Source organism: Klebsiella sp. 18074, from assembly GCF_902705905.1.
Taxonomy (GTDB): Bacteria; Pseudomonadota; Gammaproteobacteria; order Enterobacterales; family Enterobacteriaceae; genus Klebsiella; species Klebsiella terrigena.
On the sequence record NZ_CACSIS010000037.1, the window covers coordinates 1 to 49320 of the forward strand.

Below are 49320 nucleotides of genomic sequence, written 5' to 3' on the forward strand. Positions count from 1 at the left end.
TCGGGCTGAGTCCATGTCGGTAAACTTCATCTGAATCACATCGGGGCAATGGACTGTGACGGTAGCCATGAAAACACCTCAAATAACGGCAGGATATCATAAGATCCAACCATTCAGAGCCATTACCATTTTTATCGAGGAGTGGCCAGACCATGCGGCCCTCGACGCCCACTGCGCCAGCGAGCATTTCAGACGGCTGGTCCCGTTGATCGACCGGCACAAGCGGGAAAACGCCCGATATATCCTGATGGACGGCCGGATAAACCCGGTGGACGAGTAGCGCCGGCCCTGTATTGCTCAGGCGGCCCGCAGTGGCGTTGGTACTATCCTTCCGGCGATGATAATCGCGGCGCAGGCGAGACCTGATATTGGCTCGGCTGAGTGAGGCAAGCGCGGAGGGGGGCGGGATGGTGAAACGGCAACGAACCGCTGCGGAGGAGAGAAAATCAGCCAGAAAATAACATTAACTGGCTGATTTTTTATGAGAAATAACAGATTTACGCATCCTGCTTATGGAACAGCTCGCGGAACACCGGGTAGATATCTTCCTGGTCGCGTATATGCTGCATGGCGAAGTTTTCAAAGGTCGTCTGCAGGTGTTCATATTCACGCCATAGCGTCTGGTGGGCGCGACGGGTTATCTCAATGTAGCTGTAGTAGCGCACCACCGGCAGGATGTTCTTCGCCAGCAGCTCGTGACACAGCGGCGAGTCGTCCGCCCAGTTATCGCCGTCCGACGCCTGCGCGGCGTAGATATTCCACTGCGACGGGTCGTAGCGCGCTTTAACCACCTCATCCATCAGCTTCAGCGCGCTGGAGACGATGGTGCCGCCGGTTTCCTGCGAATAGAAAAACTCGTGTTCATCCACCTCTTTTGCCTGGGTATGGTGGCGGATATAGACCACCTCGACGTTTTTATAGGTCCGGCTGAGGAACAGATACAGCAGGATGTAAAAACGTTTGGCCATATCTTTGGTGACCTGATCCATGGAGCCGGAAACGTCCATCAGGCAGAACATCACCGCCTGGCTGGAGGGTTCGGGCCGTTTTTCGTAATTCTTATAGCGCAGATCGAAGGTATCGATAAACGGCACGCGGTCAATCTTCGCCCGCAGCTCGGCTATCTCCTGGCGCAGCCGCTCCTCTTCCAGCAGCTGCGCAGGCTCGCTTTTGGTAATGATGTCCAGATCCGCTTCCAGCGCGCGCAGCTCGCGGCGCTTGCCGGCGGTCATGGCGGTACGTCGCGCCAGCGAGTTTTGCAGCGAACGCACCACGCTGATGTTCGCCGGGACGCCGTTAGCGGTAAAGCCCGCCCGGTGCGTTTTGAACTCGGTAAGCTGCCGCTGCTGGTTTTTCTTCAGATTCGGCAGGGCGAGATCTTCAAACAGCAGGTCGAGATACTCGTCTTTGGATATCTGGAAGACAAAGCCATCTTCGCCTTCGCCGTCGGCGCTGGCTTGCCCCTGGCCGCTACCGCCGCCGCCTCCGCCGCCCTGCGGGCGTTCAATACGGTCGTTTTGCACAAAATGGTCGTTGCCGGGATGCACGCGATTGCGCAGGCCGCCGCGACCCTGATGAAACATCGGTTCGTTGATATCATCCGTCGGAATAGAGACGGATTCCCCGCTCTCAATATCGGTCACCGAGCGCTTGTTGATAGCCTCGGAGATCGACTGTTTTATCTGCGCCTTGTAGCGACGCAAAAAGCGCTGGCGGTTCACCGCGCTTTTATTCTTTCCGTTCAGGCGCCGGTCTATAAACCAGGTCATATGCCCCCCGTACTGCATTTGCCAACCATACACGTCATACTTCAAGCCGCATTTGCGTTGCTTACCCCGGACGCTTACCTGAGTAAACGTCCGGGGCTCCCTGCAACTCGAATTGCTGGTCTCTCTGTCTTACCCCGCTGCGAGCGGGCTTGCCGTACGTCAGGACGATTTACGTACCCGCAAATACCATTCGCACAGCAGACGTACCTGCTTACGGGTGTAGCCTTTCTCCATCATCCGGTCGACGAAGTCGTCGTGCTTTTTCTGCTCGTCGGTAGAGGTTTTGGCGTTGAACGAAATAACCGGCAGCAGCTCTTCGGTATTGGAGAACATTTTCTTCTCAATAACCGTGCGCAGTTTTTCGTAGCTGGTCCAGTTCGGGTTGCGTCCGCTGTTATTTGCTCTGGCGCGCAGCACGAAGTTGACTATCTCGTTACGGAAGTCTTTCGGGTTGCTGATCCCCGCCGGTTTTTCAATTTTTTCCAGCTCCGCATTCAGCGATTCGCGGTCAAACAGCTGGCCGGTATCCGGATCGCGGTACTCCTGATCCTGAATCCAGAAATCCGCATAGGTGACGTAACGGTCAAAAATGTTCTGCCCGTATTCGGAGTAGGATTCGAGATAGGCGGTCTGGATCTCTTTGCCGATAAACTCGGCGTATTTCGGGATCAGGTAGCCTTTGAGGAACTCGAGGTAGCGCTCCGACTGCTCCTGCGGGAACTGCTCGCGCTCAATTTGCTGCTCGAGGACGTAGAACAGATGCACCGGGTTAGCGGCAACCTCGGCGTGATCGAAGTTAAATACCCGCGACAGTATTTTAAAGGCGAAGCGGGTGGAGAGACCGTTCATGCCTTCATCGACGCCGGCATAGTCGCGATACTCCTGGTAGGATTTCGCTTTCGGGTCGGTATCTTTCAGGCTCTCACCGTCATAGACGCGCATTTTGGAGTAAATGCTCGAGTTTTCCGGCTCTTTCAGGCGCGACAGAATCGAGAAGCGCGACAGCGTTTCAAGGGTGCCTGGGGCGCAAGGTGCGTGGGTCAGTTCGCTGTTGTTGAGCAGTTTTTCATAGATACGCATCTCTTCGGAAATGCGCAGGCAATAAGGCACCTTGACGATATAGACGCGGTCGAGGAAGGCCTCGTTGTTTTTGTTATTACGGAAGGTCACCCACTCGGATTCGTTCGAGTGCGCGAGGATAATCCCGTTAAACGGCAGGGCGGAGATCCCTTCTGTGCCGTTATAGTTGCCTTCCTGGGTAGCGGTCAGCAGCGGATGCAGCACCTTAATCGGCGCTTTGAACATCTCGACGAATTCCATAATCCCCTGGTTAGCGCGGCACAGGGCGCCGGAGTAGCCGTAGGCATCCGGATCGTTCTGCGCATAATGCTCGAGCTTGCGAATATCAACCTTACCGACCAGGGCCGAGATATCCTGGTTGTTCTCATCGCCGGGTTCGGTTTTGGCGATGGCAACCTGCTCCAGAATCGACGGCCACACCTTGATGACGCGGAATTTGGTGATATCGCCGCCAAACTCATGCAGGCGCTTGGCCGCCCACGGCGACATGATGGTGCCGAGATAGCGGGTCGGTACGCCATATTCCTTATCGAGGATCTGCGCATCTTCCTGCGGATTAAACAGGCACAGCGGATGGTCGTTCACCGGGCTGCGCTCGCCGTTGGCGCTCAGCACGTAAACCGGTACGCGCTGCATTAATGATTTCAGGCGCTCGGCAAGGGATGATTTACCGCCGCCCACCGGCCCCAGCAGATACAGAATCTGTTTCTTCTCTTCCAGACCTTGTGCGGCATGCTTCAGGTAAGAAACGATCTGCTCAATGGCATCTTCCATACCGTAAAACTCTTCAAATGCCGGATAGCGTGCGACAACCCGGTTTGAAAAGAGACGGGACAGCCTTGGCTCCAGGGCCGTATCGACCATTGCGGGTTCACCAATGGCCATCAGTAGCCTTTCTGCCGCGTTGGCATAAGCACTGCGATCTTGCCGGCAGATGGTAAGAAACTCCTGCAGTGTGAACTCTTCGTCCTTGGCAGCTTCATAACGCTGGCGATAGTGATCGAATATATTCATGGCATGCCGTCCTTTCGTATTTAGCACAAGTTGAGAGCGTTCATATGAATAGTGGGTGCTCCCGGAAGAGGTAAGCAGAGCGCGACGTCTACTGATTCTCCAGCAACCCTTATGCCAGGTTGTCGACGAGATTAAGATAACGCGCCGTGCAATGACGCCTTCTAAATTAAAGCGTAGATGCATTTAGAAAACTTGCATGCAGCGAAAAATCAATTTCAATGACATATCAATAACTCATCCCAAAAAGGGCCGCTATTTCGCACGTCTTGCCGGGGCCTTCATCCTGTTGTCATGAAGCTGCGGGTCCGGGCTCGCGTATTGACGAGAGAGTGAGTCATTTTTTGTAATGACGGGTAAAGAATTTGAGGCATGGGGCCTACGACGTTAAACTGCCTGCGCGGATTATTTGACAAACGGGAATATGGATTGTGAAGAAGATCAAATCTCTGGCACCAGGCGTGTGTCTTTTGGCCTGTGTCTCAGCAGCGCACGCCGACGGGAAGTTAACGCTGGGGGCCGGCGTGGGTATCGTCGAAAGCCCGTATAAGCAATATGACGTTGACGTTTACCCGGTGCCGGCTATCAGCTATGAGAGCGATAACTTTTGGTTCCGCGGCTTAGGCGGCGGTTACTATTTATGGAATGACGAGACCGATAAGCTGTCGGTTACCGCCTACTGGTCGCCGATGTACTTTAAGCCCGGCGATAGCGACAGCGAGCAGCTGCGCAGGCTGGATCGGCGTAAATCGACGATGATGGCCGGGCTCTCCTACGTGCACAATACCCAGTATGGCTTCCTGCGTACGGTGCTGGCCGGCGACACGCTGGACAAAAGCAACGGCATTACCTGGGATATGGCCTGGCTCTACCGCTACACCAACGGCAACCTGACCTTAACGCCGGGTATCGGTATGGAGTGGAGCAGCGACAACCAGAACGAATACTACTACGGCGTCTCTAAGCGTGAATCCGAGCGCAGCGGCCTGCGCAGCTACGACCCGGATAGCAGCTGGAACCCGTATCTCGAACTGTCGGCCAACTATCGCTTCCTCGGCGACTGGAGCGTGTACGGCGTGGCGCGCTACACCCGTCTGTCCGACGAAATCACCGACAGTCCGATGGTGGACAAATCCTGGAGCGGTCTGATTTCTACCGGGATCACCTACACTTTCTGATTGTGCATCTTTATAGAGATATCTGTGCATCAAAACAGGGCGTTACGCCCTGTTTTGCATTACGGTGGTGCATCAACTGACGGGAGGTAGCAATGAGCGTAACAATGGGCCGTTTCGGCGACCAGCAGGCGGTTCCCGCCATCGGACAGGGAACCTGGTATATGGGGCAAAGCAGCGCGCATCGTTCACAGGAAGCGGCTGCACTGCGAGCGGGCGTTGAGCTCGGGTTGACGGTTATCGATACCGCCGAAATGTATGCCGACGGCGGGGCGGAAGAGGTGGTGGGCGAGGCGATTCGCGGCCTGCGGGACCGAGTAACGCTGGTGTCCAAAGTCTATCCGTGGCACGCCGGCGGGCACAAAATGCGCGAGGCCTGTGAAGCCAGCCTGCGTCGCCTGAAGAGTGATTATCTCGATCTCTACCTGCTGCACTGGCCGGGAGAGTTCCCGCTGGCCGAAACCGTCGAGGCGATGGAGGCGCTGGTTGCCCAGGGCAAAATTCGCCGTTGGGGCGTCTCCAACTTCGATACCGACGATATGCAGGCGCTGTGGCAGGTGCCCGGCGGCAGACGCTGTGCGACCAACCAGGTGCTGTACCATCTGGCATCGCGCGGCATTGAATACGATCTGCTGCCGTGGTGTCAGCAGCAGCAGCTGCCGGTGATGGCCTACAGCCCGCTGGCCCAGGCCGGTCGCCTGCGCGATGGTCTCATGAATCATCCCGCTCTCAACGGCCTGGCACGGGAAAAGGGCGTCACGGTCGCGCAGCTCCTGCTGGCGTGGATCATCAGCCACAAAGGGGTGATGGCGATCCCAAAAGCCGGGAGTATTGCCCACGTCAAAGAGAACGCGGCCGCGCTCGAAGTGGTGCTCGATGAGAACGATATCGTGGTGATGGAAAAGGCCTTTCCGGCGCCGGGGCGCAAAACGCCCTTAGATATGGTGTAAGGGGGCTGATTTTGTAACGGTATCTACGTGATTCGTTGATGGATGTCAATGCTCAGCCGTGCTTCTCCTCCTAAAGATAAAAGAAAAAGGAGAATCACATGACTGAACCTAACCAACCCCTGGACGTAAAGCTGGCTTTTCCCCTCTGGAAAGCCGTCCTGACAATCCTGTTCGGCGCACTTATCTGGTTTACCCCTCCCCCCGATGGGTTAGCCATTCACGCATGGCAAATGTTTGCTATTTTTACCGCAACGATCTTTGCCATCATCCTGAAGGTGATGCCGATGGGGGCGGTGACGATGATCGCGCTGATCGTCTCCGCATTTTTGGGGGTAACGCCTCTCTCGCCGGGTAAAAGCGATAAGGTCGCGGCGCTATCCGGCTTTGCCAACGGTACGATCTGGTTGATTGGTATCGCGATGTTTATCTCCCGGGCGGTGATTAAGACCGGGCTGGGCAAGCGGGTAGCGCTGTGGTTTATTGCCAAATGCGGTTCAAGCATGCTGGGCGTTGCCTATGGTCTGGCCCTCTCTGACGTGGTCCTCGGGCCGGGCATCCCCTCGGCATCGGCGAGGGGTGGCGGCATTATGTATCCGATCACGCAGTCCATTGCTACCGCCTACCAGTCGGAGCCCGGCGCGACGGCCAGAAAAGCCGGCGCCTTTTTAATGCTCTGCGTTTCTCAGATTGACGCCATCGTCTGTACGATGTTTTTAACGGCGATGGCGGGTAACCCGCTGATCGCCGAACTGGCGAGAAGCCAGGGCATTGAAATCACCTGGACGACCTGGTTTGTCGGTGCGATCGTGCCGGGGATCGCCTCGCTAATCCTGCTGCCGCTGGTGCTGTACGCTATTTATCCGCCGCAGCTGAAGAAAACGCCGGAAATCCCGGCGATCGCCAGAGAAGAGCTGCGCAAAATGGGGCCGATGTCGCTGGCGGAAAAAATCCTCGCGCTTGATTTTGTCCTGCTGATCCTGCTCTGGACGGTGGGCGACATTTTCTTTGCCATTCCCGCGACCCTTTCCGCGTTTATTGGGCTGATGGTGCTGCTGGTCAGCAATATCATGTCGTGGAAAAATATCATCGAAGAAAAAACGGCCTGGGACACCATGTTCTGGTTTGCCGTGCTGGTGATGATGGCCAACGCGCTCAATAAATACGGCATGATTAGCTGGATATCTGAGCGAATTGTCGGCTACGTCGGCCACTTTGCCTGGATAACGGTGTTTTTACTGCTGGTGCTGGTCTATTTCTATACCCGCTATTTCTTCGCGTCGGCGATGGCGCATATTTCCGCGATGTATCTGGCGTTTCTGGCCGTTGCCGTTTCCGTCGGCGTACCGCCGCTGTTCGCCGCCCTGGTGCTGGGCTATACCTCTAACCTGTCGATGGGCCTGACGCAGTACTCTGGCGGCCCGGGGCCCGCTCTTTTTGGCTCCGGCTATAACACCGCGGGTCAGTGGTGGGGCGTCAGTTTCGCGGTGTCGGTGGCGTCTATTCTCATCTGGCTGGTGCTGGGAGGCGCGTGGATGAAGCTGGTGGGGTTCTGGTAACGCGACAGCGTCGCCGGTGTCATCGGTAAAAAAACAGGGCGATTGCGCCCTGTTTTCGATCCTGCGTCTGCGGTTTTAGCGCCGAGTGACGCGAATAGTCTGCGCCAGGCGAGACGGCTTCTCTTCGCTGGCTTTCTGCGGCTCGGTGACGCAGCAGGTTTCGACGCAAACGAAGGTTTTGTAGCCGTCATCCGGCATATCGCCCATGCTCACGGAAAGCGCCGGGCCCGGGTTCCAGCCCACCACGTTGCTGTTATGGTGATGAATAACGTCAATGCTGCGGTTCAGCGCGCCGTCGTGGATAACGCTGCAGGCATCCGCGTTGAGGTAGACGCGGTCGGTGCGATCCGGGAAGGTCTCTTCGCCGTTGCTCAGCACGCCTTCCTGGGCGTTGTTCACCTTATCGATATAGCGATCGCCGAGGCCGCTGACCTTCACCGCTGCGATATCCCCAACGTTGAAGTAGCTGTGCAGGGCGGAGGTGGTTTCAAATTCGCCGTGCGCTTCCAGTTCGATTTCGCAGGTTTTACCCAGCTTGAAGCGCGCGTACAGCGTGAATTCGTGCGGCCAGTACTGACGGGTCTCATCGCTGCTTTTCAGTTCGAAGGTCAGCATCACGCCGCTCTCATCTTCATCATGGCCCTTCAGCGTCCACGGCAGATTACGGGCGAAACCGTGGGAGGGAAGGCCCTGCTGTGACGACGGACCAAACCACGGCCAGCAGACGGGCACGCCGCCGCGCAGCGCGACGCCGGTTTTAAACGGCGTGTTGCCGCTCAGCCACAGCACCTCTTCTTCTCCGGCGGGTTTCCAGGAGAGCAGGTGCGCGCCCTGGTAAGCGACGGAGGCTTTAACCTGCGGATGGTCAACGACAATCAGCTCGAGGTCGTCAAGCTGGCGGCGGGAGAGGGCAGGGGTAACTTGTTCAATAACCGGGAGAGCAAAAATTTTGTTAATCATGGTGCAATCCTTGGTGTGCAGGTACTGAGTTAAGCCATAAAAAAAGGCGACCGAAGTCGCCTTTTTGGATCAGGTTCTCATCTCAACTTATTTGGAGATGTGAGCGATCAGGTCCAGAACTTTGTTGGAGTAACCCGTTTCGTTGTCGTACCAGGAAACCAGTTTCACGAAGTTGTCGTTCAGTGCGATACCCGCTTTAGCATCGAACACGGAAGTGCAAACTTCGCCGTTGAAATCGGTAGATACAACGTCGTCTTCGGTGTAGCCCAGAACGCCTTTCATTGCGCCTTCGGAAGCAGCTTTGATTGCTTTCTTAATTTCTTCATAAGAAGCAGCTTTTTCCAGACGAACGGTCAGGTCCACAACGGATACGTTCGGAGTAGGAACGCGGAACGCCATACCGGTCAGTTTGCCATTCAGTTCTGGCAGTACTTTACCTACTGCTTTAGCAGCACCGGTAGAGGACGGGATGATGTTCTGGGATGCGCCGCGGCCGCCGCGCCAGTCTTTGTGAGACGGGCCATCAACGGTTTTCTGAGTTGCGGTGGTCGCGTGAACGGTGGTCATCAGCGCTTCGACGATGCCGAAGTTGTCGTTGATAACTTTAGCCAGCGGTGCCAGGCAGTTAGTGGTGCAGGATGCGTTAGAAACGATGTCCTGGCCTTCGTATTTGTCAAAGTTAGCGCCTTTAACAAACATCGGAGTGTTGTCTTTGGACGGGCCAGTCAGAACGACTTTTTTCGCGCCAGCAGTGATGTGTTTACGAGCGGTTTCGTCAGTCAGGAACAGACCAGTTGCTTCAGCAACGATGTCAACGCCTACTTCGTCCCACTTCAGGTTAGCCGGATCGCGTTCAGCGGTAACACGGATTTTTTTACCGTTAACGACCAGATGACCGTCTTTCACTTCAACGGTACCGTTGAAACGGCCGTGAGTGGAGTCATACTTCAGCATGTAAGCCATGTAGTCAGCGTCTAACAGGTCGTTGATTGCAACGATCTCGATGTCAGAACGTTCTTGAGCAGCACGGAAAACAATGCGACCGATACGGCCAAAACCGTTGATACCTACTTTGATAGTCATATATTCCACCAGCTATTTGTTAGTGAATAAAAGGTTGCCTGTAAAATTACAAAAACCTTACGCAGCGTCAAGCGGAATCGTGTCAATCATTGCGACAAATCAATCCTGAGTACACCTTTGCGCGATCGATTTGCCTCACTCTCCCTTTGAGCCCAATTCCATATGGGGACTACGCGCGGAATTTTAAAGGTCATTAAAGATAAAAATGTGATTCGCATCACAATTATCTAGCTGCCCATCGGCATCGAATAAGTTTAGAACAAAAGTCCACGCTTCATTGTTAATGTTTTGTTAGAATCGAGCGGTTAAAGTTGTCCTTTCACAGCGAGAAGCATGCACATGTCGAATAAACCCTCCTCGGACGAGCTCAAAAAAGAGTTGAGCGAGATGCAGTTTTACGTGACGCAGAATCACGGCACCGAGCCGCCGTTCACCGGCCGACTGCTCCACAATAAGCGAGATGGCGTCTACCACTGCCTGGTGTGCGACGCGGCGCTGTTTCACTCGCAAACCAAGTACGATTCAGGCTGCGGCTGGCCGAGCTTTTTTGAGCCGGTGAGCGACGAGGCCATTCGCTACCTGAATGATTACTCCCACGGTATGCAGCGCACGGAAATTCGCTGCGGCAAATGCGATGCTCACCTTGGGCACGTCTTCCCGGATGGTCCGCAGCCGACCGGCGAGCGTTTTTGCGTAAATTCGGCGTCGTTAAGCTTCAACGACGATGATAACGGCGAGCAGATCAAGGGTTAGAGAAACGATTCAGCAAATTATTCCAATGCGGAGTTGAGCGGACGATGGATATCGAGCAAATTATCGACAGTATGACCCCGGAAGTTTATCAGCGTCTGGCCACGGCGGTGGAGCTGGGAAAATGGCCGGATGGAGTGGCGTTAACCCCGGAACAGAAAGAGAACAGCCTGCAGCTGGTGATGCTTTGGCAGGCGCGACACAACGTCCAGGCCCAGCACATGACGATTGATACCAACGGGCAGATGGTGATGAAGAGCAAGCAGCAGCTGAAGGTGGAGTTCGGCATTACGCCAGAACCTATTGTGACGTTTAAATCCTGAGCGGCTCGCGCGGGGATGCTTACGCAGGCCCGGCGGGTTTTGCCGCCGGGCGCTGAAGTTTTACAAACCGGTTACTTCTTGTTCATCATCGCTTTAAGATCGGCAAACGGGTTATATTTCGCCTCGCCGACGCTTTTTTGCGCGTCTTCGCCCGCCACCACCGTTGAACCATACTGATCGGCTTCCGTGTACTTGGAGTGCTCGTGGTCGTGACAGTACAGGCACAGCATCTCCCAGTTACTGCCATCTTCCGGGTTGTTGCTGTGATCGTGATCGATATGGTGCACCGTCAGCTCACGCAGGTTCGAATAGACAAATTCACGGGAACAGCGTCCGCAGACCCACGGGAAGAGCTTTAGCGCCTTTTCGCGATAGCCGACTTCCAGACGGGCGTAGTTTTTGGGGATAAAAGCCATAAAGCCCCATGCCTCCTGTAGCAAATGAAAAGCTGCGCCAAAACCTGGCGCAGCCGATTGCGACAATCATAACCTATCCCAGGACGCGACACACCTCATCTCCTCCAGGGCGCTGAGGGACCGTAACGGCCCGTAGGCTAGTGCTTAATCCCTAACGACTCTGCCAGCTGCTTAGCCAGCTGATTTTGCTCATCGGCGCCGTACTCCCAGAACATCGCCCCTGCCAGCCCCTTACTCTTGATATAGTCGGCTTTGAGGGCCACGGAGCGCGGGTTTTCGTAGGAGAGCGCAAACAGCGGCTTGCCGTCCGCCGACTGCACCGACAGCCACGGCACCTTCGCCTGGTCATCCCAGTGCTCGCTAAAGCGCTTTTGCGGATCGTTAAGCAGCTTCGCGACGATATCGTTGTACTTCACGTAGGTATCTTTGCTCAGATCGAAGCCCAGGGATTTGAACAGCGCGATCTGCTCGCTGCCAAAGTACGGCTGGGTTACGGGGTTTTTCTGCGCATCGGGTTTGCTCCAGTCGATACCCGGCTCAACCGCCCGTTTTGGCACCCGGCCATAGAAACCAATGCCGAGGTTCATCTGGCTCGGCTTTAAACCGGCGGCAAGATAGTTATTAACCACAAAATCGGCGCTGTACTTATCCGCTGCCGCCACCGTCGGCCAGCGCGTTGAATCGTACAGATTCGAGTTGAAGTACTGGGTGCCGTAGGCCATGTCGTAGGTCATCAGGTTGATGTAATCCAGCAGCGGGGCGATAGCTTTGACATCGACCCAGCTTTTGGGGCTTTCGGCGTTGGCACCCACGGCGATGGTCACCAGCTTTTTATGACCAAATGCGCCACGCAGCTCCTTCAGCAGGGCGGTGAAGTTGTCGCGATCGGCAGGCAGGCTGGCGACCAGTCCCCACGCGCCGTTGACCGGATACTCCCAGTCGAGGTCGATACCGTCGAGGCCATACTGCGCGACGATCTCCTGCGCCGAGCGGATAAAGGTCGCGCGGCTCTCCTCGCTGGCCGCCGCGCCGGAAAAGCCGCGCGCGCCCCAGCCGCCAACGGAGAGCAGAACCTTCAGCTCCGGGTTCTGCTGGCGCAGGGCGGGGATTTTGCGTAAATCAGCCTGCACTTTTGGCGACAGCCAAATCTGATGCAGGCGGGCAGGGTCTTTTAACGCCGCGTTGGTCTCATCCTTTTCGTCGTTGTAGACCAGGCCAAAGGAGTAGTTGAGGTGGGTAATCTGGCGCACGTCCAGCTTATCGATATCGCCGCCTGGACCGGCGGTCACGTCGCCGCCGCCGTTAAAGTAGCCGACGGACATCAGGGCTTGAGCTGAGACCGCAGAAGCGCAAAGCAGGGGTAATGCTGCCAGCAAAGGCAAAAGTTTCATGGACGATCCTCTTTGACATTAAAAAAGCAAACACGCCAACGGAATGGTGTGGCGAAAAAATAGCCCGCCCACACTATCAGCAATAGCCTGTTGAATCTGCGAGTTAGCTCAATGAATCGCGCAGAGGAAGCGCAAGGGAGTGGCCCGAAGCGGCGGCTTCGGGCGGGGGGTCATGCCTGGGTTTCCAGCCAGTCGCTGAGGGTATACAGCGTCGCGCCCGCCGCCGACATTTCCATAAACGCGTGTGCGCTGTCCTGTGGCTGAATATTGACGCCGCGACAGCCGTCGGTAATCACGTTAACGCGATATCCGAGGTTGAGCGCATCGAGCACCGTAAACTGGACGCAGTAGTCGGTCGCCAGACCCAGCACGATAAGCTCGGCGATCCCGCGGGCGCGCAGCCAGTCGTCAAGCTGGGTTTTGTGGCGATGGCCGTTGTCGAAAAAGGCGCTATAGCTATCAATCGCCGGGTTTTCGCCCTTGTGGAACACGGCGGCAATATCCTGCTGCTTAAGCAGCGGATGCAGCTCTGCGCCGGCGCTGTGCTGCACGCAGTGATCCGGCCAGAAGGTCTGCGCCAGCCCGTCGAGCTCACCCTGCGAGTAGGGCTCGGCCTGATGCTGGCTGGCGAAGCTGCCGTGGTTTGCCGGATGCCAGTCCTGGCTGGCGACCACGATTTCGCCGCGCGCCAGGCTCCAGTCGATCAGCCGGTTGGCGACATCAACGGTGCTATCGCCCTGCGGAACGGCGAGCGCGCCGCCCGCGCAAAAATCATTTTGTAAATCAACAAGCAGCAGTGCTCGATTGGTCATCATCAGCTCCTTACTCATCGGGAGTCAGCTCGCCGCGCAGGTTTTCCTGCATCAGGCGGCGAATGGCCTCAACGTTCAGATTCTGGCTCAGCAGGTAGTGCAGCTTGGTCAGCGTCGCCTCGACGGTCATATCGAAACCGCCGATCACGCCCGCCTGGGCGAGGGCGTTGCCGGTGGCATAGCCGCCCATGTTAACTTTGCCGGACATACACTGCGTCAGATTAATTACCACAATCCCGCGCTGGCTGGCCTCCGTCAGAACCTGAATAAACTCGCCGTTCTGCGGGGCGTTACCGACGCCGTAAGAGCGCAGGATCAGCGCCTTCACCGGCTGGCGGAGAAAATTGCGCACCACGTCGGCGGAGATACCCGGGTAAATCGTCACCACGCCGATCGGCTGCGGCGTAATCGGATGTACGATCAGCTCGCCCACGCCGTGCGGTGCCGGCGGCGTCCCGAGGCGACGGATATGGATCCCGGCCTCCAGCAGCGGCGCCAGATTCGGCGAAGCAAAGGCGTTGAAGCCGTCGGCATGGGCTTTGGTGGTGCGGTTGCCGCGATACAGGCAGTTGTTGAAAAACAGCGCCACTTCGTTAATCGGATAGTTCGCGGCAACGTACAGCGCGTTCAGCAGATTGATCTGCCCGTCGGAGCGCAGCTCGGCTAGCGGGATTTGTGACCCTGTCACAATTACCGGCTTGCCCAGATTCTCCAGCATGAACGACAGCGCCGAGGCGGTAAACGCCATGGTGTCGGTGCCGTGGAGGATCACGAAACCATCGTACTCATCATAGCGGGCGCGGATGTCTTCCGCGATATGCTGCCAGTCCTCTGGCGTCATGTCGGACGAATCCATCAGCGGGGAATATTCGTGAATGGTAAAGTCCGGCATCTCCGGACGGTGGAACTCAGGCATCAGCGCGAGCTGACGCTGCAGGTGGCCGGAAACGGGGATATAGCCGTGTTCGGAGCGCTGCATACCGATGGTCCCACCGGTGTAGGCAACGTAAATCGATTTCTTTTGCATAGCATCGCTTAGGTTGTACGTAGACAGGCGCAGTATAAAGTGGTCGCGAAAAAAATACAGCGTCTATACCCGTCATACTTCGAGCTGCAGATGCGTTGGCGGCGCTTGCTCACCCCGGTCACATAGTGGCCTATGCTCCCGGGGATTCGCTCACTTGCCGCCTTTCTGCAACTCGAATTATTTAGGGTATATCCGTTATTCGGGTTACAGATGTGCTGGCTGCGTATGCTCACCTCAGTCACATAGTGGCCTGTGCTCCCGGGGATTCGCTCACTTGCCGCCTTTCTGCAATTCGAATTATTTAGGGTATACCCGTAATGGCAAAGGGAGAGATGCGTTGGCGGCGTGGCTCACCCCGGTCACATAGTGGCCTGTGCTCTCGGGGATTCGGCCACTTGCCGCCATCTTGCAGCCGGAATTATTTAGGGTATACCCGTTATAGCATGGTGACAGATGTGTCGGCTGGAGTGGCAAACCCCGGCCTGTGGCCGGGGTTTGCTGTCGAACGGGGAGGGCTAGCGGATATTGGCGCAGGTTAAGCAGAAGGCGTAGCGGTTCTGCGGATCGTTAAACGCCGCCAACTTATCGCTTTCGGCTTTCACCGCATTGGCGGCCGCCGCGACGGGCGCGGGCAGCCAGGCCTGCAGCGCCGTCGGCAGAGAGGCGCGAACGGAACCGGTCAGGCTATCAACCACCATTGAGAAGAAGGTCGGATCTTCCTGGTAGTAGTCGATGTGCCACTGCTTCAGCTTCGCCAGTTCTGCGGCTTTCGCCACCGCGTCATCGAAGTCCCCGAGGCTATCCACCAGGCCGTTGGCTTTGGCATCTTCACCGGTCCAGACGTGGCCCTGGGCAATCTGGTCAACTTTCTCCGGCGTACTCTTACGCGCGTTAGCCACCAGGGTAATAAAGCGCTTATAGCCGTTCTCAATGCTCATCTGCATCATCTGCTGTACTTCTGGCGGCAATGATTTGGTGGTGGAGACATCCGCTAGCGGCGACGTTGATACGCCGTCGGTATGCACGCCGATAGAGCCGAGAGTGTTTTCAACGGTATTGATCACGCCAAAGATGCCGATTGAACCGGTGAGGGTGCTCGGGTTCGCCACGATGTAATCCGCAGGGGTAGAAATCCAGTAGCCGCCGGAGGCCGCCATGCCGCCCATGGAAACCACCACCGGTTTGCCAGCTGCTTTCGCCGCCGCCAGCTCTTCGCGGATCACCTCCGAAGCGCTGACGCTGCCGCCGGGACTGTTAACCCGCAGCACAATGGCTTTCACCTTCGGATCGAGGCGCGCATCGCGGATCTGGGCCGCGGTGGTATCGCCGCCGACGTTGCCCGGCGTTTCTTCGCCGTCCATGATCGCGCCGTTCGCGAAGATAACCGCGATCGCGGCGCCCTGGTCGGAAGGCGTCTTAACGCTGTAATCGTAATAGCTGATGGCGCGATAGTTGTTATCCGCCTTGCTCCAGCCAAACTGTTTGGTCAGCGCCTTTTCGATGTCGGTGGAGGTAGCCAGCTCGTCAACCAGCTTGCTGTCCAGGGCGTATTTCGCCGTATCGCCATCGACCTTACGCAGGCCGTCGAGCACGCCCTGAGCGCCGGGGAAGAGCTGCTGGGCGGTGATCTGCCGGTTGGCAGCGATGGTATTGAGATAGTTCTGCCACAGTTCGCCTATCCAGCGGCCGTCGGCTTCACGGGCGGCCGGGGACATATCGTCGCGGATAAACGGCTCTACCGCTGATTTGTAGGTGCCGACGCGGAAAACGTGGGTTGAGACCTTCAGCTTATCGAGCAGCGATTTGTAGTACAGGCCGTTAGTGGCAAAACCGTGCAGATCAACTTCGCCCTGCGGCGAGAGCCAAATTTTATTGGCGAAGCTTGCCAGATAGTACTGCCCCTGGCTGTAGCTGCTGCCGACGGCGTAGACCGGCTTGCCGCTATCGCGGAATTCGCGCAGCGCTTTACCGATGTACTGCATCGACGGCTGGTCACCGCCGGCAAAATTTTTCAGATCCAGCACAATACCGGTGATATTACGGTCGTCTTTGGCCTGACGGATGGTTTGTACGATATCAAACAGCGAGTTTTCCTGCAGGCGATCGGAGCTGGCGCCAAACAGCTGGCGGCCAATCACCCCGAGCTTGCTGCTGGCCGAAGGTTTGTCGACCACCACGCCGGTGATATCCATCAGCAGCGCGCCGCGGGCGGCATGCTCCGTAGTGGTGGTGCTGAACTGCGCCCAGATGCCGAAGCAAACCAGCACCAGCAGCAGGAAAACCAGGTTCAGCGCGAGCTGACGAATAAAATTAAGTACTCGCCACGTCCATTTAAAAAATCCGGCGATCAGTCGCCAAAGGGTTCGCATGTATTCTCCCTAACATTATCAAAAGTGGGCTAACCGCAGGGGCTGCCGCGTCTGGCTATCCTAAAGAGACCATCGGCGCTTGTCAGCAGGAATCACCCGTCGGGCTGTAACAAAATTCGTGTGCATGTTAATTTTATGAAAAATAACCTCACAGGAGTCACATAGATGGATGCTCTCGATCTACTGATTAACCGCCGCAGCGCCTCGCGCCTGGCTGAACCGGCCCCGGCCGGCGAACAGCTGGAAAATATCCTCCGCGCCGGCCTACGCGCCCCGGATCACGGGACCTTACAGCCGTGGCGGTTCTTTATTATTGCCGATGAAGGGCGCGAGCGCTTCAGCCAGCTGTTGGAAAAAGGCGCCATTGCGGCCGGACAGGATGAAAAGGGCGTCGAGAAGGCGCGTAGCGCGCCATTCCGGGCGCCACTGATTATTACCGTGGTTGCCCGCTGCGAGGATCACCCCAAGGTGCCTAAGTGGGAGCAGGAGATGTCGGCGGGCTGCGCGGTGATGGCGATGCAGATGGCCGCGGTCGCTCAGGGATTCAACGGTATCTGGCGCAGCGGAGCGTTAACTGAAAGCGCCATCGTGCGTGAAGGCTTTGCCTGCCGAGAGCAGGATAAGATTGTCGGTTTCCTCTATCTGGGGACGCCGCAGCTGAAGGCATCAACCAGCATCGCTCTGGCCGACACCGCGCCGTTCGTCGTGCGTTTCTGAGCATGAATTGCCCGGCAGGCGCCTGCCGCCGGGCTGCTTCAGGCGCTACTTCTGCTGTTTAGCAAACTCATCTTTCGCTTTCTGCAACTGCTGCTGGAAAGCCGGGTTGGTATGCAGCGTTGCGACGACCGCCGAGCCGACAATGCGTGCAGCGTCGACGTCACTTTGCCAGTGATAGCCGCAGATGACCCGGCTCTCGCCGAGCTCGTAGCCGCGCTTGAGAATTTCGTTCTGCCGCTGCGGGTTAACTTCCGCCAGCACCAGCGCCGTGGCCCAGCCGATAGAGGTATGGCCGGAAGGATAGGAGCCGTTCTTCGACAGTTTATCCTGCTCGGTGGTGTTGCAGGTGGCGACGCCGTAAAATGCGAACGGACGAATGCGCATGTACTTCTCTTTTGCCCCGCGGGTCGCCAGGTCGCCGGCATCTTCAATCATATTGGTCAGCAGCTTGTGCAGCGCCGGCGCGTCTTTTTCGGTGATCGGCGAGCCGAATGCGCCGGAGAAGGCGTTCGCCACGCCGCCTGCGCTCAGGTTTGCGTCCTCTGCCGCCAGCTTACCGCGCTCGGTGGCCCGCAGCAGACGTCCTTTCTCATACATCGCCTGATCGTTTAAAAAGGCGATGCTGCCCACTTCCGGCGGCGGCGGCAGGAGCGCCAGGCTATCGATGGCCTGAGCATTTTTCAGGTAGTAGAGGTCAGGTTTAGTCGTGGCATCGTTACCCGTTGGCGCCAGAGCAAAAGCGTTAACGGAGAAGAGGCCTGCCAGGCAAAGGGCGAGAACGCGCTTTTTCATCAAAATTTCCTTTCGTTGTTATCACTCCAGAGAGAGCAGAATGTTTCGTTGTCACATTTCTGTCATCTTTTAGTTAAAGTTAAAATGGCGCTGAAAAAATGGTTCTCTATCGCAAAATCGCATATTTGTCTGCTTAATGAGCAACTATTCGCGATTTCAGACTGTCGTACTTACCACCTTGACGTTTGGGCGCTACCATAGCGGGATTGCAATGACAGGAGATGTCCATGAGCGAGCAAGCTATTCGTTTAACGCAATACAGCCACGGAGCCGGTTGCGGGTGTAAAATTTCCCCTAAAGTGCTGGAAACTATCCTTAAAAGTGACCAGGCAAAATTTATTGACCCCAATCTGCTGGTGGGCAACGAAACCAGCGACGATGCGGCGGTCTACGACCTGGGCAACGGCACGTCCATCATCAGCACCACCGACTTCTTTATGCCGATTGTCGACAGCCCGTTCGACTTTGGCCGCATTGCCGCGACTAACGCCATCAGCGATATTTTCGCCATGGGCGGCAGGCCGATTATGGCGATAGCGATCCTCGGCTGGCCGATTAACACCCTGGCGCCGGAAATCGCCCGTGAAGTGGTTGACGGCGGCCGGTTTGCCTGCCAGCAGGCGGGGATCGCTCTGGCCGGCGGCCACTCCATTGACGCGCCGGAGCCGATTTTTGGCCTCGCGGTGACCGGCGTGGTGCCCACCGAGCGTATCAAGAAAAACAGCACCGCCGAGGCGGGATGCCGGCTGTTCCTCAGCAAACCGCTGGGGATCGGCGTGCTGACCACCGCCGAGAAAAAATCGCTGCTCAAGCCTGAGCATCAGGGGCTGGCTACCGAAACCATGTGTCAGATGAACCTCGCTGGCGCCGCGTTTGCCAATATTGACGGCGTAAAGGCGATGACCGATGTCACCGGCTTTGGCCTGCTTGGCCACCTGAGCGAAGTGTGCCGCGGGGCGGGCGTACAGGCGCAGCTGAACTATGCCGACATCCCGAAACTGCCGGGTGTGGAGGAGTATATTCTCGCCGGCGCGGTTCCCGGCGGCACCGGACGCAATTTCGCCAGCTACGGCCATCTGATGGGCGAAATGCCCGCGGAGTGGCGCGATCTGCTGTGCGACCCGCAAACCTCCGGCGGCCTGCTGCTGGCGGTCTCGCCGGAAGCTGAAGCCGAGGTCCGCGCGGCGGCAGAGGCGTCCGGCGTGACGCTGGCCGCTATCGGCGAGCTGGTTACCGCCCGCGGTGGACGCCCTATGATCGAGATCCGTTGATTACATGCGGCTGTTTATTGCAGAAAAACCGAGCCTCGGCCGCGCCATCGCCGAGGTGTTACCCAAGCCGCATCGCAAGGGCGACGGCTATATTGAGTGCGGCAACGGGCAGGTGGTCACCTGGTGTATTGGCCATCTTCTGGAGCAGGCGCAGCCGGATGTCTACGACGGGCGCTACGCGCGCTGGAACCTGGTCGATCTGCCCATCGTCCCGGAGAAGTGGCAGCTACAGCCGAAACCCTCGGTTAGCAAACAGCTTAACGTTATCAAGCGGCTGCTGGGCGACGCCGAAGAGGTGATCCACGCCGGTGACCCGGACAGAGAAGGCCAGCTGCTGGTGGATGAAGTTCTCGACTATCTGCAGCTAGCGCCGGAAAAGCGTCAGCAGGTGCAGCGCTGCCTGATAAACGACCTTAATCCGCAGGCGGTTGAGCGGGCGATCTCTCGCCTGCGCGCCAACAGCGAGTTTATTCCTCTCTGCGTATCGGCGCTGGCCCGCGCGCGCGCCGACTGGCTGTACGGGATCAACATGACTCGCGCCTACACGCTGCTCGGGCGCAACGCGGGCTATCAGGGCGTGCTCTCGGTCGGGCGCGTGCAGACGCCGGTGCTCGGGCTGGTGGTGCGTCGCGATGAAGAGATCGAGAACTTTGTGGCGAAGGATTTCTTCGACGTAAAAGCGCATATCGTCACTCCCCAGGACGAGCGCTTTGTCGCCACCTGGCAGCCGAGCGATGCCTGCGAATCCTGGCAGGATGATGAAGGACGCCTGCTGCACCGCCCGCTGGCCGAACACGTCGTCGCGCGGATTACCGGCCAACCGGCGCTGGTCACCGCCTACAACGATAAGCGAGATTCGGAGCCCGCTCCGCTGCCGTTTTCGCTCTCTGCGCTGCAGATTGAGGCCGCAAAGCGTTTTGGCTTCAGCGCGCAAAACGTGCTGGATATTTGCCAGAAGCTGTACGAGACCCACAAGCTTATCACCTACCCGCGTTCGGACAGCCGCTACCTGCCGGAGGAGCATTTCGCCGGTCGCCATACGGTACTCAATGCCATTGGCGTCCACGCGCCGGATTTACTGCCCCAGCCGGCGGTTAACCCGGAGATCCGCAACCGCTGCTGGGACGATAAAAAGGTTGATGCGCACCATGCCATCATTCCCACCGCGCGCAGCAGCCAGGTGCGGCTGACGGAGAACGAGATCAAGGTCTACGGCCTGATCGCGCGTCAGTACCTGATGCAGTTTTGCCCGGACGCGGTGTTCCGCAAATGCCAGATTGACCTTGAGATCGCCAACGGCAAGTTTGTTGCCAAGGCGCGCTTCCTCGCCGAGGCCGGCTGGCGGGCGCTGCTGGGTAATAAAGAGCGCGATGAGGAAAACGATGGGACACCGCTGCCAGTGGTGGCTAAAAATGACGAACTGCTGTGCGAAAAGGGCGAAGTGGTGGAGCGGCAAACCCAGCCGCCGCGCTATTTTACCGATGCGACGATTTTGTCGGCGATGACCGGGATAGCCCGCTTCGTGCAGGATAAGGATCTGAAGAAGATCCTGCGCGCCACCGACGGTCTGGGCACCGAGGCGACCCGCGCCGGAATTATTGAGCTGCTGTTTAAGCGCGGCTTTTTGGTCAAGAAAGGGCGCTATATCCACTCGTCGGACGCGGGACGGGCGCTGATCCACTCCCTGCCTGAAATGGCCGCGCGGCCGGATATGACCGCGCACTGGGAATCGGTGCTGACGCAAATCAGCGAAAAGCAGTGTCGCTATCAGGACTTTATGCAGCCGCTGGTGGGAACGCTTTACCAGCTTATCGACCAGGCGCGCAGCACGCCCGCTCGTCAGTTCCGCGGTATCGTTGCGCCGGGAGGTGCTAAGAAAGCGTTCAGCAAAGGCAAGCCAGGGGCGAAGGCGAAGGGCAAGAAGCCGGCGGCGGATGCGCCTGCCGACAATCCATAACCAAAGACCCCGCAGGCCGGGGTCTTTTTCGTTGGGCTCCGTCAGCGGCCCTCCCGGATAAGCGCGACCCGGGAGAGCCTGCGGATTAAATCACACCCTGAGCCAGCATAGCATCAGCGACCTTCACGAAACCGGCGATATTGGCGCCGCGAACGTAGTTAGTCTGCTTCGCTTCGCCGCCGTACTCCACGCAGGCGTGGTGAATATCGAGCATGATGTGGTGCAGGCGAGCGTCAACCTTCTCTGCTTTCCAGCCCATGCGCGCGGCGTTCTGCGCCATTTCGAGACCGGAAGTCGCTACGCCGCCGGCGTTAGCGGCTTTACCCGGCGCGAACAGCACGTCGGCTTCGAGGAACAGATCGGTTGCCGCGATGGTGGTCGGCATATTGGCGCCTTCGGCCACGGCCTTCACGCCGTTGGCGATCAGCTGGCGGGCGGCGTCAACGTCCAGTTCATTTTGTGTGGCGCACGGCAGCGCAATATCCACCGGCACGGACCACGGCTGCTGGCCTTCGAGGTACTGCAGGCCAAACTCGCGGGCGTAGTCGGCCACGCGACCGTCGCGGCTGGCTTTAATTTCGCACAGGCGCGCCAGCTTCTCAGGGGTAAAGCCCGCTTCGTCGACCACGGTGCCGCTGGAGTCGGAGGCGGTAATGACGCGCGCGCCAAGCTCCATGGCCTTTTCGATGGCGTACTGGGCAACGTTGCCGGAGCCGGAAACCGCGACGCGCATCCCTTCGAAGCCCAGACCGTGGCGTTTAAGCATCGCTTCGGTGAAGTAGACCAGACCATAGCCGGTGGCTTCCGGGCGAATCAGGCTGCCGCCAAAGGAGAGCCCTTTGCCGGTGAACACGCAGGCGCTGTTGTTGGAGAGCTTACGCATCATCCCGGCCATAAAGCCCACTTCGCGACCGCCAACCCCGATATCGCCAGCCGGTACGTCGGTGTCCGGGCCTAAGTGACGATACAGTTCGGTCATCAGCGACTGGCAGAAGCGCATCACTTCGCCGTCGCTCTTCCCTTTCGGGTCGAAGTCGCTGCCGCCTTTACCGCCGCCCATAGGCAGGGTGGTCAGGGCATTTTTGAACGTTTGCTCGAAGCCGAGGAATTTAAGGATCGACAGGTTGACCGATGGGTGGAAGCGCATGCCGCCCTTGTACGGGCCGATAGCGGAGTTGAACTGCACGCGCCAGGCGCGGTTAACCTGAACCTGATTACGGTCATCAACCCATACGACGCGGAACTGGATAGCCCGCTCCGGTTCAACCAAACGTTCCAGCAAATTGAGCTGGCGATAGCGCGGATTTTCCTCAAGGAAAGGCCACAGGGTGGTCATCACCTCGCGGACGGCCTGAGCAAATTCGGTTTGATGAGGATCGCGCTGTTGAACGCGGGCGAGAAAACCTTCCAGAGTGCACGTCTGATCCATAGATATAAGTTCCCCTTATAGTTGTGGTTGCGTTTATACATGTCATCCTTCAGCCCGCCTCCCGGCGCTGCAGCGCTTGCTTACCCCGTGCGCTTACTCGCGTAAGCTGCCGGAGAACGACTCTCTTGCCGCCGCGATGCAACCTGAATGATTTTATGGATATTTATTATGATTCAGCCCTTGAAAAAGCCGATTTTCCGACTATAACACCAGCAATCGTTAGGCAAGCAAGGAAAATTTATCCTGAAAGCAAAATTTATAATCCGCCGGCTGTCATAACTAAAAGCGATGACAGCGGCCGGACGGTATTAGCGGGAAAGGAGAGACGCGCTTTGGGCGATAAAGGCTTCCAGCAGGGGGATATCCGCTGGCGCGAGGTTGAAGGTTAAGGCTTCCTGCGGCGAACACCAGCGCAGCTGGCTGTGGTAGTGCGCGGTTGGCGTACCGCTAAAGTGGGGCACCCACCAGGCGTGAAGATGAATCAGCCGGCCGGAGACCTCCCGCCGATGGCTGGCGATATAGCGGGCGGGAAGGGCGACGATCCCGAGCTCCTCCTGCAGCTCGCGGGCAAGCGCCTGCGCCTGGCTCTCGCCGGACTCCACCTTTCCGCCGGCAAATTCCCACATTCCCGGCTGGTCAGCGTGCGGCGGGCGCTGCGCGAGCAGAATGCTGCCGTCTCGTTCAATAATGGCGGCCACAACATCAATGGTTTTTAGCATCTGAATCATCGTTCCATGAAGGATAATGGCCTATTATCACTGCCTTTGTGACGCCCAGACAACCCCTTAGCCCGCTGGAGATATGCCGTGCTCGACCGCCATCTGCACCCCCGCCTGAAGCCGCTGCTCAACGCCTGCGCCGCGCCGCTCGACCGCCCCGGCATCTCCGCCGATGGCGTAACCCTGCTGGGCTTCGCCGTTGGCGTACTGGCGCTGCCGTTGCTGGCGGCAGGATGGTATTACGCGGCGCTGGCGGCCATTGTCGTGAACCGGCTGCTGGACGGGCTTGACGGGGCGCTGGCGCGCCGCAGAGGGCTAAGCGACGCCGGGGGCTTTCTCGATATTGCGCTCGATTTCCTGTTTTATGCGCTGGTGCCGTTTGGCTTTATCCTCGCCGATCCGCTGCACAACGCCGTTGCCGGCGGCTGGCTGCTGTTTGCCTTTATCGGTACCGGCAGCAGCTTCCTTGCCTTTGCGGCGCTGGCGGCAAAGCACCAAATTGATAACCCGGGCTATGCGCATAAATCGTTTTACTATATTGGCGGCCTGACGGAGGGGACGGAGACGATTCTGCTGTTCGTGCTGTGCTGCCTGTTTCCGGCGCACTTCGTCTGGCTGGCGTGGATCTTCGGCGGACTGTGCTGGCTGACGACGGCGACCCGCATCTACAGCGGCTACCTGACGCTGAAGCAGGTTCAGCGCCAGGCGTAGGCCAACTATATACTGCTATCCGGACCGCGCTCGCCGCTCTGTACCGGATTTTTAGGATCGCTGCTCCACTCATACCAGCCGCCGTCGTAGACCGAGACGTTTTTCCAGCCCATCGCGCGAGCGTACATAAAGGTCTCGGAGGCGCGCCAGCCGGTTCCGCAGTAGAAAGAGACCTGCTGATCGGGGCGAATATTCCACTGCTGCCACATGGCGGTAATGTCGTCGGCGCTGCGCATGGTGCCATCCGGATTATGGAAATCCTCCATATGGGTGGAATCGCTTCCCGCATGGCCCCAGCGCGCGCCGGCAATCTCACCTTTGGGCTTGATATAGCTATAGCCGCTGGTGGTGCCGATAAACTCCGGCCACGAGCGAATGCTGACCAGCGAGGCATCCTGACGATGCAGCAGCCCGCGCGCCTGCTCCATATCCAGCATCAGCTGCGGCTGTCCGGGGATAACGGCGCCAAAGTCCGGCTCCGGTTTCTGCTTCGCCGGCATGCCGCGTTCGACCGGCAGCCCGGCGTCGGACCAGGTTTTCCAGCCGCCGTCGAGCAGGCGGACGTCCTTCACTCCCGCATACAGCATGATCTGCGCCACGCGCGCGGCGGCGTAGACGTCGCGGCCGTAGAGAATGACCGTGGTGTCATGACGAATGCCGTTTTTTGCCAGCAGGGCCTGCAGTTGTGCGTCGGAAACTTTGTTCCACAGCGGTTCGCTCTCCACCTCGTTGGTGTCGATATAGCCGGCGGCAGGAATGTGGTTCAGCAGGTAAAATTTTGGCGCGCCCCAGGCGGCTTCAAAAACTTTCCACTGCCCGGCGGGGGCGGCGGCGACCGCTTTACCCTGCTGCAGATCGTGCAGCCACTGAGGGTAGACCAGCTGTTCGACGTGCGGCAGCTTTTGCAGGCGCGCGGGCTGGCTGAGGGCGTCGCTGAGGGTGTTGATATGGGTAAAGCCCGCGGCCTTCAGGCGAGCGGCAACACGGGCATTGTCCTCATCGCTACCGTACAGCGCGACGGGCGTCGCGGCCTGCAGCCGATGCCCGGTCGCCCATGCGCCGAGCTGCTGGTCGTTCATGGCGCCCAGCCAGCTGGCGGAGAGGTTCAGCGCCTGCGGCTCGTGGCCCTGCGGGCGGCCATTGGCCTGCGGCCAGCCGTTATAAAACGCGCTCAGGCGGGTATCAATGGCGACGCCGTGCTGTTGTTGCAGGGCGGAGAGCGTCAGCGCCGGCATGGCGTCAGCAGCGAAAGTGGAGGAAGCAGCAAGCCCAACCAGCAGGGCGAGTGCGGTCAATTGAGAAACACGTTTCATCGAAATGCCCGACAGTAGAAAATTGAGCGGCTATTCTCCTCGCTCCCGGCGGCGAATTCTTTGCGATAACGCAGGTCAGGGTAGTTTTCATTGCCAGCGGCTCATCTGCAGGCAGCGGCCGGCGGCGGGGATATCGTGGCCGTCGTGGGTGACCAGCACCGCCGGGATCGCCAGCCGGGCGAGCTCGTCGAACACCCAGCGGCGAAAATCGGCGCGCAGTTCGGCATCGAGGCGGTTAAACGGCTCGTCCAGCAGCAGCGCCAGCGGCCGGGCCAGCAGCGCCCGCAGCAGGCTGACGCGCGCGCGCTGTCCGCCTGAGAGCGTCGCCGGATCGCGAGGATAAAATCCCGTCAGCCCGGCGCGATCCAGGGTTTGCTCCACCAGGGCGCGCCGTTCGGCACCGTGAACTTCAGGCGCAACCGCGAGCATCAGGTTTTGTCCGACGCTAAAGCCATCGAATAGCAGGGCATCCTGAAAAAGGACACCGATTCGCCGCCGCTCGGTGGGGAGTTCGTCGCAGCGCTCGCCGCCCAGCCACAGTTTCCCCGCTGCGTGAAAATTCTCGTCAAGCGCGCCGGCCATCCAGGCAAACAGCGTCGATTTCCCGCTCCCGGAGGGGCCCATCAGCGTCAGCACTTCCCCAGGAGCGACGCAAAATTCAACGTCCCGCAGCAGCGGCCTGCCGTTGAGCGTCAGGGTCAGGTTGTTCACGGTCAGCACTAGCGTAATCCTCGTCGGTAGCGGCCCGCCAGCCAGGCCAGCAGGGCGGTGAGGGTAAAGAAGAACGCGGGCAGCAGCAGCTGCCATAATGCCTGAGCGGCAAGGCTTTGCGTATCCCCGCCGCTGCTCAGCGCCACGGCTTCGCTGGTTAACGTCGGCGTGCGTCCGGCGCCCAGCCAGAGCGTCGGCAGATACTGGGCAATACTGACCGAGAAGCCAACCGCCAGCGCCGCCAGCAGTGGGCGAACGAGCAGCGGCAGCTTAACCAGGCACAATATCCGTCCGCGTCGCCAGCCGAGCGTGCGGGCGATCAGCTCCATGCGCGGATCGCGGTTGCGCCATGCCGGGCGCAAAATAAACAGCATCCACGGCACTACCCACAGCAGGTGGCCCCACAGGACGGTGAAGAGCTGCCCGTCCAGCCACGCGTAGAGCGCCAGCTGATACTGACCGTCCGCCAGCGGCAGCGCCGGGAGGAGCGGCGGCAGCCAGATCCAGCCGTCACCGCGGGAAGGGCCGCACTCCAGCCACAGCAGGCAAATGATGCCGCCCAGCGCACAGGAGAGGAGCGCCAGGATCAGGCTGTTGGCGACGCTGGCGCCTGTCGGAACGGCGGTTTGCGCGACGACGGCGAGAAACAGGGCGCAGAGCAGGCCGCTCAGCGGTACGGCGATGGCCACCACGCGCCCGACGCCCGCGCCGGAGCGGAGACGCCGCACGCCGCGCAGATCCGGTATCCGCCGACGCCACAGGCGCCAGGCTCCCCACGCGCCGGCGGCCAGCAGCCCCAGAATACACACCAGCAGCAGGCTGGCGAGCGCCCCTTTTGTCTGCTGCAGCTCGTCCCCCTGGTTTAGCCACTGCCAGGCCAGCACCGCCAGCGTTGGCGGATTTCCCGGACCGAGGATGAGCGCGACGTCTACCGCCGACAGGCTCCAGGCGGTGGTGGCGAGCAGGATAATCGCCAGCGAGGGCATCAGCGTCGGCAGAATAAGCCAGTGCAGGCACTGCCAGCGGCCGTAGCCGAGGCTTTTCAGCACCGTGACCTGCTCGGCCAGCCGCTTTTCGCCCATCAGGCCGTAGATCGCCCACAGCAAAAAGCCGCTCTCCTTCACCGCCAGCGTCAGGCCGAGCCCCAGGCCGTAGCGATCGACGGCGGGCGTGCAGAAGGTACAGACCCGATACCACCAGCCGCCTTCGGCAAACAGCAGCAGCGCGGCGGTGGCGAAGGCCACGTGCGGCACCGCCAGCAGCAGCGGCAGACGCCCGGCCAGCCGCCGCCAGCGTCGGGAGGGCCACAGCGCCCCGGTGACGGTGAGGGTGAGCAGCAGCGCGCCGCCGACCGACAGCAGGGTTGACACCAGGGTTGCGCTGAGGGCCTGCCACAGTTGCGGATCGGCAAACAGCGCCTGCCAGCGGGAGAAACGCAGCGCGGGGGCAAGCATCAGCCCTGCCGCGGGCAGCAGGGGCAGATAAATCAGCCCCATCGCGCCCCACGCCAGCAGGCTCAGCGTGTGCCGTAGCGGCGCAGCCATTCCTGCTCCAGTGCGTCAACCCAGGCGGCGTGCGGTTCCGCCAGTACCGGCGGCATATTCTGCGGCATCAGCCGCCGCAGAGCCTCGCCCTCGGCCGGCGGCAGAGCCTGTGGATCAAGCACGCTCGGATCGCCCCATACCGCGGGATCGGCCTTGCGCAGCTGCGCCGCCGGCAACAGCAGAAAATTCGCCACCACCTTCGCCCCCGCCGAGGCGCGGGCGTTGGCTGGGATCGTCACAAAGTGCACGTTGCCGAGGGTGCCTTTGGTGAAGCCAAACCCGTAGCTATCCTTCGGCAGCTCGCCGCTGGCGGCCTTTTGCTGCGCATGCAGCGGGTTAAAGGTGAGCGAGAGGCGCAGGGTGCCGTTCGCCAGCATGGTATCCACGCGCGCCGCGGAGGGCGGGAAATCGCCGCCTTCGCGCCACAGCAGCGGATGAAGCTCGTCGAGATAGCGCCACAGCGGGGCGGTAACCTCGGCAAAACTCGCGGCCTGCGGCGGCTGGCGAAGGGCGTCGGGCTGCCGGGTCAGGTCGATAAGCAACTGCTCCAGCAGAGCGGTACCGATGAAGTCCGGCGGGCGGGGATAGGTGACGCTTCCCGGATGGGCGGCGGCAAACGCCAGCAGCGCCTGCGGGCTTTTCGGTCCGTCCGGGGTTTGCGAGCGGCGGGCGATAAAGGTGAGCTGGGCGCTGCCCCACGGCGACTCCGCGCCGTCGGTGGGCATGGAAAAATCCTCGCTGACCGGCTTCTGCCGATCGACATAGCGCCAGTTGGGCAGCGTCTGCGCCCACCCGGTTTGCAGCAGCCCGGCGGCTTTCAGGGTGTGAAAGTTCTCGCCGTTAACCCACAGCAGGTCAATGGAGCCGCTCCGGCTGCGCCCGGCCCGCGCTTCGGTCTGGATCCGCCTGACGGCATCGGCGGCATCGGCAATATGGACGATCCGCAGGTCAATCGCATAGTCGCGCTTAACCGCTTCGCTGACCCAATCCAGGTAGCGGTTGACCGCCGGATCGCCGCCCCAGGCGTTAAACCATACCCTTTGCCCGCGCGCCTGCGCTTCGGTCTGCTGCCAGCTCTCGCCGGCGTTGACGGCCAGCGGCATCAGCAGCAGCGCCGCCAGCCAAATCCAACAACAACGCATACTCACTCCTTATGATATGAATCTGCAGGCCCGGAGGTCGGGATCCGGCACAGGCCCTGCGCCGGGATGGCCATGGCGGAATTAAAGCGCGCGGAGAGGTTTTGCAGGCCGATCAGCGCCGTCAGCTCGGTGAGCGCCCGGGCATCAAAGCGTGCCGCCAGCCGGTCGCGCAGCGCGTCGTCAACGGTGGGCGGCGTCAGGCTGGCGGCCTCGGCATATTCCAGCGCCAGCCGCTCGCTATCGCTGAACAGCCCGCTGTGCCGCCAGTCGGCGACCGCCAGTAATTTATCGCGACCGCCGCTGCGTTGCGCCAGCTTCATCTGCGTAATATCAATACAAAATTCGCACAGGCACATCTGGGCGATACGCGCGCTGACCAGCGAACGCAGCACCGGGTCGAGCGGCGAGCGTCGGCGTTCGAGATAGCCGACAAACATCGACACCAGGTAAAAAATAAACGGAATGCGCCCCCACCAGCGGATCGGGTTGAGCACCTCCCCGTAGTGGCGGCGGTGCAGCCAGGCCTGCGGGCGGAGGATCGGCGGAACGGAGTCCAGCGGCGGCAAACTCATGGTGAATTCCTCTTTTGACGTTCAGAATAGCGCGCTTTGGCGATAGCGATAACCACCGCCAGCGCCAGCAAAATAGAGAGTCCGGTGACCAGCCAGAAGATCCCGCCGGTTAACAGACTGCCCGCCCAGGAGTAGACGATGGTGGCCGGGAGCTGGCCGATGCCGGTGGCGATCGCAAACTGGCGAAAGCGAATGGAGGTCAGGCCGGCGGCATAGCTGATGGGATCGAACGGAACAAACGGCAGCAGCCGGCAGACCAACACGGTGTGCCTGCCGTAGCGGCCAAAAAAGGCGTCCATGCTGCGGAGGATCGTTTTTCCGGTCAGCTTCTCAACCGCCTCGCGGCCGAAGACTCTGGCAATCAAAAAGCACAGCGCCGCGCCCGCCATCGCGCTGGCCCAGGAGAGAACGCCGCCCCAGAATGCGCCAAACAGCGAGGCGTTAGCGAAGGTGATTAAAAAGGCGGGCAGCGGGGCGACCACGGCCTGCAGGATCATGAGGGCGAAGGAGACCAGCGCCGCCTGCGGGCCGTATGAGTCGATAAAGCGCTCAATGGCCTGCGGGTCCAGCGCCGAGAACGCCGCCAGGCTGCGCTGAATAAACTCATTCGCGGCAGGGACCCGCCAGCCGATGAGCAGTGCGGCGGCCAGCGCGACGACGGTCGCGAGCCGATAGTAGCGGAACGGGCGCGGTTTATCGGGTCTCATCCTCAGCCTTGATATTATCGGTTGCGATCCGCCGACGGCGGGCAAACATTTTCGCCGCCTGAACCAGGCCAAACAGCGCCAGGCCCGCCAGGCTCAGTTTAAGCATAAACGCGAGAGTCATTCCCTCCCTGGCGAGTTCGCTGGCCATCAGGGTATAAATAAAAATACCCGGCAGGGTGGTGAGCGCGGAAATAAGCGTAAATGACCAGAATGAAATGGCCGTCAGGCCATAGGCATAGTTTTGGATATTATACGGAAACAGCGGAACCAGCCGCGTCAGAATTAAAAAATCGCTGCCGTTACGGGCGATGCCGCGCTCGATTGCCCGTAGCGTTGCCGTATCGCCGGCGTATTTCAGCAACGCGTCGCGGCCCAGCCAGCGGGCCAGCAGGAATGAGAGCGCAGAGCCAACGGTGGCGGCGCAGAGCGATAAAAGCGTGCCCGTCAGCGGGCCAAAGACAATACCGCCGACCGCCACCAGAATCGTGCCGGGGATCAGGCACAGCGTGGCGACAATAAATAGCGCGATATAGAGCAGATAGCCGAGGGCGCCGCTTTGAGCGATCAGCGTCTGCAGATGATGAAAATGGGTCAGCAGCCCGCCGAGGCCGAAGTAATAGACGGCGCTGACGGCAATGCACAGCAGAATAGCGGCAAGCAGCAGTTTATATTCAGCGGGATAACGGCTTCTTTTGCATTGGGGCCTCCTGTATAAACCGCGCGCCTTGGGCCTGTTCTCGGGAAATAACGGTGCGCGCGACAGTATAGTAAATCGCGCAGCGCAACAACGGATTACCGCCGCTTTGTTGATTTTGCTCAGGATAATCAGACTCTCCGCCCGGCAGAGGGCGGAGAGTCAGGTCAGCGGGGGGTTACGGCTTAAAGGTGGCCCACACCGGTGCGTGATCGGAGGGTTTTTCCATGGCGCGAATTTCGTAATCAATGCCGGTTTCGATGCAGCGCTGCGCCAGTGGGGTGCTGGCCAGCAGCAGGTCGATACGCAGGCCGCGGTTGTCGTCGAAGCCTTTGGACCGGTAGTCGAACCATGAGAACTGCTCGTTGTTTTCCGGGTTGGCGTGGCGCCAGGTATCAACCAGGCCCCAGCCCAGCAGGCGCGCCATCCACTCGCGCTCTTCCGGCAGGAATGAACATTTACCGGTGCGCAGCCAGCGCTTGCGGCTCTCTTCGCCGATGCCGATATCGAGGTCCGTCGGGCTGATGTTCATATCGCCCATGATCAGCACCGGATTGTCCTTTTTCAGCTCGTTATCGAGGTAGTCTTGCAGGTTCTGGTAAAACGCCGCCTTGGCGGGGAATTTTGTCGGATGAGCGCGGCTTTCGCCCTGTGGGAAGTAGCCGTTGATCACCGTCACGTTGCCGGACGCGCAGGGGATTTCCGCCATGATAATGCGGCGCTGGGCCTCTTCATCATCGCCAGGGAAGCCGCGACGGACGCTAACCGGCGTCTCTTTGGTCAGCAGGGCGACACCGTAGTGGCCTTTCTGCCCGTGGTAGAACACGTTGTAGCCGAGCTTTGCCACCTCTTCGAGAGGGAACATGTCGTCGTGAACTTTGGTTTCCTGTAGGCCAATGACATCAGGCTGATGCTTGTCGACGATGGCGGCCAGCTGATGCGGGCGCGCACGCAGGCCGTTGATATTAAAAGAGACAAATTTCATAGTCGCTGCCACTGTGCAAGGTGAATAGTGCAGGGATGTTAGCAGAAATTCGGCAGGCTGGCTGCCGGAAGGCATTTTATTGTCCGCCGCGGCGGGCGCAGGGCGGCGAATGGCCAAATCCTGCACTATTCTGGCGCGTCCCGCGCCAAAAAAGGGCGAATATCTACGGTAAATTTCGTAGAGGATCACAAATACAGAATTATATCTTACTGATGAATAAACTATCTGTTTTATTCACTGCTTATCGGTCTTTATTGGATTGTTATTCACTATTTATGCATTAAATGTGCATATTTCACTTTTGTAAGCTATTGATATTCCGCGATCCACCTCAGTTTATGCATTTTTCCCTCTGGCTGGCACGATGCGTGCAATCTACATTTACAGCGTAATCACTCATAATATTTAACATTATTAATACTTTTTATTTACCGGAAGAGGTCGATATGTCTCAGTCAATTACGCGCAGCAACTTTGATCAATGGATGATGCCGGTTTACGCGCCGGCGGCGTTTATTCCGGTACGCGGTGAAGGCTCACGCCTGTGGGATCAGCAGGGGAAAGAGTATATCGATTTTGCCGGCGGCATCGCGGTGAACGCGCTAGGGCACGCGCACCCTCGGCTGGTGAACGCGCTGACGGAGCAGGCCGGGAAGTTCTGGCATACCGGCAACGGCTACACCAACGAGCCGGCGCTGCGGCTGGCGAAACAGCTTATTGACGCCACCTTTGCCGATCGCGTCTTTTTCTGCAACTCCGGCGCTGAGGCCAACGAAGCGGCGCTGAAGCTGGCGCGCAAATACGCTCACGACCGCTACGGCAGCCAGAAAAGCGGCATCGTGGCGTTCAGGAATGCGTTCCACGGCCGGACGCTGTTTACCGTTTCTGCCGGCGGCCAGCCGGCCTATTCCGCAGACTTTGCGCCGCTGCCGCCGCAGATCCAGCACGCGATCTATAACGATCTGGACTCCGCCAGGGCGCTGATTGACGACAATACCTGCGCGGTTATCGTCGAGCCGATGCAGGGCGAAGGCGGCGTGGTGCCGGCGGACCCGACTTTCCTGCGCGGCCTGCGCGAGCTGTGCGACACCCACAATGCGCTGCTGATTTTCGATGAGGTGCAAACCGGCGTCGGGCGCACCGGCGAACTCTATGCCTACATGCACTACGGCGTGACGCCGGACGTGCTGTCGACCGCCAAGGCGCTGGGCGGCGGCTTCCCGATTGGCGCGCTGCTGGCCAGCGAAGCGTGCGCCAGCGTGATGACCGTGGGTACCCACGGCACGACCTACGGCGGCAACCCGCTGGCCTGCGCGGTCGCCGGTGAGGTGCTGTCGATTATCAATACGCCGGCGGTGCTGAACGGCGTTAAGCAGCGGCACCAGTGGTTCAGCGAGCGGCTGGAGGCGATTAACGCCCGCTATAGCCTGTTCAAAGAGACCCGCGGCCTCGGGCTGCTGATTGGCTGCGTGCTGAAGGATGAGTACGCCGGTAAGGCCAAAGCCATCAGCACCCAGGTGGCTGAGGATGGGCTGATGATCCTGATTGCCGGTGCGAACGTGGTGCGCTTCGCGCCGGCGCTAATAGTGAGTGAGGAAGAGGTGAATGCCGGCCTGGATCGCTTTGAGCTGGCCTGCCGCCACTTCCTCGCGGGAGCGTCATCATGATGGTTATTCGTCCGGTGGAACAGGGCGATCTGGCGGGGCTGCTGACGCTGGCGGGTGAAACCGGCGGCGGCCTGACCTCGCTGCCGGCCGACGCAGCGACGCTGGCGGCGCGGATCGATCGCTCGCAAAAGACCTGGCGCGGCGAGCTGCCGAAAAGCGAGCAGGGCTACGTCTTCGTCCTTGAGGATACGGCCAGCGGCGCGGTGGTGGGCATCTGTGCCGTCGAGGTGGCGGTGGGGCTGAACGATCCCTGGTACAACTACCGCGTCGGCACCCAGGTGCACGCCTCGAAAGAGCTGAACGTCTATAACGCGCTGCCGACCCTGTTTCTCAGCAATGACCATACCGGCAGCAGCGAGCTGTGCACGCTGTTTCTCGACCCGGCGTGGCGTAAAGAGGGCAACGGCTACCTGCTGTCGAAATCGCGCTTTATGTTTATGGCCGCCTTCCGCGAGCGCTTTAATGAAAAAGTGGTGGCCGAGATGCGCGGCGTCATCGACGACAGCGGCTACTCGCCGTTCTGGGAAAGCCTGGGCAAGCGCTTCTTTGCGATGGAGTTTTCCCGCGCAGACTATCTGTGCGGCACCGGGCAGAAGGCGTTTATCGCCGCGCTGATGCCGAAGCATCCGCTCTATATCGACTTTTTATCCGATGAAGCGCGGGCGGTCATTGGCGAAGTGCATCCGCAAACCGCCCCTGCGCGGGCGGTACTGGAGAAGGAAGGGTTCCGCTACCGCAACTATGTCGATATTTTCGACGGCGGCCCAACCCTGGAGTGTGATATCGACCGGGTGCGGGCGATCCGCAAAAGCCGGATGGTCGCCGTGGCGGAAGGACAGCCGGCGCCGGGAGAGTGGCCGCTGTGTCTGGTTGCCAACGAGCAGTATCAGCAGTTTCGCGCGATGCTGGTGCAGGCCGACCCCGATACCGATCGTCTGCTGCTGAGCGCCCGCGAGCTGGATGCCCTCAAATGTCACCCCGGTGACCGTATCCGCATGGTGCGCCTGATCCCCGAGGAGAAAAAGTGATGAGTCTATGGATTAACGGCGACTGGCAAACCGGGCGCGGCCCGGCCCGCAGTAAAAGCAACCCGGTAAGCGCCGAGCCTCTGTGGCAGGGCAATGACGCCGACGCCGGGCAGGTTGCGCAGGCGGTTGAGGCCGCCCGGCGCGCGTTTCCGGCGTGGGCCAAAGCGCCGTTTCCCGTGCGCCAGGCGATCGTCGAAAAGTTTGCCGCCCTGCTGGAAGCCAACAAAGCGCCGCTGACGGCCATCATTGCCGCCGAAACCGGCAAGCCGCGCTGGGAGGCGGCGACGGAAGTTGGCGCGATGATCAATAAAATTGCCATTTCGCTCAAGGCCTACCACAGCCGTACCGGCGAGGCGCAAACCGCCATGGGCGACGGGTCGGCGACGCTGCGCCATCGGCCGCACGGCGTACTGGCGGTATTCGGTCCGTACAATTTCCCCGGCCATCTGCCAAACGGCCATATCGTTCCGGCGCTGCTGGCGGGGAATACGGTAGTGTTTAAACCGAGCGAGATGACGCCGCAGAGCGGCGAGGCGGTGGTTAAGCTGTGGGCCGAAGCGGGCCTGCCGCCGGGAGTGCTGAACCTGCTGCAGGGCGGGCGCGAAACCGGCGAGGCGCTGAGCGGCCAGCCCGATATTGACGGGCTGCTGTTCACCGGCAGCTCCGCTACCGGCTTTCAGCTGCATCGCCAGCTGGCCGGACAGCCGGAGAAGATCCTCGCGCTTGAAATGGGCGGCAATAACCCGCTGATCGTTGACGAGCCGCAGGATATTGATGCCGCCGTGCATTTGACCATCCAGTCGGCCTTTATTACCGCCGGGCAGCGCTGCACCTGCGCCCGCCGTCTGCTGGTGAAGCGCGGCGAGGCCGGAGATGCGTTCCTGGCGCGATTGGTGGCCGTTGCGCAGCGGCTCATTCCCGGCGCGTGGAACGCTGAGCCCCAGCCGTTCCTCGGCGGCTTAATCTCCCCGCAGGCGGCGCAGAAGGTCCATCAGGCCTGGCTGCAGCACGTCGCCAACGGCGGCAGAACGCTGCTGGAGCCGCGGCTGCTGGCGGCCGGAACCTCACTGCTGACCCCGGGGATCGTCGAGCTGACCGACGTTGCCGGGGTGAAAGACGAAGAGGTCTTTGGCCCGCTGCTCTGCGTCTGGCGCTATGACGAATTTGAGCAGGCGATCGCGCTGGCCAATGCCACGCGTTTTGGGCTGTCGTGCGGGCTGATTTCTGCCGAGCGCGAGAAGTTTGATCGGCTGCTGCTGGAGGCGCGGGCCGGGATCGTGAACTGGAACAAACCGCTGACCGGTGCCGCCAGCACCGCACCCTTTGGCGGCATCGGCGCGTCCGGCAACCATCGTCCCGGCGCCTGGTACGCGGCGGATTATTGCGCCTGGCCGATGGCAAGTCTGGAGTCTCCGGAGCTGACGCTGCCGGAAACCCTCAGCCCGGGCCTCGACTTCCGGCAAGGAACGGCACGATGAACGCGTGGGAAGTGAATTTTGACGGGCTGCCTGGCCTGACGCACCACTACGCCGGGCTCTCCTTTGGCAACGAGGCCTCGACGAAGCATCGCTATCGGGTATCGAACCCGCAGCTGGCGGCGAAGCAGGGGCTAAAAAAAATGAAGGCGCTGGCGGACGCGGGCTATCAGCAGGCGGTGATCCCACCGCAGGAGCGGCCGAACGTCGCGCTTTTGCGCCAGCTTGGTTTTACCGGCAGTGATGCGCAGGTGGTGGAGCGCGCCGCGCGGCAGGCGCCGGATCTGCTGTCCGCGGCCAGCTCCGCTTCTTCAATGTGGGTGGCGAACGCCGCGACGGTGTCGCCTTCTGCCGATTCGCTGGATGGCAGAGTGCATCTGACCGTCGCCAACCTGAACGACAAATTCCACCGGGCCAGCGAGGCGCCGACCACCGAGGCGCTATTGCGCGCCATTTTCCCGGATGAACGGCGGTTTGCCGTGCATCCGGCGCTTCCGCAGGTGGCGCTGTTTGGCGACGAAGGCGCGGCGAACCATAACCGCCTCGGCGGCGAGTATGGCACGCCCGGTCTGCAGCTGTTTGTCTATGGTCGCGAGCAGGGAGGCGACGGTCTGCCCACGCGCTATCCGGCGCGCCAGGCGCTGGAGGCCAGCCAGGCCGTCGCGCGGCTCAATCAGGTTAACCTCCGGCAGATCGTCTTCGCCCGGCAGAACCCGGCGGTTATCGATAAAGGCGTTTTTCATAACGATGTCATTGCGGTGAGCAATCAGCAGGTGCTGTTTTGCCATGAGGAAGCGTTTGTCGATCAGCCGCAGCTGCTGCATCGGCTGGCCGGACAGGTGGCCGGATTTACGCCGGTGGTGGTGCCGACCAGCGCGGTAACGGTTGAAGAGGCGGTGGCGACCTACCTGTTTAACAGCCAGCTGCTGAGCAAACCCGGCGGCGCGATGCGGCTTATTTTGCCCCAGGAGGCGCAGGAGCACGCCGGCGTCTGGCGCTATCTGAACCGGCTGCTGGAGCAGGACAACCCCATTGATGAGCTGCAGGTCTACGATCTGCGCGAGAGCATGGCCAACGGCGGTGGCCCGGCCTGCCTGCGCCTGCGGGTGGTGCTAACGGAAGAGGAGCTGCGGGCGGTTAACCCGGCGGTGCTGATGAACGATCGCCTGTTCATCGCCCTCAACGATTGGGTCGAGCGCTACTACCGCGATCGTCTGACGCAGGCGGATCTGGCGGACCCGCAGCTGCTGAGCGAAGGACGCGAGGCCCTTGACCAACTGACGCAGATTATGCAGCTCGGTTCCGTTTACCCGTTCCAGCAATAGAGGTGGCGCAGTGGACGACTTTCTGACATTAACCCTCGCGGGGCGTTTGCCCCATCATTTTCACGGTGAAACGGCGCACTTCCGCTGGCACTGGCTGGACCACGGCGTGCTTCAGCTTACGCCGCACGCGCGCTGCGAGCGGGCGCTGGTGCTCTCTTCCGGACTTCACGGTAATGAAACCGCTCCGGTAGAGATGACCGACATCTTGCTGCGGCAGCTGTTCAGCGGCGAGCTGCCGCTGCGCTGGCGGCTGCTGGTGGTGTTGGGCAATCCTCCGGCGCTGCGGGCCGACAGGCGCTATCTCGATAGCGACATCAATCGCATGTTTAGTGGAAGCTGGCAGGGTTTCCCCGCCAGCGATGAAACGAGGCGGGCGCGGCGGCTGGAAACGGTGCTGACGCGGTTTTATGCCGACGCTGGCGGCGCGCGCTGGCATCTCGATCTGCATACCGCGATCCGCGGGTCGCATCACGTTCGCTTTGGGGTGCTTCCGGCGCGACAGGCGCCGTGGGATGACGCGTTCCTTAGCTGGCTGGGCGCGGCGGGGCTGGAGGCGCTGGTCTTTCATCAGCAGCCGGCGGGCACGTTTACCCACTTCAGCAGCGACCGCTTTGCGGCGCTCGCCTGCACCCTTGAGCTGGGCAAGGCACTGCCGTTTGGCGCGAACGATCTGACGCAGTTTGCCGTTACCCAGCGCGCGCTGATGCGTTTACTGGTCGGCGACCTGGCGGTAGAAGAGGGGCACGAAGCGCTGCGCTATCGGGTGGTACAGCAGATAACCCGCGACAGCGAACGTTTTCAGCTGCATATGTCGGCGCAGACGCTTAACTTTACGCCGTTTAGCGCCGGCACGCTGCTGGCGGAGGACGGTGAGACCCGCTACGTGGTGGAAAAGGCCTGGGAGTACGTGCTGTTCCCGAACCCTTCGGTCGCGCTGGGCCTGCGCGCCGGGCTGATGTTGGAGCGGCTACCCTGAACATAAATACGCCGTTGTCTGACCGCGGCGGCGTAAACTTTCACCGTCGGTCGTCTTGTATAGTCTTATTTTTTCGTGCTCTGACGTTTGATTGCAGATTATTCCTGGCTAATCGCTTTGTTTTTAATCTCTGCTGCTTTATAATCTCCATTATTTCTTTATAAAACAGCTTATTAATTATTTTTTGTTGCAATTACCTCCTCATTTTCCTTATTTTCTCCACAATTGGTGAGAAAATGTTTTTTACACTTTCATTGTTTTACGCTTGCTCTGACTAATTGACGATAAACGTCGTAAAGTTTATCTCGTCAACACGGCACCAGGCCGTGAGAATAACTTAAAGTAAGGACTGAATATGAAGAAGATTACTGCTCTGTTTGTTGCCTCTACTCTGGCCCTGGGTGCCGCTAACCTTGCTCACGCTGCGGACACCACCGCGGCCCCGACCGACAGCAAACCCATGATGCACCATAAAGGAATGCATGGCGGCCAGCATGATATGATGTTTAAAGGCCTGAACCTGACCGATGCGCAGAAACAGCAGATCCGCGACATCATGAAGAGCCAGCGCGAAAATATGAAACGTCCGTCTCTCGACGAGCGCCGCGCGATGCATGCGCTGATTGCCAGCGATACCTTCGATAAGGCGAAAGCGGAAGCGCAAATCGACAAAATGGAAGCGCAGCATAAAGATATGGCGCTCTCCCGTATCGAAACTCAGAACAAGATTTACAACATTCTGACGCCGGAACAGAAAAAACAGTTCAATGCTAATTTTGAGAAGCATCTGACAGATCGTAAAGCGCCGGAAGGTAAAATGCCTCCATCTGCTGAGTAATTCAGCCCGCGGAATAAAGACCGCCGGTTCTGCCCAACATACGCCGTCAGGCTTTGGGCAGGGCCGGCGGTTTTTTCGTTTGTCAGGACCCTGGATGGAGCGGGTGGAGCGTAAAATCGCCGCGCAGCAGCGGCTTACAGAGAATTTTGTAGCCGTCATGATCGAAGCCTGCCGGCAGCTGCGTCAGCGTTTGCGCCTGCGCTAGCGTTTCGACCGCCCCCAGCCACAGCCAGTTATGAATCACATGATAGCGGGTCATATCGGCTCCTTTCTCTTCCAGCGCAACCGGGCCCGGCCAGGGCCAGCACACCAGCCGCATCTGCGCCATGCTGGCGTGCAGCCGCGCGTTGTGGGCTTCAACGCTCTCTTTACCGCAGCAGGCGCCGGCGCAGCGCCCCAGCGCTGAACGAAAGCAGGCCCGGCCGCGGCTGAGCGGCTCCAGCCCCAGCAGCCCGTAGCACAGCCGGTGTTCATCTGCGAGGTTGGTCAGCGCCTGCAGGGCCGCGCGGCGGTTGGCGAACAGGCCGTACAGATGCTCCTGGCGGGAAAAGTCCAGCTCGCGGGCATACGCCACCTGCGGGCGGGCGTCGCTCAGCAGCAGCGAGCAGAGCTGCTTCGTGCGTCGTAGCCGCTTGTTGAACAGCGGCTGCTGCTGCTTAATCAGCTGCGCTTCGAGCAGCAGCGCGCCGAGTTCGCCCGCGGTACGATGCCAGCTAATGCGCCGCGCCTGGCGCAGCATGGCGGCTTCGTCCGGGGTGCGCAGATGCGACAGCACCCGGCTGCGAATATTGACGCTTTTACCGATATAGAGCGGGAGGGTGTCGCTTTCGCCGTGAAACAGATAGACGCCCGGCAGGCTGGGCAGAGACGCCAGCCAGGGACGCAGATGTTCGGGATACGCATAAATTGCCGCCGCTTCAAACTCCAGACGCGAGGCAGATTGCCTTCTGACCACAATGGCTCCTGATGCTGTTTATTTAAACAGTATAGCAGCCAGGGGAGAGGGCGAAAAGTGCAAAAAATAACCCCGGCCGGCGCCGGGGCGATGGGGAAGGACTATCTCTTCCAGAAGTCGTCGAAGACGGTAATCGGCGTCCGGCGCTTGTGTTCCGTTTTCAGGTACCAGCCTTCGATAATTTTGGCCGTCTTCTCGTCGAGGGTTTTTCCTTCCAGATAGTCGTCGATATTATCGTAGGTGACGCCCAGCGCGGCTTCATCCGGCAGGGACGGACGATCGTCTTCCAGATCGGCGGTCGGCAGCTTCTTGTATAGATGCTCCGGGCAGCCCAGGCGCGCCAGCAGCTGTTTACCCTGACGCTTGTTGAGGCGGAAAATCGGGTTGATATCGGTGCCGCCGTCGCCGTATTTGGTAAAGAATCCGGTGATCGCTTCCGCCGCATGGTCGGTGCCGACCACCACGCCGTGGGTCATGCCGGCGATGCTGTACTGCGCCTTCATGCGTTCGCGCGCTTTTTCATTGCCGCGAACAAAGTCGCTGAGCTCAATCCCGGCTTCCCGAAGCGCCTGTTCGCTGGCCAGCACCGCGCCCTTAATATTGACCGTCAGCACGCGATCCGGTTGAATGAAGGCGATGGCATCCTGACAATCCTGCTCATCCGCCTGCACGCCGTAAGGCAGGCGCACGGCGATAAACTGGCGGCTGTTGTCACCCTCTGCCCGCAGCTCATTAATAGCCTGCTGGCACAGTTTACCGGTCAGGGTTGAATCCTGGCCGCCACTGATGCCCAGAACCAGTGCCTTAATAAAGGGATAAGTCTGCAAATAGGACTTCAAAAAATCTACGCTGCGGCGGATCTCTCCGTCTGTATCTATCTGGGGACTGGCACCCAGCGCCTGAATAATTTCTTGTTGTAGCGTCATCGCGCCCTCCGGAAAGTGAATCTGTTTGGCAACCAGCATGGCTTAAAGCTACCTCTTTGCCGTTGAAACGACAAGGTTCGTCGTTTTGAGTGCTGCAAAAGAAGGCAATCAATGACATACGATTTTTTTATGGTACGCGCGGCGGCCCGCAGGCGGCCCGCTGCGGCGGGCTAATCCGGCATATCGCACTGAAATTTCGCTTAAATCGACCTTCGGCTTGAAAAATAACGATATTTATTCCAGGCTTATTAACATGCCAAATAAAAGAGGACGGAATATGAATAAGAATTTAGCAGGACTTATGGGCGCAGCGGCAGTACTGACCATGCTGGCTGGTTGTACAGCCTACGATCGTACTGCAGACCAGTTCACACAGCCGGTTGTTAAAGATGTCAAAAAAGGGATGTCGCGCTCCCAGGTACTGCAGGTGGCGGGCAAACCGTCATCTGAAGTGACGATGATCCACGCCCGCGGCACCTGCCAGACCTACATCCTGGGTCAACGGGATGGTAAAATGGAAACCTACTTTGTCGCTCTTGACGAGACCGGTCACGTGATGAACTCCGGCTACCAGACCTGCTCGGAGTACGATACGGACCCGCGCAACAGCAAGTAGTACGTGATACTGAGCTCTACGAATGCCCGACCTCTGGTCGGGCTTTTTTATGCGTGCTGATGCTTATTTAATTGCGCGAATTATTTGAGGGAAATGTGAAGGTAGTCAAAACGCGAGGTCAATGAGAGACAATTTTGTTTAACCAGGAATTATCCAGGTGCCGGGGGATGCCGTATACTCAATGCATAAACAATATCAATTGAACAGTGACAGGCCTTACCCGGTTCTTCGGCATAATATTCTGCCAGGAGGCCGCCAGGTTCTACAAATTGAGGAAGCGTTCATGGAAAAGAAACATATCTATCTGTTCTGCTCGGCTGGAATGTCCACTTCGCTGCTGGTATCCAAAATGCGTGCCCAGGCTGAAAAATATGAGGTGCCGGTCATTATTGAAGCATTTCCTGAGACCCTCGCCGGGGAGAAGGGACCGGAAGCCGACGTGATTTTATTAGGCCCACAGATTGCATATATGCTTCCCGAGATTCAGCGGCTGCTGTCCAATAAGCCGGTGGAAGTGATCGACTCTGCGCTGTACGGCAAGGTTGATGGTTTAGGTGTTCTGAAAGCGGCCGTTGCGGCCATTAAGAAAGCTGCTGCACAATAATTTAATTTTAAAACTCAACCTTTCGGGTAACGGGTAAAGTCAATTTCGCTTTCATGAAATATGTACACAGCCGGCTGCCCGAATATTAAAGAGTTTATTTTCCCGTCAAAGAGTAATTTCATCATTATGCCGTAATCGCACTATTACGGCTTTTAAAGGGTATTGACTATGAGTAAAGTGATTGACTCGCTTGAAAAGGTACTCCTTCCTTTTGCTGTTAAAATAGGAAAGCAACCGCATATTAATGCGATTAAAAACGGCTTTATTAAATTAATGCCGCTGACCCTCGCCGGGGCCATGTTCGTCTTAATTAACAACGTATTTCTTAGCTTTGGTGAAGGCTCTTTCTTCTATTCAATGGGGATCCGCCTGGATGCCTCAACCATTGAAACCTTAAACAGCTTTAAGGCTATCGGCGGTAACGTTTATAACGGTACGCTCGGCATTATGTCGCTGATGGCGCCGTTCTTCATCGGCGCGGCGCTGGCGGAAGAGCGCAAGGTCGACCCGATGGCCGCCGGGCTGTTAGCCGTCGCGGCATTTATGACCGTCACCCCCTATAGCGTCGGCGACGCCTACGCCGTGGGCGCCAACTGGCTGGGCGGGCAAAACATTATATCGGGGATGATCATTGGTCTGGTGGTGGCGGAGCTGTTCACCTTCGTCATTCGCCGCAACTGGGTCATTACCCTGCCGGACAGCGTGCCGTCATCGGTATCGCGTTCGTTCTCGGCGCTGATCCCGGGCTTCCTGATCCTGTCCATCTTCGGCATCGTCTCCTGGCTGCTGGCCTCGTATGGCAGCAACTTCCACCAGATTATTATGGACTCCATCTCCACGCCGCTGGCGGCGATGGGTAGCGTTGTCGGCTGGGCGTACGTTATTTTCAACTCCCTGCTGTGGTTCTTTGGCGTACACGGTTCGCTGGCGCTGACCGCGCTGGATAACGGCATCATGACCCCGTGGGCGTTGGAAAATATTGCGCTGTATAACCAGTATGGCTCCGTTGAAGCGGCCATCGAAGCGGGCAAACAGTTCCACTTCTGGGCCAAGCCGATGCTCGACTCCTACATTCTGCTGGGCGGTTCCGGTGCGACTCTGGGTCTGATTATCGCCATCTTTATCGGCTCACGCCGCGCTGACCATCGTCAGGTTGCTAAGCTGGCGCTGCCGTCAGGCATCTTCCAGATTAACGAACCGATCCTGTTTGGCCTGCCGATTATCATGAACCCGGTGATGTTTATCCCGTTCGTGCTGGTGCAGCCGATTCTGGCGGCCATCACCCTGGCGGCCTACAGCATGGGGATTATTCCACCGGTGACCAACCTGGCTCCGTGGACCATGCCAACCGGCCTCGGCGCCTTCTTTAACAGTAACGGCAGCGTCGCTGCTCTGCTGGTGGCGCTGTTCAACCTGGGTATCTCGACCCTGGTCTACCTGCCGTTTGTCGCGATTTCTAATAAAGCGCAAAGCACCATCGAGCAGGAAGAGAGCGAAGAAGATATCGCTAACGCACTGAAATTCTGATGTCGAGCGGTACGGGAGGCTTCCCGTACCGCCTGAGAAATGAGGGAATATTATGTTTGATCTGGACCATATTGAAGCAACAGAGATGCCTGAGAATGACCTCGAAGAGGTGGTGATGGGGCTGATTATCAACTCCGGACAGGCCCGCAGCCTGGCCTATGCCGCGCTCAAGCAGGCGAAACAGGGCGACTTCGCCGCCGCGAAAGCGATGATGGAGCAGTCGCGGATGGCGCTGAGCGAAGCCCACCGTGTACAGACTCAGCTGATTGAGAGCGATGAGGGCGAAGGAAAAATGAAGGTCAGCCTGGTGCTGGTTCATGCGCAGGATCATCTGATGACCTCAATGCTGGCCCGCGAACTGGTTGCCGAATTGATTGAGCTCCATGAGAAGGTACAATAGGCCATCTACACGATGAGGCAGCCAAAGATGATGACCATAGAAATTAGTACCGCCCGCGAACAGCAGCTCTTCAACGGGAATAATTTTCATGTGGTTATTTACAACAAGACCGAGAGCGTGAGCGGGCTTCACCAGCATGACTATTACGAATACACCATCGTTTTGACCGGGCGCTATTATCAGGAGATTAACGGCAAACGGGTGCTGCTGGAGCGCGGGGATTTTGTCTTCATCCCAATGGGGTCGCACCATCAAAGCTTTTACGAGTTTGGCGCGACGCGCATTCTTAACGTAGGCATCAGCCGCAGTTTCTTTGAGAAACACTATCTGCCGCTGCTGCCGTTTGGTCTGGTTGCTTCTCAGGTCTACGCGGTCAAAAGCACCTTTCTCAGCTACATCGAATCGGTGATTGCTTCGCTGAACTTTCGCGAAACTGAATTTGACGAATTTATTGAGCTGGTCTCGTTTTATACCATTAACCGTTTACGGCACTACCGCGAGGAGCCGGTGCAGGATGTTATTCCGCAGTGGCTAAAAAATACCGTCGAGGATATGCACGATAAACATAAATTTGGCGAAGGGGCGCTTGAACAGATGGTTGAGCTCTCCGGGAAAACTCAGGAATATTTAACCCGGGCGACCCAACGCTATTATGGTAAAACGCCGATGCAGATTATTAATGACATTCGCATCAACTTCGCCAAGAAACAGCTGGAAATTACCAACTACTCGGTAACCGATATTGCTTACGAATCAGGCTACAGTAGCCCCAGTTTGTTTATTAAAACATTCAAAAAGCTGACCTCATTTACGCCAAGCAATTATCGTAAAAAGCTTACCATCCTTAATTAACTGGAGCGGAACCTTCCGCGCTGGAAAATATTCAAGTTAACTCTCCGTATTGATACGGCGAGTGGGCTACGCGCAATTCGTGGCGCCACAAGGGAGAATATGATGAGCCAGAAATTAAAAATCGTTACTATCGGCGGCGGCAGCAGCTATACCCCTGAACTCCTCGAAGGATTTCTCAAGCGTTATCACGAGCTGCCGGTTACGGAGCTGTGGCTGGTCGACGTGGCGGAAGGGCAGGAGAAGCTCGATATTATCCACGCCCTCTGCGAGCGGATGGTGGAAAAAGCCGGCGTCCCGCTGAAAGTCTACAAAACCCTGGATCGCCGCGCGGCGCTGGAAGACGCGGACTTCGTCACCACTCAGCTGCGCGTTGGCCAGCTGAAGGCGCGTGAGAAAGACGAACGTATCCCTCTTAGCCACGGCTATCTTGGCCAGGAAACTAACGGCGCCGGCGGCCTGTTCAAAGGCTTGCGCACCATTCCGGTGATTTTTGATATCGTCAAAGATGTGCAGGAGATCTGCCCGGACGCGTGGGTGATTAACTTTACCAACCCGGCGGGAATGGTGACCGAAGCCGTGTATCGCCATACGGGCTTCCGGCGCTTTATCGGCGTGTGCAACATTCCGATCGGCATGAAAATGTTTATCACCGACGTGCTGCGCCTGAGCCCGAGCGACGAGCTGAATATCGACCTGTTTGGCCTCAACCACCTCGTGTTTGTCCGCGACGTGCTGGTGAACGGCGTATCGCGCTTTGACGAACTGCTGGACGGCGTCGCCTCCGGCAGCCTGAGCGCCAACTCGGTGAAAAACATCTTCGACTTGCCGTTCAGCGAAGGGCTGATCCGCTCCCTGCGCCTGATCCCGTGCTCCTATCTGCTGTACTACTTCAAGCCAAAAGAGATGCTGGCGATTGAAATGGGCGAGTACTATAAGGGCGGCGCGCGCGCTCAGGTGGTGCAGAAGGTGGAAAAACAGCTCTTCGAGCTGTATAAAAATCCGGATCTGAACGTGAAGCCGAAGGAGCTGGAGCTGCGCGGCGGGGCCTATTACTCCGACGCGGCCTGCGAAGTGATCAACGCTATCTACAACGATAAGCAGACCGAGCACTACGTGAATATCCCGCACAATGGCCACATCGATAATATCCCGGCCGACTGGGCGGTGGAAATGACCTGTACGCTCGGCCGCGACGGGGCGACACCGACGCCGCGCATCACCCATTTCGATGAAAAAGTCCAGGGGCTTATTTACACCATCAAGGGCTTTGAAGTGGCGGCGAGCCAGGCGGCGATAAGCGGTGAGCTGAACGATGTTCTGCTGGCGCTCAATCTGAGTCCGCTGATTCACTCCGACCGCGATGCTGAAATGCTGGCGCGTGAAATGATTCTTGCGCACGAAAAGTGGCTGCCCAACTTTGCGGCGACTATTGCGAAACTGAAACAGTAACGGGAGCGGCTGATGGAACGCGTGTTAATCGTTAATGCCGACGATTTTGGCCTCAGCAAGGGGCAGAACTACGGCATTATTGAAGCCTGCAAAAACGGGCTGGTGACCTCCACCACGGCGCTGGTGAACGGCGCGGCGATCGGCCACGCGGCCCAGCTCAGCCGCTGTGTGCCGGAGCTGGGCGTCGGGATGCACTTTGTCCTGACGCTGGGCGAGCCGCTCTCCGCGATGCCGGGTCTCGCCCGCGAAGGGCGTCTGGGGAAGTGGATCTGGCAGATGGCGGAAGAGGGTAGCCTGCCGCTGGATGAAATCGCGCACGAGCTGGAGTGCCAGTATCGCCGGTTTATCGAGTTGTTTGGCTGTGAACCGACGCATATCGACAGCCATCACCATGTGCATATGATCGCACCTGTCTACCCCATCGTGGCGGCGTTTGCCCGCGAGAAGGGCGTGGCGCTGCGTATTGACCGTCAGCTGGCACAGCGCGACGGCCTGGATCAGGATGCGGCGCGCAGCAGCGAGGGTTTTGCCAGCGAGTTCTACGGGGAGGCGATTTCTGAAGCGCTGCTGCTACAGATCCTCGATGATTCAATCCAGCGGGAAGAGGCGTCGCTGGAGGTGATGTGCCATCCGGCGTTTATTGACCACGCCATTATGAGCAGCGCCTACTGTCACCCGCGGCTGGCTGAGCTGGAGGTGCTGACCTCAGAGGCGCTGAAATATGCGGTTGCCGAACGCGACTATCGTCTCGGTACCTACCGCGACGTCTAAAGAATGGGGTTGCCGGTGATAAGGGCCCGACGGCGGTGACGCCGGCGGGCCTTTTACTATGCCGGGATCGTCGTCGTTTTCCCGCTTCTGGACCACACCCGATGCGCCTTCATCAAAGTTAACAGATTATCCATCGCCGGTGAGTCGGCATAGGTTCCGGCAACGGGTAGCAGGGTCCCGTCATCGGCGCTGACCTCCCCCATCCGTGAGAAGAGCAGTTTTGTATGGACGCCTTTCGCCTGTAGGGCCTGCAGGAGAGTGAGCATCTCCTGGGCAAGCGGACGGTCGTTGAGCAATACCGCCACCAAGTGGCCTTTGACCTCCCCGTCGGGAATGGCGTACAGGCTCAGAGAAGGATCTTTTTGCAGGCCGTTGACGTCCGCCGGCGGCGTAATGCCGCGCTGGGCGCCACTAAGCGCAATACCGAGATTTTTCCCTACCGCCTCGGCCAGCCGGATATCGACATGGGCCAGCTGATCGACCATCCGCTCTCGGAGCCAGGTTCTGACCACCTTACTCAGCTCAAAGCTGAAGCCGTCGATAATGTGCTGCTGCTCAAACGGGCTTTGGCTGCGCCAGAAGAGCAGCGGATGCGAGTAGTATTCGCCGAAGGAGGGGCTGCGCTGGCGAATCTTTTCGCCATCCACGCGCTCGGCGTAGGATTCAAAGCCGCCGCGCGGGGGAGCGGGTGGCGTTTCGCGCGGCCAGTTATCGCCGATCGAATTCGGCTCATAGTTGGCGGGATTGGTGTCGATATCCATCCGGTGCATGCCGTCCCGCTGGAAGTTGTGGTACGGGCAGGTGGGCTTGTTGATCGGGATTTCATGGAAATTCGGCCCGCCGAGGCGGCTGATTTGCGTGTCGGTATAGGAGAACAGCTGCCCCTGCAGGAGCGGATCGTTGCTGAAATCGATCCCCGGCACGATATGTCCGGGATGGAAGGCCGCCTGTTCGTTTTCGGCAAAGAAGTTATCCGGGTTACGGTTGAGGACCATTTTCCCCACCCGCTGCACCGGCACCAGCGCCTCGGGGATTCGCTTGGTCGGGTCCAGCAGATCGAAGTCGAAGGCAAACTCATCCTCTTCAGGGATCAGCTGCAGGCCGAGCTCATACTCGGGGAAATCACCGGCTTCAATGGCTTCCCACAGGTCGCGGCGGTGAAAGTCGGGATCGCGTCCGGTCAGCTTTTGCGACTCGTCCCAAATCAGCGAGACTTTGCCCGCCACCGGCTTCCAGTGGAAGCGGACGAAGGTGGCCTTACCCTGGGCGTTTATCAGGCGGAAGGTATGGATCCCAAAGTCCTCCATCGTCCGGTAGCTGCGCGGCAGCCCGCGTTCGGACATCGTCCACATGACGTTATGCAGCGTATCGGGCTGCAGGGAGACGTAGTCCCAGAAGGTGTTGTGGGCGCTTTGCCCCTGCGGCATGGCGCAGTGCGGCTCGGGTTTCACGGCGTGGACGAAGTCGGGAATTTCAGCGCATCCTGGATAAAGAAGATGGGCGTATTGTTGCCCACGAGGTCGAAAATCCCCTCGTCGGTGTAGAACTTGGTGGCGAAACCGCGGATATCGCGCACCGTATCGGCGGAACCGGCGCCGCCCTGGTAGAGAAGCGGACAAATACCGGCGTTTTCTTCGCCGGGTCGGCGAGGAAATCGGCTTGGGTGACGTCGCTCAGACTATGATAGGCCTGAAAATAACCGTGTGCGGCCGAACCGCGGGCGTGAACGATCCTCTCCGGTATGCGTTCGTGGTCAAAGTGGGTGATTTTTTCGCGCAGGATAAAATCTTCCAGCAGCGCCGGGCCGCGGTTTCCCGCGCGCAGGGCGTTCTGATCGTCGGCGATTCGGACGCCCTGGTTGGTGGTGAGCGGGAAATCTTCCCCGCCTTTACGCTGGCTCTGCAGGGTGTAAAGCTTGTCGCTGTGCGTATCGGGCGCTTTCAGGCTGCCGGGGGCGGTTGGCTCTTCGCCAGGG

At 59.0% G+C, this 49320-nt stretch carries 45 protein-coding genes and 2 pseudogenes; 24 read left to right on the top strand and 23 right to left on the bottom strand.

From position 1 onward, the window contains the following. Positions 1-127: 127 nt before the first annotated feature. Positions 128-280, top strand: a pseudogene (locus tag GVK32_RS25445) (putative quinol monooxygenase); the annotation flags it as partial. A 217-nt stretch (positions 281-497) separates the two neighbouring features. On the opposite strand, the gene GVK32_RS25450 reads toward GVK32_RS25445, so the two are convergent. Next, positions 498-1769, bottom strand: coding sequence for a YeaH/YhbH family protein (locus tag GVK32_RS25450; protein WP_159873421.1), 1272 nt, complete (start codon positions 1767-1769; stop codon positions 498-500). A 159-nt stretch (positions 1770-1928) separates the two neighbouring features. Beyond that, on the bottom strand, positions 1929-3863 hold the full coding sequence (yeaG, locus tag GVK32_RS25455; RefSeq protein WP_041145102.1) for a protein kinase YeaG: 1935 nt from the start codon (positions 3861-3863) through the stop codon (positions 1929-1931). Positions 3864-4291: 428 nt separating this feature from the next. On the opposite strand from yeaG, the gene GVK32_RS25460 reads away from it, so the two are divergent. The 3 genes from GVK32_RS25460 (at position 4292) to GVK32_RS25470 (ending at position 7541) form a co-directional block, all read left to right on the top strand. Further along, the gene (locus GVK32_RS25460) at positions 4292-5038 is read left to right on the top strand and encodes a MipA/OmpV family protein (RefSeq protein WP_159873419.1); all 747 of its coding nucleotides are present in this window, start codon (positions 4292-4294) and stop codon (positions 5036-5038) included. Between the two features lie 92 nt (positions 5039-5130). Continuing rightward, positions 5131-5985 carry an aldo/keto reductase gene (locus GVK32_RS25465; RefSeq protein ID WP_159873417.1) on the top strand — a complete coding sequence of 285 codons (855 nt, stop codon included), beginning with the start codon at positions 5131-5133 and terminating at the stop codon, positions 5983-5985. 98 nt (positions 5986-6083) lie between these two features. Continuing rightward, positions 6084-7541 carry a DASS family sodium-coupled anion symporter gene (locus tag GVK32_RS25470; RefSeq protein ID WP_159873415.1) on the top strand — a complete coding sequence of 486 codons (1458 nt, stop codon included), beginning with the start codon at positions 6084-6086 and terminating at the stop codon, positions 7539-7541. A 75-nt stretch (positions 7542-7616) separates the two neighbouring features. Here GVK32_RS25470 and GVK32_RS25475 read toward each other — a convergent pair whose 3' ends face one another. Next, positions 7617-8501 carry a D-hexose-6-phosphate mutarotase gene (locus GVK32_RS25475; RefSeq protein ID WP_159873413.1) on the bottom strand — a complete coding sequence of 295 codons (885 nt, stop codon included), beginning with the start codon at positions 8499-8501 and terminating at the stop codon, positions 7617-7619. An 87-nt stretch (positions 8502-8588) separates the two neighbouring features. Continuing rightward, positions 8589-9584 carry a glyceraldehyde-3-phosphate dehydrogenase gene (gapA, locus tag GVK32_RS25480; RefSeq protein ID WP_045855008.1) on the bottom strand — a complete coding sequence of 332 codons (996 nt, stop codon included), beginning with the start codon at positions 9582-9584 and terminating at the stop codon, positions 8589-8591. A gap of 339 nt (positions 9585-9923) precedes the next feature. On the opposite strand from gapA, the gene msrB reads away from it, so the two are divergent. Continuing rightward, positions 9924-10337 (top strand): peptide-methionine (R)-S-oxide reductase MsrB, encoded by a 414-nt coding sequence (gene msrB / locus GVK32_RS25485; RefSeq protein ID WP_041145108.1) that lies wholly within the window; start codon positions 9924-9926, stop codon positions 10335-10337. A 44-nt stretch (positions 10338-10381) separates the two neighbouring features. Continuing rightward, positions 10382-10657: a YeaC family protein gene (locus GVK32_RS25490; RefSeq protein WP_045855010.1), complete on the top strand. Its 276-nt coding sequence runs from the start codon at positions 10382-10384 to the stop codon at positions 10655-10657. A gap of 71 nt (positions 10658-10728) precedes the next feature. On the opposite strand, the gene yajD is transcribed toward GVK32_RS25490, so the two are convergent. The 5 genes from yajD to sppA all read right to left on the bottom strand — a co-directional run bounded on the left by yajD (position 10729) and on the right by sppA (position 16672). Further along, complete coding sequence (gene yajD / locus GVK32_RS25495; RefSeq protein WP_045855011.1) at positions 10729-11073, bottom strand: HNH nuclease YajD; 345 nt, start codon at positions 11071-11073, stop codon at positions 10729-10731. Between the two features lie 137 nt (positions 11074-11210). After that, complete coding sequence (locus GVK32_RS25500; protein ID WP_159873411.1) at positions 11211-12464, bottom strand: glycoside hydrolase family 18 protein; 1254 nt, start codon at positions 12462-12464, stop codon at positions 11211-11213. 170 nt (positions 12465-12634) lie between these two features. Beyond that, entirely contained in the window at positions 12635-13276 is a 642-nt protein-coding gene (gene pncA, locus GVK32_RS25505; protein WP_159873409.1) for a bifunctional nicotinamidase/pyrazinamidase, read from the bottom strand. A gap of 10 nt (positions 13277-13286) precedes the next feature. Continuing rightward, positions 13287-14303 (bottom strand): asparaginase, encoded by a 1017-nt coding sequence (gene ansA / locus GVK32_RS25510; RefSeq protein WP_159873407.1) that lies wholly within the window; start codon positions 14301-14303, stop codon positions 13287-13289. 515 nt (positions 14304-14818) lie between these two features. Further along, a complete protein-coding gene (gene sppA / locus GVK32_RS25515) occupies positions 14819-16672 on the bottom strand; it encodes a signal peptide peptidase SppA (RefSeq protein ID WP_159873405.1) in 1854 nt (617 codons plus the stop codon). A gap of 165 nt (positions 16673-16837) precedes the next feature. Here sppA and GVK32_RS25520 point away from each other — a divergent pair, with 165 nt between their 5' ends. Continuing rightward, positions 16838-17389 (top strand): NAD(P)H nitroreductase, encoded by a 552-nt coding sequence (locus GVK32_RS25520; protein WP_159873403.1) that lies wholly within the window; start codon positions 16838-16840, stop codon positions 17387-17389. A gap of 45 nt (positions 17390-17434) precedes the next feature. On the opposite strand, the gene phoC is transcribed toward GVK32_RS25520, so the two are convergent. Continuing rightward, positions 17435-18181, bottom strand: a complete 747-nt coding sequence (gene phoC / locus GVK32_RS25525) for an acid phosphatase PhoC (RefSeq protein ID WP_159873401.1) — start codon at positions 18179-18181, stop codon at positions 17435-17437. A 227-nt stretch (positions 18182-18408) separates the two neighbouring features. Here phoC and selD point away from each other — a divergent pair, with 227 nt between their 5' ends. Both selD and GVK32_RS25535 read left to right on the top strand, forming a co-directional pair. Beyond that, on the top strand, positions 18409-19452 hold the full coding sequence (selD, locus tag GVK32_RS25530) for a selenide, water dikinase SelD (RefSeq protein ID WP_041145116.1): 1044 nt from the start codon (positions 18409-18411) through the stop codon (positions 19450-19452). 4 nt (positions 19453-19456) lie between these two features. Continuing rightward, positions 19457-21409, top strand: coding sequence for a DNA topoisomerase III (locus tag GVK32_RS25535; RefSeq protein WP_159873399.1), 1953 nt, complete (start codon positions 19457-19459; stop codon positions 21407-21409). An 85-nt stretch (positions 21410-21494) separates the two neighbouring features. On the opposite strand, the gene gdhA is transcribed toward GVK32_RS25535, so the two are convergent. Both gdhA and GVK32_RS25545 read right to left on the bottom strand, forming a co-directional pair. Further along, positions 21495-22838, bottom strand: coding sequence for an NADP-specific glutamate dehydrogenase (gdhA, locus tag GVK32_RS25540; RefSeq protein ID WP_159873397.1), 1344 nt, complete (start codon positions 22836-22838; stop codon positions 21495-21497). Between the two features lie 308 nt (positions 22839-23146). After that, complete coding sequence (locus GVK32_RS25545) at positions 23147-23557, bottom strand: pyrimidine (deoxy)nucleoside triphosphate diphosphatase (protein ID WP_041147588.1); 411 nt, start codon at positions 23555-23557, stop codon at positions 23147-23149. Positions 23558-23644: 87 nt separating this feature from the next. Between GVK32_RS25545 and GVK32_RS25550 the strand changes: the two genes are divergently transcribed. Continuing rightward, a complete protein-coding gene (locus GVK32_RS25550; RefSeq protein WP_159873395.1) occupies positions 23645-24268 on the top strand; it encodes a CDP-alcohol phosphatidyltransferase family protein in 624 nt (207 codons plus the stop codon). A gap of 5 nt (positions 24269-24273) precedes the next feature. Here GVK32_RS25550 and GVK32_RS25555 read toward each other — a convergent pair whose 3' ends face one another. From GVK32_RS25555 to GVK32_RS25585, 7 genes are all read right to left on the bottom strand, one after another. Further along, the gene (locus GVK32_RS25555) at positions 24274-25581 is read right to left on the bottom strand and encodes a sulfurtransferase (protein WP_159873393.1); all 1308 of its coding nucleotides are present in this window, start codon (positions 25579-25581) and stop codon (positions 24274-24276) included. 87 nt (positions 25582-25668) lie between these two features. Further along, a complete protein-coding gene (locus GVK32_RS25560) occupies positions 25669-26301 on the bottom strand; it encodes an ATP-binding cassette domain-containing protein (RefSeq protein WP_159873391.1) in 633 nt (210 codons plus the stop codon). Further along, positions 26301-27836 (bottom strand): ABC transporter permease subunit, encoded by a 1536-nt coding sequence (locus GVK32_RS25565; protein ID WP_159873389.1) that lies wholly within the window; start codon positions 27834-27836, stop codon positions 26301-26303. Before GVK32_RS25565 ends, GVK32_RS25560 begins: the two co-directional genes overlap by 1 nt. Next, entirely contained in the window at positions 27809-28978 is a 1170-nt protein-coding gene (locus tag GVK32_RS25570) for an ABC transporter substrate-binding protein (protein WP_159873387.1), read from the bottom strand. Before GVK32_RS25570 ends, GVK32_RS25565 begins: the two co-directional genes overlap by 28 nt. A gap of 2 nt (positions 28979-28980) precedes the next feature. Further along, positions 28981-29550: a carboxymuconolactone decarboxylase family protein gene (locus GVK32_RS25575; protein WP_159873385.1), complete on the bottom strand. Its 570-nt coding sequence runs from the start codon at positions 29548-29550 to the stop codon at positions 28981-28983. Beyond that, complete coding sequence (locus GVK32_RS25580) at positions 29547-30257, bottom strand: TVP38/TMEM64 family protein (RefSeq protein WP_159873383.1); 711 nt, start codon at positions 30255-30257, stop codon at positions 29547-29549. Before GVK32_RS25580 ends, GVK32_RS25575 begins: the two co-directional genes overlap by 4 nt. Next, entirely contained in the window at positions 30244-30855 is a 612-nt protein-coding gene (locus tag GVK32_RS25585; protein WP_227697835.1) for a TVP38/TMEM64 family protein, read from the bottom strand. The genes GVK32_RS25580 and GVK32_RS25585 overlap by 14 nt, the downstream gene beginning before the upstream one ends. On the opposite strand from GVK32_RS25585, the gene GVK32_RS29290 reads away from it, so the two are divergent. Further along, complete coding sequence (locus GVK32_RS29290; RefSeq protein WP_227697829.1) at positions 30814-30972, top strand: hypothetical protein; 159 nt, start codon at positions 30814-30816, stop codon at positions 30970-30972. The two genes, GVK32_RS25585 and GVK32_RS29290, sit on opposite strands and share 42 nt — an antisense overlap. 157 nt (positions 30973-31129) lie before the next feature. Here the strand turns inward: GVK32_RS29290 and xthA are convergent, their stop codons facing one another. Continuing rightward, on the bottom strand, positions 31130-31936 hold the full coding sequence (gene xthA / locus GVK32_RS25590) for an exodeoxyribonuclease III (protein ID WP_159873381.1): 807 nt from the start codon (positions 31934-31936) through the stop codon (positions 31130-31132). 446 nt (positions 31937-32382) lie between these two features. On the opposite strand from xthA, the gene GVK32_RS25595 reads away from it, so the two are divergent. The 6 genes from GVK32_RS25595 to spy all read left to right on the top strand — a co-directional run bounded on the left by GVK32_RS25595 (position 32383) and on the right by spy (position 39245). Next, positions 32383-33603 carry an aspartate aminotransferase family protein gene (locus GVK32_RS25595; protein WP_159873379.1) on the top strand — a complete coding sequence of 407 codons (1221 nt, stop codon included), beginning with the start codon at positions 32383-32385 and terminating at the stop codon, positions 33601-33603. Beyond that, positions 33600-34631, top strand: a complete 1032-nt coding sequence (gene astA / locus GVK32_RS25600) for an arginine N-succinyltransferase (RefSeq protein WP_159873377.1) — start codon at positions 33600-33602, stop codon at positions 34629-34631. The genes GVK32_RS25595 and astA overlap by 4 nt, the downstream gene beginning before the upstream one ends. Then, positions 34631-36109 carry a succinylglutamate-semialdehyde dehydrogenase gene (astD, locus tag GVK32_RS25605; protein ID WP_159873375.1) on the top strand — a complete coding sequence of 493 codons (1479 nt, stop codon included), beginning with the start codon at positions 34631-34633 and terminating at the stop codon, positions 36107-36109. Before astA ends, astD begins: the two co-directional genes overlap by 1 nt. After that, positions 36106-37431, top strand: coding sequence for an N-succinylarginine dihydrolase (gene astB / locus GVK32_RS25610; RefSeq protein ID WP_159873373.1), 1326 nt, complete (start codon positions 36106-36108; stop codon positions 37429-37431). The genes astD and astB overlap by 4 nt, the downstream gene beginning before the upstream one ends. Before the next feature lie 10 nt (positions 37432-37441). Continuing rightward, positions 37442-38407, top strand: coding sequence for a succinylglutamate desuccinylase (gene astE / locus GVK32_RS25615; RefSeq protein WP_159873371.1), 966 nt, complete (start codon positions 37442-37444; stop codon positions 38405-38407). Positions 38408-38762: 355 nt separating this feature from the next. After that, entirely contained in the window at positions 38763-39245 is a 483-nt protein-coding gene (gene spy / locus GVK32_RS25620; protein WP_159873369.1) for an ATP-independent periplasmic protein-refolding chaperone Spy, read from the top strand. An 82-nt stretch (positions 39246-39327) separates the two neighbouring features. On the opposite strand, the gene cho is transcribed toward spy, so the two are convergent. Further along, positions 39328-40200, bottom strand: coding sequence for an excinuclease Cho (cho, locus tag GVK32_RS25625; RefSeq protein ID WP_159873367.1), 873 nt, complete (start codon positions 40198-40200; stop codon positions 39328-39330). A 101-nt stretch (positions 40201-40301) separates the two neighbouring features. Continuing rightward, complete coding sequence (gene nadE, locus GVK32_RS25630; protein WP_159873366.1) at positions 40302-41126, bottom strand: ammonia-dependent NAD(+) synthetase; 825 nt, start codon at positions 41124-41126, stop codon at positions 40302-40304. Between the two features lie 277 nt (positions 41127-41403). Between nadE and osmE the strand changes: the two genes are divergently transcribed. The 7 genes from osmE (at position 41404) to chbG (ending at position 47345) form a co-directional block, all read left to right on the top strand. Continuing rightward, positions 41404-41742 (top strand): osmotically-inducible lipoprotein OsmE, encoded by a 339-nt coding sequence (gene osmE / locus GVK32_RS25635; protein WP_041145135.1) that lies wholly within the window; start codon positions 41404-41406, stop codon positions 41740-41742. Positions 41743-42025: 283 nt separating this feature from the next. Beyond that, a complete protein-coding gene (gene chbB / locus GVK32_RS25640) occupies positions 42026-42346 on the top strand; it encodes a PTS N,N'-diacetylchitobiose transporter subunit IIB (protein ID WP_041145136.1) in 321 nt (106 codons plus the stop codon). A gap of 168 nt (positions 42347-42514) precedes the next feature. Further along, positions 42515-43873 carry a PTS N,N'-diacetylchitobiose transporter subunit IIC gene (gene chbC / locus GVK32_RS25645; protein ID WP_123707622.1) on the top strand — a complete coding sequence of 453 codons (1359 nt, stop codon included), beginning with the start codon at positions 42515-42517 and terminating at the stop codon, positions 43871-43873. 52 nt (positions 43874-43925) lie between these two features. Beyond that, positions 43926-44273, top strand: coding sequence for a PTS N,N'-diacetylchitobiose transporter subunit IIA (gene chbA / locus GVK32_RS25650; protein ID WP_041145138.1), 348 nt, complete (start codon positions 43926-43928; stop codon positions 44271-44273). Positions 44274-44300: 27 nt separating this feature from the next. Beyond that, the gene (chbR, locus tag GVK32_RS25655) at positions 44301-45125 is read left to right on the top strand and encodes a transcriptional regulator ChbR (protein WP_159873365.1); all 825 of its coding nucleotides are present in this window, start codon (positions 44301-44303) and stop codon (positions 45123-45125) included. Between the two features lie 102 nt (positions 45126-45227). After that, a complete protein-coding gene (locus GVK32_RS25660) occupies positions 45228-46574 on the top strand; it encodes a 6-phospho-beta-glucosidase (protein WP_159873363.1) in 1347 nt (448 codons plus the stop codon). Between the two features lie 12 nt (positions 46575-46586). Beyond that, a complete protein-coding gene (chbG, locus tag GVK32_RS25665) occupies positions 46587-47345 on the top strand; it encodes a chitin disaccharide deacetylase (protein WP_159873361.1) in 759 nt (252 codons plus the stop codon). A 56-nt stretch (positions 47346-47401) separates the two neighbouring features. On the opposite strand, the pseudogene katE reads toward chbG, so the two are convergent. Next, a pseudogene (gene katE / locus GVK32_RS25670) lies at positions 47402-49320 on the bottom strand (catalase HPII); the annotation flags it as partial.

What these genes read in the sequence shown, in the direction of transcription:
- osmE (WP_041145135.1), top strand. Translation starts at nt 41,404, where the DNA reads ATGAATAAGAATTTAGCAGGACTTATGGGCGCAGCGGCAGTACTGACC.
- gdhA (WP_159873397.1), bottom strand. Translation starts at nt 22,838, where the DNA reads ATGGATCAGACGTGCACTCTGGAAGGTTTTCTCGCCCGCGTTCAACAG.
- yajD (WP_045855011.1), bottom strand. Translation starts at nt 11,073, where the DNA reads ATGGCTTTTATCCCCAAAAACTACGCCCGTCTGGAAGTCGGCTATCGC.
- GVK32_RS25555 (WP_159873393.1), bottom strand. Translation starts at nt 25,581, where the DNA reads ATGAAACGTGTTTCTCAATTGACCGCACTCGCCCTGCTGGTTGGGCTT.
- sppA (WP_159873405.1), bottom strand. Translation starts at nt 16,672, where the DNA reads ATGCGAACCCTTTGGCGACTGATCGCCGGATTTTTTAAATGGACGTGG.
- xthA (WP_159873381.1), bottom strand. Translation starts at nt 31,936, where the DNA reads ATGAAATTTGTCTCTTTTAATATCAACGGCCTGCGTGCGCGCCCGCAT.
- GVK32_RS25545 (WP_041147588.1), bottom strand. Translation starts at nt 23,557, where the DNA reads ATGCTAAAAACCATTGATGTTGTGGCCGCCATTATTGAACGAGACGGC.
- GVK32_RS25565 (WP_159873389.1), bottom strand. Translation starts at nt 27,836, where the DNA reads ATGGCTGCGCCGCTACGGCACACGCTGAGCCTGCTGGCGTGGGGCGCG.
- GVK32_RS25535 (WP_159873399.1), top strand. Translation starts at nt 19,457, where the DNA reads ATGCGGCTGTTTATTGCAGAAAAACCGAGCCTCGGCCGCGCCATCGCC.
- phoC (WP_159873401.1), bottom strand. Translation starts at nt 18,181, where the DNA reads ATGAAAAAGCGCGTTCTCGCCCTTTGCCTGGCAGGCCTCTTCTCCGTT.
- GVK32_RS25575 (WP_159873385.1), bottom strand. Translation starts at nt 29,550, where the DNA reads ATGAGTTTGCCGCCGCTGGACTCCGTTCCGCCGATCCTCCGCCCGCAG.
- yeaG (WP_041145102.1), bottom strand. Translation starts at nt 3,863, where the DNA reads ATGAATATATTCGATCACTATCGCCAGCGTTATGAAGCTGCCAAGGAC.
- GVK32_RS25475 (WP_159873413.1), bottom strand. Translation starts at nt 8,501, where the DNA reads ATGATTAACAAAATTTTTGCTCTCCCGGTTATTGAACAAGTTACCCCT.
- msrB (WP_041145108.1), top strand. Translation starts at nt 9,924, where the DNA reads ATGTCGAATAAACCCTCCTCGGACGAGCTCAAAAAAGAGTTGAGCGAG.
- chbB (WP_041145136.1), top strand. Translation starts at nt 42,026, where the DNA reads ATGGAAAAGAAACATATCTATCTGTTCTGCTCGGCTGGAATGTCCACT.
- GVK32_RS25490 (WP_045855010.1), top strand. Translation starts at nt 10,382, where the DNA reads ATGGATATCGAGCAAATTATCGACAGTATGACCCCGGAAGTTTATCAG.
- gapA (WP_045855008.1), bottom strand. Translation starts at nt 9,584, where the DNA reads ATGACTATCAAAGTAGGTATCAACGGTTTTGGCCGTATCGGTCGCATT.
- GVK32_RS25520 (WP_159873403.1), top strand. Translation starts at nt 16,838, where the DNA reads ATGGATGCTCTCGATCTACTGATTAACCGCCGCAGCGCCTCGCGCCTG.
- GVK32_RS25450 (WP_159873421.1), bottom strand. Translation starts at nt 1,769, where the DNA reads ATGACCTGGTTTATAGACCGGCGCCTGAACGGAAAGAATAAAAGCGCG.
- GVK32_RS25580 (WP_159873383.1), bottom strand. Translation starts at nt 30,257, where the DNA reads ATGAGACCCGATAAACCGCGCCCGTTCCGCTACTATCGGCTCGCGACC.
- astD (WP_159873375.1), top strand. Translation starts at nt 34,631, where the DNA reads ATGAGTCTATGGATTAACGGCGACTGGCAAACCGGGCGCGGCCCGGCC.
- GVK32_RS25595 (WP_159873379.1), top strand. Translation starts at nt 32,383, where the DNA reads ATGTCTCAGTCAATTACGCGCAGCAACTTTGATCAATGGATGATGCCG.
- chbR (WP_159873365.1), top strand. Translation starts at nt 44,301, where the DNA reads ATGATGACCATAGAAATTAGTACCGCCCGCGAACAGCAGCTCTTCAAC.
- spy (WP_159873369.1), top strand. Translation starts at nt 38,763, where the DNA reads ATGAAGAAGATTACTGCTCTGTTTGTTGCCTCTACTCTGGCCCTGGGT.
- GVK32_RS25470 (WP_159873415.1), top strand. Translation starts at nt 6,084, where the DNA reads ATGACTGAACCTAACCAACCCCTGGACGTAAAGCTGGCTTTTCCCCTC.
- GVK32_RS25465 (WP_159873417.1), top strand. Translation starts at nt 5,131, where the DNA reads ATGAGCGTAACAATGGGCCGTTTCGGCGACCAGCAGGCGGTTCCCGCC.
- chbA (WP_041145138.1), top strand. Translation starts at nt 43,926, where the DNA reads ATGTTTGATCTGGACCATATTGAAGCAACAGAGATGCCTGAGAATGAC.
- GVK32_RS25570 (WP_159873387.1), bottom strand. Translation starts at nt 28,978, where the DNA reads ATGCGTTGTTGTTGGATTTGGCTGGCGGCGCTGCTGCTGATGCCGCTG.
- GVK32_RS25500 (WP_159873411.1), bottom strand. Translation starts at nt 12,464, where the DNA reads ATGAAACTTTTGCCTTTGCTGGCAGCATTACCCCTGCTTTGCGCTTCT.
- chbG (WP_159873361.1), top strand. Translation starts at nt 46,587, where the DNA reads ATGGAACGCGTGTTAATCGTTAATGCCGACGATTTTGGCCTCAGCAAG.
- GVK32_RS25660 (WP_159873363.1), top strand. Translation starts at nt 45,228, where the DNA reads ATGAGCCAGAAATTAAAAATCGTTACTATCGGCGGCGGCAGCAGCTAT.
- ansA (WP_159873407.1), bottom strand. Translation starts at nt 14,303, where the DNA reads ATGCAAAAGAAATCGATTTACGTTGCCTACACCGGTGGGACCATCGGT.
- astB (WP_159873373.1), top strand. Translation starts at nt 36,106, where the DNA reads ATGAACGCGTGGGAAGTGAATTTTGACGGGCTGCCTGGCCTGACGCAC.
- pncA (WP_159873409.1), bottom strand. Translation starts at nt 13,276, where the DNA reads ATGACCAATCGAGCACTGCTGCTTGTTGATTTACAAAATGATTTTTGC.
- astA (WP_159873377.1), top strand. Translation starts at nt 33,600, where the DNA reads ATGATGGTTATTCGTCCGGTGGAACAGGGCGATCTGGCGGGGCTGCTG.
- selD (WP_041145116.1), top strand. Translation starts at nt 18,409, where the DNA reads ATGAGCGAGCAAGCTATTCGTTTAACGCAATACAGCCACGGAGCCGGT.
- chbC (WP_123707622.1), top strand. Translation starts at nt 42,515, where the DNA reads ATGAGTAAAGTGATTGACTCGCTTGAAAAGGTACTCCTTCCTTTTGCT.
- nadE (WP_159873366.1), bottom strand. Translation starts at nt 41,126, where the DNA reads ATGACGCTACAACAAGAAATTATTCAGGCGCTGGGTGCCAGTCCCCAG.